The organism is Nonomuraea sp. NPDC050733 (genome assembly GCF_040654215.1).
Classification (GTDB): domain Bacteria; phylum Actinomycetota; class Actinomycetes; order Streptosporangiales; family Streptosporangiaceae; genus Nonomuraea.
Window position 1 is genome coordinate 169847 of the sequence record NZ_JBFAHO010000011.1, and the last position, 46631, is coordinate 216477.

Sequence of the window (46631 nt, forward strand, 5' to 3'; positions counted from 1 at the left end):
CGTCGCCAACGCCGCCGAGGCCGTCCCCGAGCTGCTGGCCCGCGGCGCCGAGATCGACATCGTCACCGACCAGACCTCGGCGCACGACCCGCTCATGTACCTGCCGCTCGGTGTCGCCTTCGAGGACATGGCCGCCGAGCGTGACAAGGACCCGGCCGCCTTCACCCGCCGCGCCCGCGAGTCGATGGCCCGGCACGTCGAGGCCATGGTCGGCTTCAAGGACGCCGGCGCCGAGGTGTTCGACTACGGCAACTCCATCCGGGGCGAGGCGCAGCTGGCCGGCTACGCGCGGGCCTTCGACTTCCCGGGCTTCGTGCCGGCCTACATCCGGCCGCTGTTCTGCGAGGGCAGGGGGCCGTTCCGGTGGGCGGCGCTGAGCGGCGACCCGGCCGACATCGCCGCCACCGACCGCGCCATCCTCGACCTGTTCCCCGACAACGAGCCGCTGGCGCGCTGGATCCGCGCCGCCGGGGAGAAGGTCAGCTTCCAGGGGCTGCCGGCGCGCATCTGCTGGCTCGGCTACGGCGAGCGGCACCTGGCGGGCGAGCGGTTCAACGACATGGTGGCCTCCGGGGAGCTCCAGGCGCCGGTCGTCATCGGCCGGGACCACCTCGACAGCGGGTCGGTCGCCTCGCCGTACCGGGAGACGGAGGCGATGGCGGACGGCTCGGACGCCATCGCCGACTGGCCGCTGCTGAACGCCATGCTGAACACCGCCTCCGGCGCGGCCTGGGTGTCGATCCACCACGGCGGCGGGGTCGGCATCGGGCGCTCGATCCACGCGGGCCAGGTCACGGTCGCGGACGGCACGGCCCTGGCGGGGGAGAAGCTCAACCGCGTGCTGACCAACGACCCCGGGACGGGCGTGATGCGGCACGTGGACGCGGGATACGAGGAGGCGGCCGAGGTGGCGCAGGCGCGCGGGGTGCGCGTCCCGATGCGGGAGTCGTGACGGCGTCCCGGCGCGTGGCGGGCGGAGGGGTCTCCGCCCGCGCCGGGCACCGCCGATCCGGTGACCTGGGATGAAGATGTGGCACCCGTGGTGTTAGAGGTGGCGTGGTGGGTGGATATCACGGGGCGATGGAGTTGCTGCTGGACGGCCGGAGACTGTCGCCCGTGCAGCGCAGGATCGCCCACTACCTGTCCGAGCATCTCGACGAGGCCATCTTCCTGTCCAGCGTGGAGCTGGCCGAGCGGGCCGGGGTCAGCCAGCCGTCCGTGACCCGGTTCGCCATGGTGCTGGGGTTCGCCGGATACCCGGAGCTGCGGCAGGCGCTGCGGCCGATGGTGATGGGCGGCGCGGCCGAGGCGCCGCAGGACAGCCTGCTGCGCGGCGCCATCGACAACGAGATCCGCAACCTCACCCTGCTGCGCGAGCGGCTGTCGTCGCTGCCGCTGAAGGAGGCGGGGGAGGCGCTGGCCGCGACCGAGCCGCTGGTCGTCCTCGGGCTGCGCGTCTCCTCGGGGCTGGCCACCACGTTCGCCTACTACGCGCGCCGCGTCCATCCCGACGTGCGGCTGCTGACCCACGGCGGGTCGGAGCTGGCCGACGGGCTGCACGCCGCCCGCCGCGCCGGGGCCGAGTGGGTGGTGGCGGTGCTGCTGCCCCGCTACCCCGTGGAGGCGGTCCAGGCGCTGGAGTACGCGGACAAGCTGGGCCTGCGGACGGCGGTCATCACCGACAAGCCGGGCGTCCCCGCCGAGATCGTGCTGGACGCCCCCGTGGGGGACCGGCTGGTGTTCGACTCCCACGCGGCGCCGCTGGCTCTGGCCATGGCCCTGGTGGAGGCCATGGCCGACGCGGCGCCGCTGCGCACCCAGGCGCGGCTTGAGGAGTACGAGCGGATGACCGACGAGACGGGGACGTTCGTCCAGAACGACTGGCGTGATCCCGCGGACCGGTCCGCCTAACCGGCGATCGCGCGCAGGGAGCGTACGGACCAGGTGACGGTGAGCGCCGACAGCGCGAGCATGACGCCGAACGCGAGCGGGACCGACGGGTCGGTGAGGTGGCCGGCGAACAGCGCCCGCCCCGCCACCACCGGGTGGTACATCGGGTTGAACAGCGCCACCGTCCGCATCCACTCCGGGGCCAGCGTCATCGGCAGCAGCGCCCCCGACAGCAGCATGACGGGCAGGGCGAAGAACTGCATGGTCTGGGCCATGCCGTTCTCGTCGCGCAGCGACAGCGCCAGGCCGTAGCCGATTCCGGAGGCGAACAACCCGGTCAGGGCGATGAGCGCCACCATGACGGCCAGGCCGGGCAGGTCGGCCCGCATGCCCATGGCGAGGGCGATGAGGATGACCGCGACGGACTGCGCCACCAGCACCACCGCGTCGCGCAGGGTGCGGCCGAGCACGATCGACGGCCGCCAGGCGGGGCTGACCGCGATGCGCTCCAGCACGCCGCCGCGCAGCTCGTAGATCATGCCGTAACCGACGCCGATCGCGCCGAACAGCGCGGTGATCACCAGCATGCCCGGCGTGAAGGAGGTCAGCGCGGCGGCCGTCGATCGCCGGGCGGAGCCGGCCACCAGGGGACCGAACAGCAGCAGGTACACGACCGGCTGGACGATGCCGAACAGCGGCCAGATCGGGTTGCGGAAGGTGTTCCTCAGCTCGTGGCCCAGGAAGAGCAGGGTGTGGCGGATCACGCGGCGGCTCCCGTGTCGCGGAGCGAGCGGCCGGTCCTGGCCAGGAAGACGTCGTCCAGGGTGGACCGGTCGAGCGCGATCGAGGCCAGGCGCAGGCCGTGCTCCTCCAGGTCGCGCAGCATGGCGGGCAGGGCGTGCTCGCCGTCGTCCACGTAGACGCGCAGGACGTCGCCGTCCACGCGGGTCTCGCGGGCGTACGGCTTGAGCGCCTCGCCGGCCCGGCCGGGGTCGCTCACCCGCAGCGTCACCACGTCGCCCGACACCTCGCGCTTCAGCTCGGCGGGGGTGCCCTGGGCGACGATCAGGCCGTGGTCGACGATGGCGAGCCGGTCGCAGAGCGCGTCGGCCTCGTCCAGGTAGTGGGTGCTGAGCAGGACGCTGGTGCCGCGCTCGCGCAGCCGCCGGATGCTGTCCCAGAGGTTGGCCCGGTTCTGCGGGTCGAGGCCGGTGGTGGGCTCGTCGAGGAAGAGCAGCGGCGGGCTGTGGACGAGCCCGAGCGCGATGGCCACCCGCCGCTTCTGGCCGCCCGACAGGGTGCGGGCGGGCCGGTCGGCCACCTCCGCGAGCTCGAACCGGTCCAGCACGCCGGCCGTCGCCTCGGCGGCGCGGGCGACCCCGTGGATGCGCGCGGCCATCGTGATCTGGGCGCGGGCCGTGGTGCCCTCCTCGACGCCGCCGGCCTGGCTGACGTAGCCGAGCCGGCCGCGCACCCGGCCGGGCTCCTTGAGCAGGTCGTGGCCGGCGACGGTGGCCGTGCCGGCGTCGGGTGTGATCAGCGTGGCCAGCATCCTGATCGTGGTGGTCTTGCCGGCGCCGTTCGGGCCGAGGACGCCGAAGATCTCCCCGGTCTCGACGGCGAGGTCGACGCCGCGTACGGCCTCGACGGTCTGGGAGCCCTTGCGGCTCCTGGTGGTGAAGGTCTTGCGTAAGCCATGGGCGTCAATGATCATCTGCTGCTCCTTCAGGGCAGGTCGTCGGACTCCACCTGCGGGACCGCCTTCTCGGCCCAGGCGAGCTGGGCGGCGTACATGGCGGCGGTGAGGCGGAGGTTCTCGTCGACGTGCGCGGGGGCGCCGTAGCGCTGCTTGGCGCCGAACGCGTGCTCGATCATGCTGATGCTCGTCCGGAGCTGCCGGATCCTGCTGTGCAGGCCGTCGAGCAGCTCCTCCTTGCTGAGGCGGTCCATGAACGTGAGCGCCACCTGGAACGGGTCGACGATCGGCTTGACCTCGTGCCAGGAGACGAGCAGCTGCCGGTGGAACTCCAGCCGACCGGCCTCGGTGATCCGGTAGACCGTCTTGGCGCCCTTGGCCTGCCTGCCGGTGGTCTCCGGGCCCGTCACCACCTCCAGCAGCCCCTCGTCGGCCATCTTGGCCAGGCCGTGGTAGATCGAGCCGAAGGCGACGTTGGCCCAGGTGTCGGCGCCCATCACCTCCAGCCGTCTGCGGACCTGGTAACCGTTCATCGGCTCGTCGAGCAGCGAGCCGAGGATGAGGACGCGCGTCGAAGACATGCTCAAGTTTGTATTCAAATTTGTATGTCTGTCAAGGTCGTAAACTGCTCCGCATGACCGAACGACCAACGGCGCTGGTCACCGGCGCCTCCCGGGGCGTGGGCGAGGCCGTCGCGCGGGCGCTGGCGCCCACGCACCACGTCCTGCTCGGCGGCCGCGACACCGAGGCCCTCGGCAGGCTGGCCGGCGAGCTGCCCGACGCGCGGCCCTGGCCCGTCGAGCTCACCGAGGTCGGCCCCGCCGACGTCGAGGGCGTGGAGCGGCTCGACCTGCTCGTCCACAGCGCCGGCATCGCCCTGCTCGGCCACGTCGCCGAGCTGCCCGCCGACGCCTGGCGCCGGACGATGGAGCTCAACGTCGTCGCGGTGGCCGAGCTGACCCGGCTGCTGCTGCCGGCGCTGCGGTCCGCCCGCGGTCACGTCGTCTGCGTCAACTCGGGCGCGGGGCAGCGCGCCAACCCCAACTGGAGCGCGTACGCGGCCAGCAAGTTCGCCCTGCGGGCCTTCGCCGACGCGCTGCGCCTGGAGGAGCCGGAGCTGCGGGTGACGACCGTCTACCCGGGCCGGGTCGACACCGACATGCAGCGAAGCGTCCGCGAGCAGGAGGGCGGCGCGTACGAGACCGACCGCTACCTGCGGGCCGACACCGTCGCGCGGGCCGTGCTGGCCGCCGTCAACGCCGGTCCCGACGCCCACCTGACCGAGATCACGCTGCGCCCGAGCGCCGGGCCCGTCACCTGATCGCCCTCCCCCTCCGCTGAATGGCTTCATTCACTACAGTGGGGCCATGCTTGACGACCTCGCGCGCATCGGACGCGACCCCTCCACCAACGGATACGTCAGGGACGCCTGGTCGGCCGCCGACCTGGAGCTGCGCGAGTGGTTCCGGGGCGAGGCCGGCCGGCGCGGGCTCGACACGCGCGAGGACCGCAACGGCAACCTGTGGGCGTGGTGGGGCGACCCGTCGCGCGCGCCGGGCGTCGTCACGGGCAGCCATCTCGACTCCGTACGGCAGGGCGGCGCCTTCGACGGCCCGCTCGGCGTGGCCTCCGCCTTCGCCGCGCTCGACCTGCTGAGAGAGCGCGGCGTGCGGCCCGCCAGGCCGCTGGGCGTCGCCTGTTTCACCGACGAGGAGGGCGCCAGGTTCGGCGTGCCCTGCGTCGGGTCGCGGCTGCTGACCGGGGCGCTCGCGCCGGACCGGGCGCTCGGGCTCACCGACGACTCCGGCGACACGCTCGCGGACGTCCTCACCCGGTCCGGCCGCCGGCCGGACGACCTGGGCAAGGACGACGAGACCCTCGCCACGGTCGGCACGTTCGTGGAGCTCCACGTCGAGCAGGGGCGCGGGCTGGCCGGCACGGGCAGCGCGGTGGGGGTGGCCGGCGCGATCTGGCCCCACGGCCGGTGGCGCTTCGACTTCCGCGGCCGGGCCGACCACGCGGGCACCACCCGGCTGGAGGACCGCGACGACCCGATGCTGCCGTTCGCCCGCATGGTGCTCGCGGCGCGAGAGGCGGCCGGCCGGCACGGCGTCGTCGCGACCGTGGGCCGGGCCCGGATCTCGCCGGGCAACACCAACGCCGTCCCCGGGCTGGTGTCGGCCTGGCTCGACGCGCGCGGAGCGGCGGAGCCGGCCGTGCGAGCCATGGTGGCGGAGCTGGCCGAGCAGGCGGGCGTGGAGGCCCGGGAGGAGTCGTGGACCCCGGTCGTGGACTTCGACGCGCCCCTGCGCGACCGCCTGGCCGCCGTCGCCGGCCACGCCCTCGCCCAGGGTGCGTCCGTGCCGGTGCTGCCGACGGGGGCCGGGCACGACGCCGGCATCCTGGCCGCGGCGGGGGTGCCGAGCGCGATGCTGTTCGTCCGCAACCCCACCGGCGTGTCCCACTCGCCCGAGGAGCACGCGGACCCGGCCGACTGCCAGGCCGGGGTGAGCGCGCTCGCGAGCGTCCTGGAGGACCTGTGCCGCTGACGTACTGGTGCGAGCGCGCCTGGCTGCCCGAGGGCGTCACCGACGGCGTGCTCGTCGAGATCGAGGGCGACCGCATCGCCCGGGTCACCCGCGCGGCGCCCGGAGGCGCCGAGCGGCTCGCCGGTCTCACCCTCCCGGGCCTGGCCAACGCCCACTCCCACGCCTTCCACCGGGCGCTGCGCGGCGCCACCCAGACAGGCACGGGCGACTTCTGGACCTGGCGCGACCAGATGTACCAGGTGGCGGCCCGCCTCGACCCCGACTCCTACCTCGACCTGGCCCGCGCCGTCTACGCCGAGATGGCGCTGGCCGGGATCACCTGCGTCGGGGAGTTCCACTACCTGCACCACGGGCCGGACGGGCGGCCGTACGACGAGCCCAACATCATGGGCCACGCGCTGGTCCAGGCGGCCCGCGAGGCCGGGCTGCGGATCGCGCTGCTCGACGCCTGTTATCTGACGGGCGGGTTCGGCGCGCCGCTGGCCGGCGCGCAGATCCGCTTCGGCGACGGCGACTCAGAGCGGTGGGCGGGCCGGGCCGAGGCCCTGGCCGCCGCCTACGCGGGACGGCCCGACGTGGAGATCGGCGTCGCCGTCCACTCCGTGCGCGCGGTGCCGCCGGAGCACGTGCCGGTGGTCGCCGAGTTCTCCCACCGGCACGCCGTCCCGCTGCACGCCCACGTCTCCGAGCAGCTCGCCGAGAACGCGGCGTGCGTCGAGATGTACGCCGCCACCCCGGTGCGCATCCTGCACGAGCACGGCGCGCTCGGCCCGCGCTCCACCGCCGTCCACGCCACCCACCTGACCGAGGTGGACATCGAGCTGCTCGGCCGCTCCGGCACCCACGTCTGCATGTGCCCCACCACCGAGCGCGACCTCGCCGACGGCATCGGCCCCGCCCGCGCTCTGTGCGAGCGCGGCTCGCCGATCACGCTCGGCTCCGACAGCCACGCCGTGATCGACCTGTTCGAGGAGGCGCGGGCGGTGGAGCTGGGCGAGCGGCTCGCCACCCACCGGCGCGGCCACTGGCGGGCCGCCGAGCTGCTGACCGCCGCCACCGGCACGGGCCACACCTCGCTCGGGTTCCCCGACGCGGGGATGCTCGTCCCGGGCGCGTGGGCCGACCTGGTGTCGGTGCGCCTCGACTCGGTACGCACGGCCGGCGCGGCCGGCAAGGCCGCGGTGGAGACCGTCGTGTACGCGGCGACGGCGGCCGACGTCCACTCGGTGGTCTCCGGAGGCCGTCGCGTGGTGAGCGAGGGCCGGCACGTGCTGGGCGACGTGGGCGCGATGCTGGCCCGCGCGATCGGCCGGGTGACAGAACGACCGTGAAGACGACAGCCGCCCCCCTCGGGGCCGCCAGCGGAGGCACACCATGACCACGACGCTGATCGACGGGATCGGGCTGCTCTACACGGCCGACCCCGAACGCGAGGAGATCGAGGACGCCGCGCTCGTCGCCGAGGACGGCCGCGTCGTCTGGGCGGGCCCGGCCGCGCGGGCCCCCGAGGCCGACCGGCGCTTCGACGTCGGCGGCCGGTGCGTCGTCCCCGGGTTCGTCGACAGCCACGCGCACCTGATGTTCGCCGGCGACCGGTCCGCCGAGTTCGAGGCCCGCATGTCGGGCCGCCCGTACGCCGCGGGCGGTATCAGGACCACGGTCGAGGCCACCCGGAACGCCGGCGACGCCGAGCTGGCCACCCACGCCGCCGCCCTGGTGGCCGAGATGCTGGCGCAGGGCACGACCACGGTCGAGATCAAGAGCGGCTACGGCCTGAGCGTCGAGGACGAGCGGCGCTCGCTGGAGATCGCGACCGCGCTGACCGACGAGACGACGTTCCTCGGGGCGCACGTGGTGCCGGCCGGGACGTCGGCCGACGACTACGTGCGGCTGGTCACCGGGGAGATGCTGGCCGCCTGCGCGCCGTACGCCAAGTGGGTGGACGTCTTCTGCGACCGGGGAGCCTTCGACGGCGACCAGACGCGCGAGATCCTCAGCGCCGGGATCGCGGCCGGGCTCCAGGCCCGGGTCCACGCCGGGCAGCTCGGCCCGGGGCCGGGGGTGCGGATCGCCTGCGAGCTGGGAGCCGCCTCGGCCGACCACTGCACGCACCTCACCGACGAGGACGTGGACGCGCTCGCCTCCTCCGGCACGGTGGCGACGCTGCTGCCCGGGGCGGAGTTCTCCACCCGCTCGCCGTACCCCGACGCCCGCCGGCTGCTCGACGCCGGGGTGACCGTCGCGCTGGCCACCGACTGCAATCCCGGCTCGTCGTTCACCTCCTCCATGCCGTTCTGCGTGGCGCTCGCCGTGCGGGAGATGGGAATGACGCCGCTGGAGGCGGTGCGCGCCGCGACGTACGGCGGGGCGCGCGCGCTGCGCCGCGCGGACGTAGGCTGGATCCGTCCCGGAGCGCGGGCCGACCTCGTCGTCCTCGACGCCCCCTCGTACGTACACCTCGCCTACCGGCCCGGCGTCCCCCTCGTTCACCAGGTGTTCCAGGCCGGTCTCCTCCTTGAGGAGGACCTCCAGAACCGTCCGCTGGTCGTATCCCTTTAGGGAATCTTTGCATCTCGCCGGACGTTGGCGGTGTATATACGCAGCTGCGGAACGAGGTGCCTGGGGATGGCAAGGCCTACGGGGAGTCGCACGCAGGAGCAGCACGTCGCCGAGCGCGATCTGCTGGGGACCTATCTGGCCGAGATCGGCCGGGTCCCGCTGCTCACGGCGGAGGAAGAGGTGGAGCTCGCCAAGCGCATCGAGGCGGGGCTCTTCGCCGAGCAACTGCTCGACAGAGGAGGCTCGGAGCCGCGGATCGGGGACGCGGCGGACGAGGAGCTGGAGCGGCTGGCGGTGTCCGGCCGGCGGGCGAAGGACGAGTTCATCCAGGCCAACCTGCGGCTCGTGGTCGCGGTGGCGCGGAAGTACTCGGGACGGGGCATGCCGCTGATCGACCTGGTCCAGGAGGGCAACCTGGGGCTGGTCCGGGCGGTGGAGAAGTTCGACTACAAGCGGGGCTACAAGTTCTCGACGTACGCCACGTGGTGGATCCGGCAGTCGGTGGGGCGGGCCATCCACGAGCAGGCGCGGCCGGTGCGGCTGCCCACGCACGCCGGTGAGCAGATGACCCGGCTGATGCGGGTGCGGCGCGACCTGCTCGCCGAGTTCGACGTCGAGCCGACCGACGACGACCTCGCCGGCATCCTGGAGCTGCCGATCGAGCGGGTGCGCGAGCTGCGCCGCTGGGCCTCCGACCCGGTGTCGCTGCAGCTCGGGGTGGGCGACGAGGACGAGACGGAGCTCGGCGACATGATCGCCGACGAGACGTGGGCCGACCCCGAGCAGCAGGCCATCGACATCCTGGAGCGCGAGCGGCTCGACGAGTGGCTGACCGGCCTGGAGGGCGACACACGCGACATGCTGCGCTGGCGCTACGGGCTGGTCGACGGGCGCGAGCACACGCTGACGGAGGTGGGGGAGCGCTACGGCATCGGCCGCGACCGCGCCCGCCGCATCGAGCGCGACGCGCTGGCCCGCCTGCGCCGCATGGCCACCGCCGCCGCCTGACGCACCCCTTCACGGAGCGCGCCGATCCGGCGCGCTCCAGGCGTTCTCACGGAGTGGCGGGGCCGGGGACCCGGCGGCGGTCGTCGAGGCGTGCCTGCGGCCGATCCTGTCCGAGCCCGGAGGAGGCGAGGCGTTCGAGCGGATGCTGACCTCGGTCGACGCCAAGGACATGATCGCCATCGAGCCGCTGCTGACTGTGCTGGCCGTGCTGGCCGTGCCCGCGCTCGTGGTGTGGGGGACCGGGACGTGTTGTGAGCGCCGCTCAGCGCTCGGGCGCGGGGGTGATCTGGAAGAAGGCCGCCTTCCACTCGCCGTCCGTGCGCACCAGCGCCGTCGTCGCGTAGACGCGCATCGTCCGCTCGGTGGTGCCGTCCACGAGCATGTCGATCTCGACCGTGCTCGTGTGGACCGCGCTGTCCTCGGTGAGCATCACGACCTTGTGGTCGGACTGGTCGGTGCGGGTGTACGGGTTCCGGTTCTCGGCGAACCCCTTGAGCGTGGCCTCGCGGTCGGTCACCACGCCCCAGGGGGAGACGCTCACCACGTCGGCGGTGAGGAAACGGTCGTAGAAGGCGGCGTCGCCGTTCCTGTTCGCCTCCCACGCCTTCTCGGTCAGGGCGATCAGCTCTTCCATGGGGATCTCCTCAGACAGGTACACCGGTTTAACCGGTGTCAAGTGTTACAGTGCTGGAGTGGATGGCGCAAGCGGGACGACAGCGAGCACGGGCGGGATGACGCTGACGGGCGGTGACGGGCAGCGGTTCCGGTTCGACGCGGGCACGCTCTGCCTGGAGTTCCTGCTCAGCGGGGCGGTCGAGCCGTGGGAGCAGTTGCGCGAGCCCGAAGACCTGGCGGCGTGGATCGCCCGGACGCGGCTCGGGATCGAGGGGCCGGTGGTGGCCGGGCCCGGCGACCTGCGGGCGGCCAGGCGGCTGCGGGCCGCGATCTGGCGGCTGGCCGTACGGGCCGCCGGCGCCGAGGGCCTCCCGGGCGTCCCGTCCCCGATCGAGGACCCGTACGACGAGGTGGCGGGGAAGGCGGGGGACGACCTTCAGGTGCTGAACGAGGCGGCCGCGGCGCCGCCGCCCGCGCCGGTGATCGGGGAGGACCTGGACCGGGGGTGGGCGTACCCCGTGACGGGGCCGCAGTTCCTGTCGGCGGTGGCCTGCGACGCGATCGAGCTGTTCAGCGGCCCCCGCGCCGGGCGCGTGCGGATGTGCGCGGGGGACAACTGCTCCCTGATCTTCCTCGACACCTCGCGTCCCGGCGCCCGCCGCTGGTGCTCGATGAGCCGCTGCGGCAACCGCCAGAAGCTCCGCACGCGGCGCTCGTAGGATCGCCGCGTGGGTGATCTCCTGGGAGCGGTGGGGCGGCCGCGCAGGCGCTGAAGCGCCGCCGAGGCGGGCCGGGGTCAGGTCAGAGGGGTCAGGTAGCGGTCGAGGTCATCGAGGATCTTGCCGGCCGCCGTGACGCCGATGCCGAGCATCCAGATCTCGTCGTCCACGTTGTAGGCGTGTCCCGCCTTGACGGCCGCGAGGTTCTTCCACAGCGGGCCGCCCGTCACCGCCGCCTGGCTCTTGGCGGCCGCGTCGCCGTACGCGCTGTAGAAGACGGCGTCGGCGTCGGCCTGGGCGATGTTCTCCTGGCTGAGCTTGCCGAAGCGCTTGTCGGCCTGGCTCGCCAGCAGCTGGACCTCCGGCCGGGGGACGCCCGCGTCGCCGACGACGATGCCGCTGAACGACTCCGGGCCGTACATGCGGATCTCCGTCGGCATGAAGCGGACGATGCTCACCTTCAGCGACGTGAACTTGGCTCCGACCTGCTTGGCCCGTGCCTCGTAGGCCGACAGCAGCTCGGCGGCCTTCTCCTTCCTGCCCAGCGCCTCGGCGTCGAGCAGGAAGTTCTGCTTCCAGGTGACGCCCACCTTCTCCGTGAACACCGTGGGCGCGATCTTGCTGAGCTTGTCGTAGAAGGCGGCCTGGCGGAACTTGGAGCCCAGGATCAGGTCCGGCTTCAGCGCCATGATCGCTTCGAGGTTGAGCTGCTGGAGCGTGCCGACCGGCTTGGTGGCCGACAGCGCGGACCCGAGGTACTTCGGCCACGCCTGGTTCTGGGCGGCCTGCGCCGCGCCCACCGGCGCGAGGCCGAGCGACACCATCGTGTCGAGCTTGTCGGTGTCGAGCACCACGACCCGCTTGGGCTGCGCGGGCACCTTGGTCTCGCCCATGGCGTGCTTGACGGTTCGCGTCGGGCCGGCCTCCTGCGGCGCCGTGGAGGTGCCGCAGGCGGCGAGGGCGAGAACGGGGAGCAAGGCCGCGACGGCCAGGCGGAGACGCATGGGCATTCCTTGATCGTTTAGGTAAGGCAAACCTAAGTGTAGTGGTCACCGCGTCCGGAATGCCTGGTGTGAAAAGGCCGAAACACCCTCGAAACACCAATGTGGCGAGATTCACGTACGTGAAACACACCTGGTCGAGCCATGAAACTCCGCACGAACACGCTGTGGCCACACGTCATATGTAAGGAGGGTCGCGTCGTGAAGATCGATAGCGGCACGACTGCCTGGATGCTCACGGCCACCGCGCTGGTGCTGTTGATGACTCCGGGCCTCGCGTTCTTCTACGGGGGCATGACCAGGGCCAAGAGTGTCCTGAACATGATGATGATGTCGTTCGTCGCCATCATCACAGTGACGATCGCCTGGGTGCTCTACGGGCACTCGCTGGCGTTCAGCGACAATTCGATGTCGTGGCTGAACCAGTTCGTCGGTGGCCTCGACCACGTCGGCCTGCAGAGCCTCGTCAACACGGCGACCAAGACCGACGGCACGGGCATGCCCAGCCTGGTCTTCTCGGCCTTCCAGTTGACGTTCGCCATCATCACGGTCGCCCTGATCAGCGGCGCGATCGCGGACCGCGCGAAGTTCGGCGCCTGGGTGCTGTTCAGCTTCATCTGGGCCACGATCGTGTACTTCCCGGTCGCCCACTGGGTCTGGGGCACCGGCTGGCTGAACACCCTCGGCATCGAGGACTTCGCCGGCGGCACGGTCGTCCACATCAACGCCGGCGCGGCGGCCCTCGCCCTCGCCCTGGTCCTCGGCAAGCGCAAGGGCTGGCGCAAGGAGCCCATGCGCCCGCACAACCTGACGCTGGTCCTGCTCGGCGCCGGTCTGCTGTGGTTCGGCTGGTTCGGCTTCAACGCCGGCTCCGAGCTCGCGGTGGACGGCACGGCCGGCCTGGCGTTCATGAACACGCAGATCGCCACCGCCGTCGCGGCCGGCGCCTGGCTCGTCGTGGAGAAGATGCGCGACGGCCACGCCACCAGCCTCGGCGTCGCCTCCGGCGCGGTCGCCGGCCTGGTGGCCATCACCCCGGCCTGTGGCTTCGTCGACCCGTGGGCCGCGCTGCTCATCGGCCTGATCGCCGGCGCGGTCTGCGCCTACGCCGTCGGCCTGAAGTACAAGCTCAACTACGACGACTCGCTCGACGTGGTCGGCGTCCACCTGGTGGGCGGCGTCATCGGCGCCGTCTCCCTGGGCTTCCTGGCCGCCTACCCCTTCCTTGAGCAGCAGAACAAGGGACTGTTCTACGGCGGTGGCCTGACCCAGCTCGGCCTCCAGGTGCTCGGCCCGGTCGCCGTCGGCGGCTACTCCTTCATCGTCACCTGGGTGCTCGGCAAGATCATCGACAAGGTGATGGGCTTCCGGGTGCCGGAGGACCAGGAGGTCACCGGCATCGACATCACCACCCACGCCGAGACCGGCTACGACCTCGGCACGGTCCACGCCTCCGGCGTGACATCCCCCAACGGGCCCGCCGTCAGCCCGGCGCCTAAGAAGGTGGACGCATGAGACTCATCACCGCGGTCATCAAGCCCTTCAAGCTCGATGACGTGAAGGCCGCCCTGGAGCAGTTCGGCATCAAGGGAATGACGGTCAGCGAGGCCAGCGGCTACGGCCGGCAGCGCGGCCACACCGAGGTCTACCGGGGCGCCGAGTACCAGGTCGACCTGGTGCCCAAGGTCCGCCTGGAGGTGCTGGCGGACGAGGACGACGCCGAGGACGTGATCGACGTCATCGTCAAGGCGGCGCAGACCGGGAAGATCGGCGACGGCAAGGTCTGGTCGGTTCCCGTGGACACGGTCATCCGCGTCCGCACCGGCGAGCGCGGCCTGGACGCCCTCTGAGGCGCAGGGTGCCGGAAGCGACGCGAGCCCCGCGAGCCGCGGGGTGACGGTCCGGCGTGGACGAGGACGTCCCGCCGGACCGGCGCGACCCGGCGTACGGGCTCCCCGCAGGACGCGGCGTACGGCGTCGCGGATGACGCGTCGGGCGGCGCCGCGGATGGCACCACGGATGGCACGGCAGATGGATCGGCAGCGAGACGAGGGCGTCCGGACGGAGCCCGGCGAGGGGACGTCTTGAGGGGAGAAGCTCGCTCGTACGCCGCGGCCCGCAAGGAGCGGTCCGCGGACACCGACCGCTGGCTGAAGGACCTCTTCCGAACGGCGAGCGACGGCGACAACGTCTCCCTGGTCGCCGTCGGCAGCCTGGGACGCGGCGAGCTGGCTCCGGGCAGCGACCTCGACCTGGTGCTGCTGCACGGCGGCCGGGACGACGTCGGCAGGGTGGCGGACCGCATCTGGTACCCGATCTGGGACTCCGGCATCGGCCTCGACCACTCGGTGCGGACCGTGGACGAGGCCGTGGCGGTGGCCCGGGACGACCTGAAGGCGGTCCTCGGCCTCATCCAGGCCCGGCACGTGGCCGGGGACCCGGAGCTGACCAGGAAGGCCAGGGAGTCGGTGCTGGCCGAGTGGCGGGCCGACTCCCGGCGCAGGCTCGGCGAGCTGCGTGAGGCGGCCGACAAGCGGGCCCAGGTCAGCGGCGAGGTCGCCTTCCTGCTGGAGCCCGACCTCAAGGACGGCCGCGGCGGGCTGCGCGACCTCCAGGCCATGCAGGCCGTGGCCGCGGCCTGGGTGGCCTCGGCGCCCGGCCCGCGGGCCCGCGAGGCGTACGAGTTCATCCTGGACGTGCGGCACGCGCTGCACGTCGTCACCGCCCGGGGCGCCGACCGGCTCGTCCTGCAGGAGCAGGAGGCCGTCGCCGGGCTGCTCGGCCTGCTCGACGCGGAGGCGCTGATGCGCAGGCTCGCGGAGGCGGGCCGGACGATCTCCCACGCGTTCGACGTGACCTGGCGCACCGTTGACAGGCTGGTGTCAGGGCCGGCGCCGCGCGGCCGGCGTCCGCTGGCCGACGGTGTGGTCGAGCACGGCGGCGAGGTGGTGCTGGCCCGGGGCGCCGACCCCCGCAAGGACCCCCTGCTGGTGCTGCGCGCCGCCGCCGCGGCGGCCGACTCGGGGCTGCCGCTGGCGCCCGCGACGGTGTCCGTCCTCGCAGCTCAGTCCCCTCCGCTGCCGGTCCCCTGGCCGGACGAGGCCCGCGACGCGCTGGTGTCGATCCTCGGCGCGGGACGCGCCGCCGTGCCCGTGTGGGAGGAGCTCGACCAGGCGGGCATTCTTGTCAAGATGCTTCCTGACTGGGAGCGCGTGCGCCACCGCCCGCAGCGCAATCCGATCCACCGCTTCACCGTCGACCGGCACCTCATCGAGGCCGCCGCGAACGCCGCCAGCCACACCCGGGAGGTGTCCCGGCCGGACCTGCTGCTGATCGCGGCGCTGCTGCACGACATCGGCAAGGGCTGGCCCGGTGACCACTCGGCGACGGGCGAGGTCGTGGTGCGCGACATCGCCGCCCACATCGGTTTGCCGCCGCCGGACGTGGAGATCCTGGCCACCGTGGTGCGCCACCACCTCCTGCTGCCGGAGACGGCGACCCGGCGCGATCTCGACGACCCCGTGACGATCGAGAAGGTCGCGGGCACGGTCGGCACGCGCGAGGTGCTGGACCTGCTGGCGGCGCTCGCGGTCGCCGACGGACACGCCACCGGCCCGGCCGCCTGGAACTCCTGGAAGGCCGGTCTGGTCGCCGATCTCGTGCGCCGCGTCCGGTCGGTCCTGTCCGGCTCGCCGCCGCCCAAGGCGCCCACCCTGTCCCCGGAGCAGGCCGCCCTGGCTCGGCACGGCGGCGGAGCGGTCCGTGTCCACGGCGGCGCGGTCACGGTCGTCGCCCCCGACCGCATCGGCCTGCTGTGGAACGCGGCCGGGGTGCTGGCCGCCCATCGGCTGATCGTCCGCTCGGCCGCGTCGGCCTCCGCGGGGTCCACCGCGGTGATCGAGTTCTCGGTGGTCCCCGAGTACGGCTCGCCCCCGGACCCCGCCACGCTGGAGGCCGACCTCCGTCTCGTCCTTGCCGGCCGTCTTGACATAGAGCAACGGCTGGCCCGTCGAAGCCGGTACGTGAGGCCCTCTCGTGTTCCGGTTGCGCCACCCCGCGTGACCTTGGTGGATGACGCCTCGGCGACCGCCACTGTGGTGGAAGTCAGGGCCCATGACAGGCCGGGACTCCTGTGGCGCATCGGACGGGCGTTCGGGGAGTGTGGTCTTGACGTGAGAGCGGCTCGCGTGGAGACTCTCGGCGCGGAGGCGGTGGACGTCTTCTACGTGGTCGATCGCGCCGGACGTCCCCTTAGTGACGACGCGCAGCGAGGCCAGGTCCGCGATCTGGTGCTGGCGGCGCTGCGCTGAACCACTCAGACGGGACCGGTCACATATGTAACGATTGCACCCGATTTGCGTAGGTAGTCCCACGCTGCGGATACCTTGTGGACGTCCTAGAGCCCGTGGAGCGCGGGATTGATTGAGGGGTTGCGGAAGCAGTGACTACGGGGAACTCCGACAGCGGCCAGGCCGCAGCGCGGGGCCGCGACGGGCGATCCCCGTCGCCTCGGCTCGGGCTGCGCAACTGGCGCGTGAGATGGCGTCTGACCGCCCTCATCCTGGTTCCCACCGTCGTCTGCGTGGCGCTGGGAGGCGCCCGTGTGGTCGGTTCGATCCAGAGCATCAGCGACTATGAGCGCACCATCCGCGCCGCCGAGGACGCGGGCCACATCCGCGACCTCGTCCAGGCCGTGGGTCTGGAGCGCGACACGGGCGGCGGCTGGGTCGACGCCGGCAGGGCCCTGCGCAGGAAGCTCGCCAAGCCGTACGCCGAGCGCAAGGCCGCCGTCGACAAGCTCGTGAAGACCGTCCAGGCCGACATGGACGCGATGGACGACTCGTACGGCGTCCGCGTCCTCGACGTCGTCAAGCGGGCCAGGCTCGACATCCGCCAGCTGCCCCGGACCCGCACCGAGGGCCAGCGCGACACCACGCGCTACAACACCCTGCTCGACACGCTGCTCCGCCTGCACGACGAGCTGAGCCTGCTCAGCGACGACTCGCAGATCATCGGCCAGTTCCGCGCACTGGGCGCCATCGCGCGCGCCAAGGAGGAGATCTCCCGCCAGCGCGTCCAGCTCCTCAAGGGCTACTACAACCCCGGGAGCATGGACGCCAAGGAGGTCGAGCGGTTCATCGCCTCCAACGCCGCCCAGCGCTCCGACATCACCACCGTCGGCCAGGAGGCCGGCCCCCAGGTCGCCATCCAGCTGCAGAAGGCGCTGACCAGGCCGGAGTACTACAACACCGAGCTGATCAAGTCGCGCGCCATCACGCTGGCCAGCGGCAAGGAGCCGGGCGTCCGCATCCGGCAGAACCTGCTGGCCTCGACCGACCCCGGCAAGATCTCGGCCGCCGACCAGTGGTTCAGCGACAACTCCACCACGATCAGCGCCCTCCACTCGGTGGAGGACGACATCAACAAGAAGCTGGCCCTGCGCGGCACCGAGCTGCGTGACGCCGAGGTCCGCAACGCGGTCATCGCCGGTGTCCTCATCCTCGCCCTGCTGCTGCTGGTCGCCCTGCTCACCGTCGCCATCGCGCGCTCCATGGTCACCCCGCTGCGCCGGCTGCGCACCGAGGCCCTGGAGATCGCCGGCTTCCGGCTCCCGGACGTGGTCCGCAAGCTGCGCCTCAACGGCGACGAGGTGCCGGAGGTACGGCCGATCGACGTCGAGGGCAGCGACGAGATCGGCGAGGTTGCCAAGGCCTTCGACCAGGTCCACCGGCAGGCCGTCCGGCTGGCGGGCGAGGAGGCCGAACTGCGCGGCAACATCAGCTCGATGTTCGTCAACCTCTCGCGCCGCACCCAGACGCTGGTCGAGCGGCAGATCTCCCTCATCGACGGCCTGGAGAAGGGCGAGCAGGACGGCGGCCGGCTGGCCGACCTGTTCAAGCTCGACCACCTGGCCACCCGCATGCGGCGCAACTCCGAGAACCTCCTGGTCCTCGCCGGCCATGAGCCCTCCCGCCGGCGCAGCCAGCCGGCCAAGCTCGTGGACGTCGTGCGCGCCGCCCTGTCGGAGGTCGAGGGGTACGAGCGCGTCCAGGTCAAGGTCCACCGGGGCACCTCGGTGGTCGGCAGCGCCGCGAACGACCTCGTCCACCTCGTGGCCGAGCTGGTCGAGAACGCCCTGCAGTTCTCCCCGAGCAACGCCCAGGTCTCCGTGACGAGCAGCCTCATCGAGGGCGGCGGCGCGCTGCTGTCGGTGACCGACGCCGGCATCAGCATGACCGAGGACGAGCTGACCGAGGCCAACCGCCGTCTCGCCGAGCCGCCCGTCGTGGACGTGTCGGTCTCGCGGCGCATGGGCCTGTTCGTGGTCGGGCGGCTGGCGCTGCGCCACGGCATCCGCGTCCAGCTCCGCAAGGGCGACGGCACCGGCCTGATCGCCATGGTGCTGCTGCCTCCGGCGCTCATCCCCGACGGCTCCCAGCCGCCGCTGCCGCAGCGCCCCGCGTTCGCGGGCAGCGGTGACCCGGCCGGCGTCGCCCCGGCGGGCCGCGGGCCAGGCCTCGGCGGCTCAAGCCTGACCAGCCCTGGCCTGGCCGGTCCGGGTCTCGCCGGTCCTGGCCTGGCCGGTCCGGGGCTCGGCGGGCCCGCCCTGGCGGGCAGTGGCGCCGGCGGTCCGGGCGGGAGCGGGGCCGGCGGACAGCGCGGCACGCCCGCGCAGAACGGCTCCTTCCGCTCGTTCGGCAGCCTCGACTCCTTCGGCACCGCCGGAAACGGCACGGGCCGCCCCGGTGCGCCGCCCTTCACCGCCGACACCGACGGCGGCGCCCTGCGGCAGCCGTCGTACGACACCGGCGGGTTCCCGTCGTACCCGAGTCCGGACGCGCCCGGCGGCTTCCCGTCGTACCCGAGTCCCGACGCGCCCGGCGGCTACCCGTCCCATCCCGGTCAGGAGGGCGCCGGCGGCTTCCCGTCGGCCCCGCCGGCCCCCGGCATCCGGGGACCCCGCCGGGAGGGCCTGCCCCGCCGGGAGGACCTCCTGGGCCGCGAGGACCTGCCGAGCCGGGACCCCTTCCCCAGTCGCGACGCGTTCCCGAGCCGCGACGGATTTCCGAGTCGTGAGGGCTTCCCCAGCCGGGAGGGCTTCCCGGGCGCGGGAAGCGGTAATGGCGCGTTCCAGACGCCGCCGCCGGCGCCGGCCGCCTCCGGGTACAGCACCGCTGACGTGCGCAGACCCGAGTCGCCGCCCTCGGTGGACGTCTCCCCGATGGACAAGGGCCAGGAGGAGTACCTGCCGATCTTCGCATCGGTGGAGTCGGCCTGGTTCCGCCGCCCGCCGGGCGAGCAGGCGCCTTCGGCACCCGGTCGTGATGAGCACAACCCATCGCAAGCCGTAGTCTCTGGGGAGGAAGCGTGGCGAACGGCCGCGGACGCCGGTTGGCGTGCGGCGGCCGCGGCCAGCGACCCCAGCCTCGGCGGCATCACCGCCGCCGGGCTGCCCAAGCGCACCCCCAAGGCCAACCTGGTCCCAGGTACGGCCGGCTCGCAGGCCGCGCAGCCGCAACGGCAGCAGCGGCAGGCGCCGGTGCCACCGGTCTCACCTGACCGGATGCGCAGCCGGATGGCCAGCTTCCAGCAGGGAGTGCGCCGGGGACGGGCGGAAGTACGCGAACAGGAGGAACAAGAGTGAGCGAGCGTCTTTCCAGGGAGGACGCGTGACGACGCTGAGCCATGAGGCGCATCGGTTCGACTGGCTGATCACGGACTTCGTGCGCAACACGCCGGGCGTGGCGCACGCGGTCGTCGTCTCGGCCGATGGTCTCTGCCTGGCGAGTTCCGAGGGCTTCCCGCCGGACCGTGCGGACCAGCTCGCCGCGGTGTCCGCCGGCCTGCTGAGCCTCACCGTGGGCGCGTCCCGCGTGTTCGAGGGCGGCTCCGTCACGCAGACGGTCGTCGAGATGCAGCGCGGGCTGCTCATCGTGATGGCGATCAGCGACGGCTCGGTGATCACCGTGCTGGCCGCGCCCGACTGCGACATGGGGCTGGTGGCGTACCAGATGACGTTGCTGGTCGACCGTGCGGGCCAGGCGCTGACGCCGGCCCTGCGCGCGGAGCTCCAGGCTGCCAGGACACGGTGAGGCGATGACACTGATGGGAGAGGGTCGTGTACGGCACTGACGGCAACGGGGACGACGAGCCCCTGTTCCGTCCGTACGCGGTGACCGGCGGCCGTTCGGAGCCTCGCTACCACCTCGCGATGGAGACGCTGATCTCGTCGATGTCCATACCGGACGACGAGATGGCCTTGCTGACTCCCGAGCAGGAGGCCATCATGCAGCTCTGCCGTACGTTCCGGTCGGTCGCCGAGATCTCGGCCTTGCTCCGGGTCCCGCTAGGCGTGGCGAGGGTGCTTGTGGCGGACATGTCCGACGAAGGGCTTGTCCGCCTGCACCAGCCACGCCTCAGCCAGGGACAGCCAGACCTCAACATGCTCGAAAGGGTGCTCAGTGGACTTCGCAGGCTCTAGCCCCGGCCTCACGTCGACGAAGATCGTCGTCGCGGGCGGGTTCGGCGTCGGCAAGACGACGTTCGTGGGGGCGGTGTCCGAGATCCTTCCGCTGACCACGGAAGCGGTGATGACCGACGCGTCCGCGGGCATCGACGACCTCGGCATGACCCCCAACAAGCAGACGACGACCGTGGCCATGGACTTCGGCCGCCTGTCGCTCGACCGCGACCTGATCCTGTACCTGTTCGGCACGCCCGGGCAGCACCGGTTCTGGTTCATGTGGGACGACCTCGTGCGCGGCGCCATCGGTGCCGTCGTGCTGCTCGACACGCGGCGGCTGGCCGACAGCTTCCCGGCGATCGACTACTTCGAGGAGGCGAAGCTGCCGTTCGTGGTCGGCGTCAACGGCTGGGACGGACAGTTCCTGCACTCCGAGGACGAGGTGCGCGAGGCGCTGGCGCTGTCGCCGCACGTGCCGATCGTCCGCACGGACGCGCGTAACCGCGACTCGGTGAAGGCGACGCTGATCTCGCTGGTCGAGCACGTCGTACGGCTCCGCGCCGCACCGGTCTCCTAGACCGCCGCGCCGGTCTTCCGGCCGAAAACCTCCCATTCACCTCCTATTTCACGACATTTCGGGAAATAGGAGGTGACAGGGCCGTGATCGCGATTACGCTGCTAGGCCCTGTCCGATGGAGAGCCCGACGGGGGCTCCGATGGGGAGGGGAGTGGACCGTATGGTGTTGATCGCGCTCGCCGTCTCGGCCGTGGCCGTGGCCGTGGCGCTCACCTGGTGGCTGCGCCGTGATCGTTCCGCCGTCCGGAGCGGCTCAGAAGGGCCTCAGGAGGCCCCTGAGCATCCATGGGGCTCGGTGCTCGACGCGGAGGCCGGGATCGCGTTCACGGAGGGCCTGCGGGCCTTCCACGACGAAGGTGACGCCCCGCTCCTGGAGATCGCCCAGACCGTGATCGTCACCGCCGGGCCGCCCCGGGCGATCTCGCTCCATCCGCTGGCCGAGGGGTTCGCGGCCCGCGGCGAGGCGGCCCTGCACGACCCGGAGGGCACGGTCCGCGACCTCGTCGCCGAGCACGGCGCCGCGGAGGGGCCGGGGGTGCTCCACCTGCGCGCCGGCTGGCTGAGCGGAATGGTGGACGGCATGGACGGCCGGCGCTTCGCCGAGGCCGTCCGCGAGATCGTGTGCGCCCCGCCCTCGGCCGGCATCGCCGCCGGGAAGGCCGAGGAGGAGAGCGGTCTCCTGCTCCTGACCGTGCGGGTCCCGGCCGAGGGCGGCACCGCCGGCGACGCCGACAACACCGTCATGATCGACCTGGCCAGGCTGCTGGACCGCTACCGGGAGGCGCGCGAGGAGCAGGCGGGCGCGCCCGCGGAGGCGCTGCTGCGCACCGTCGTGTCCCACGTGGTCGCCTCCGGCGGTCCGGGGCTCACCTGGACCCGGCCGCCCACCGCCGAGCAGCACGAGGCCCTCCTGTCCGCCGCCACCGCCCCCGCGGCCCTGCACTGACCCTGCGGCTCGGTCAGGCGGCTGGGTCAGGCGGCTGGGTCGGGGGGCGCGGTCAGGGAGCGGGCGCGCGGCCGGTCACCAGGGCCTCGATGCCGTCCAGGACGCGCTGGAGGCCGAACTCGAAGGCGCGCTCCGCGCTGTAGGCCGTCCCCATGGCCTCGCCCGCCGCCTGACCCACCCGGGTGGCCGTCGGGAAGCGGCTCGCGTCGGCGACGCGGCTGAGGAACGGCGCGTGCGCCGCCCACCACTGGGCGTCGGACATGCCGGTCTCGCTCTCGGCCTGCGACGCCTCCACCGCGCCCCGGGCCGTGCCGTGGACGAACCCGGTCACCAGCGTGACCACCGCGTCCATCTCGACGTCCGTCAGCCCGATCCCGTCGACGGCGCGCAGCTCGTGGTCGTACTTGGCGGTGCCGTTGGGCCCGAGCACCGGGCGGCTGGTCGCCACCTGGGCCAGCCAGGGATGGCGCAGGTAGAGCGCCCAGTTCTGGCGGGCGATGTGCTCCAGCCGCTCCCGCCACCCGCCGGGCGGGTCCTCGGACCGGTCGATCTCGCCGTACACGGTGTCGAGCATGACGTCGAACAGCTCCGGCTTGCCCGGCACGTACGTGTACAGCGACATCGTCCCGACGCCCAGCCGCTCGGCCACGCGGCGCATGGACAGCGCCTGGAGCCCCTCGGTGTCCGCCACCTCGATGGCGGCCCGCACGATCCGGTCCACGCTCAGGTCGGGCTTGCCCTTGCGGCTGGCGCGCTCGCTGGTCCGCCACAGCAGCGCGAGGCTGCGGGCGGGGTCGCCCCTGCCGAAGTACTCGGTCGTCACCCTGCGTACGGTACACCGTACGTTAACGGGCCGTCTCGCCCGTCGCGGGCTGGTTCGGCGGGGTGCGGTCAGGAGGCCGCGGCCCACCAGCGGGCGGCGACCAGCTCGGCGACCAGCGTCTCCGTCAGCAGCGCCACCTCGGGGTCGTCGTCGTGCCGGTAGCGGATCGACGCCGCGGCGCCCGGCACGTCCCCGCCCACCGCCAGCACCGTCGAGCCACGCTGCCGTACCCAGTCCATGGCCTGCTCGTCGTAGCGGGAGCCCGGGAAGAGCAGGGCACGGTAGTCGAGGGTCTTGGTCAGGTACACGTCCACGTGCGCCCAGTCCCCGGTCTCGCAGGCGTCGGCGGGGCGGCGCGGGCCCTCGCGGACCATGAGCGCCGACTGCTCGGCCGACGACAGCCGCTCGGCGGGGGCGACGGCGTAGACGCCGTGCGGGCCCTCCAGCAGCTCCAGCGCCACGGGCAGCCATTCCTTCCTGCGGTCCAGCAGGTCGGCCGTGGCCTCGGCGGCGCGGCGGACGAGGGCGGGCAGGTCGCGGGCGGTGCCCGTGAGGCGTGACTCCAGGGCGAGCAGGAGCGCCAGCGTGTGCTGGAACGTGCGGCAGGAGACGCCGCCGCGCTCCTCGCCCGCCCGCATCGGCACCACCAGGCCGGCGCCCTCGGTCACGGCGGAGCCGGGAGCGTTGGTGAGGGCCGCGAGGAACACCTCGGTGCCGGCGTAGCGGCCGAGCGCGTCGAGGGTCTCCCGGCTGCCGCCCGTGGCGGAGATCGGCACGACCAGCGTGCCAGGGGTGGCGGGGTAGGTGGCGGCGGCAGAGGCGTAGTCGGCGTAGGCGTCGATCCCGGCGGCGCGCAGCCGGAGCGCGGCCACGCCGGCGGCGTACCGGGAGCTGCCCATGCCGAGGAACAGCACCCGCCCGACGTCGCCCGGCAGGCCCTCGAACGGGTCGCCGTCGGCCAGCTCGCCGGCCAGCGCCTCCAGGGCGGCGGGCTTGGCCTCCAGGTCGGCCAGGAACAGCTCGGGATTCAACGGATCTCCAGGTGATGCTCGGAACGGTCGGGTTTCGCGGGTGTCACGGTCGCCGCGTCGGCGCGGCGCTCGTGGGGTGTCACGGTCGCCACGTGGGAGCGGCGTTCGCCGGGTGTCGCGGGCGCCGGGCGGGCGGGGTGGCTGTGGGGGTCGCGGGGGTCATGGGTACCAGGTGCGCAGGACGCCCATCGGGGCGTAGCGCCAGCGCGGCAGGTGGCGGGCCGCGTAGACGAGCTCCCGGCACTCCTGCTCGATCTCGAACGGCCGCAGCAACGACTCGTCGAGCAGCTCCGGCCGTCCGCGCTCGGCCAGGCGGAGGCGGTAGGCGGCCAGCATGGCGTCACGGGTCTCGCCGGCCCAGCGGGTGGCGGCCGCGGGCGGCGTGCCGCGCCTCCTGACGGCGACCTGGGCGACGTGTTCGAGGCTGGTGGCGAGCTGGGCGACGTCGCGGGCGGCCGGCTGGTACGGCTCGGCGCCGGTCACGGTCGGGTTGCCGTCGAAGTCGATCACGGCGTAGCCGTCACGCCAGCGGAGGATCTGGCCCACGTGCAGGTCGCCGTGGATGCGGATCAGCGGCGCGGAGCCGGCGGGCCGGCGCAGGGACTCCAGCTCGTGGCGCAGTTCGGCCTCGCGGGCGGCCAGCCAGGCGCCGTCCTCGCCGCCGGTCAGCTCCAGCGCCTCCCGCAGCGCCTCCTCCGCCCGCGCCCCGTACCCGGCCGCCGGACCGCCAGACGTCCCAGGCCCGGGTACGGCCGGGTCCGCGGAGCGGAGGACGGGCAGGTCCCCGGAGTGGAGGGGAGACAGGTCGGCGGGGCGGGAGGCGGACGGGTCCGCGGGGTGGAAGGTGGACAGGGCCGTGTGCAGGTCGGCGGTCAGGCGGCCGAGGTCCGCCGCGAACGCGGTGCGTCCCGCCTCGGCCTCGTCCACGCACCACTCCCACCCGTCGCGCGCCCCCGGCAGGTAACCGGTCACCAGTGCCAGCAGCACCTCGCCGGACTTTTCGTGAAGAGTCAGGGCGGCGAACGGCGGAGCGATCTCCCGAAAACCGGTCGCGGCCAGGTGCGCGAGGACGTCAGGGGCGGGATGCGGCATCGGCGCCGGGGGTGTCAGCCACTTGACGACGACCCGATCACTCACCACCACCGAATAGTTTGTCTGATCGACGTGCTCTCCGAAGTCGCGTTCGGCCGGGACCCCGGTGTCGGCGGCGGCTTCGCCGTGCGAGAGGCTGGGCAGCGGGCCGAGCCGGCGTACGGCGAAGGGTGCGGGCACGTCGTCCGCCAACGACGCGACGAGCGCAGCTGTGAGGCCGCGGTCCCGCTGGGTGAGGGGGTTCTCACCCACGGAGATCAACCGGTCCCATATTGAATCGGAATTCAACAGCATGACCAAACTTCCAGGTGGCAATGTCCGCAAAAGTCTTGCTCATGTTGATTTCTGCTGCAACACTCCTGCTCTGGTCTGCCGTGTCCGTTGGTCGCGCGACCCCTCGTCCCTTGTCATCAGAAGGAGTAGCGGCCTTGTCCCGATTCCGGTTCACCCGTCGTCTTCCGGCCGTCGTAGCGGTGGCCGGCCTCGCGCTCGCCGTGGCGGCGTGCGGTGGTGAGTCGTCGAGCAGCGGCGCGGGTTCGGCGGCGAAAGCAGAGGCCGAGCAGCTCAACCCCAACGCGGACCTGAGCAAGCAGTCGGTCAGCATCACGGTGTGGGACGGCTACACGCCGAAGGAGCTGCCCACCAAGGTCAAGGAGAAGCTCAAGGTCACCGACCTGAAGGTCACCCTGCACGCCACCAACGAAGAGGCGATGACCAAGCTCACCGCCGGCGGCGACAGCGGCATCGACGTGGCCTTCGTGTCCGGCCAGTACGCCCAGGCGCTCAACGAGCAGGGCCTGCTGGAGCCGATCCACCCCGAGCTGATCCCCAACCTGTCGAACCTCTACCCCGAGGCAACCCAGCTCTCCTATGACAAGGGCAACAAGTACTCCGTGCCCTACACCTGGGGCACGACCGGCATCTGCTACCGCAGCGACCTGGTGAAGGCCGAGCCGAAGAGCTGGAACGACATCCTCAACCCGCCGTCCTGGGCCGACAAGAAGGTCACCATGATGACCACCGAGCGCTGGCTGGCCCTGCCCGCGCTCAAGGCGCTCGGCTACTCGGTCAACACCGACAAGGACGACGAGATCGCCAAGGCCCGGGAGCTGCTGCTCAAGGCCAAGCCGCACCTGCTCCAGTACGACGACACCACGTTCGGCGACAAGCTGAAGAGCGGCGAGGCCATCATGGTCGAGGCGTGGGACGGCTGGTGCCCGACGACCGACGAGAAGCAGAACATCAAGTTCGTCGTGCCGAAGGAGGGCAGCGACCTCTGGGTGGACACCATGGTGATCATGAAGTCCTCCAAGAACAAGGAGGCCGCGCACGCCTTCATCAACTACATCCTCGACCCGGAGATCCACAGCTGGGCGGCCGAGAACATCAACTACAAGGTGCCCAACAAGGCCGCCATGGACCGGGTGAGCCCGCCCAAGGGCTCCCTGCTCGGCATCAAGCCCGCCGAGCTGCTCAACGGCGAGTCGATCATCGACCTGGGTCAGGCGTCGACCAAGTACACGCGCCTGTCGACCGAGGTCGCGGCGCAGTGACGCGGTGATGTCCCCGGCTAGGACCCGGCCGGCGACCGCCCTCGGGGGGCGGCGCCGGCTGGGCGCGTTCGTCTTCCTCACCCCCGGCCTCGCCTATCTCGTCGTGCTGCTGCTGGTGCCGCTGGCGCTGGTGCTGAGCTACGTGTTCTTCCAGCGCGGCCGCTTCGGCGGGGTGGTCTACGAGTTCACCACCGAGAACTTCTCCCGCCTGATCGACCCGCTCTACCTGCGGGTGCTCGGCGAGTCGCTGGAGATCGCGGCGCTGGCCACGCTCATCGCGCTCGCCCTCGGCTACCCCACGGCCTACCTGATCGCCCGGCTGCCGCGGAAGTGGAAGACGGTCGCGCTCGTCGCGATCGTGCTCCCGTTCTGGACGAACTTCATCATCCGCATGTACGCCTGGATCATCCTGCTCAACGGCCCCGGCCTGGTGAACTCGGCCCTGAAGAGCTTCGGCCTCGGCCCGTTCGAGCTGCTCTACACCAAGGGCGCCATCGTCGTCGGCCTGGTCTACTCGTACCTGCCGCTGATGGTGCTGCCGCTGTACGCGGCGATCGAGAAGCTCGACCCGCAGCTCCGCGAGGCGTCGGCCAACCTCGGCGCGTCCCGGCTGACCACGTTCCGCAAGGTGACGCTGCCGCTGACCGTGCCGGGGGTGATGACGGGGTGCCTGTTCGTGTTCGTGCCGAGCTTCGGCAACTTCGTCATCCCGGAGATGCTGGGCGGCGGCAAGTCGGTCATGGTGGGCAACCTGATCCGCACGGAGTTCCTCAAGGCGCGTGACTGGCCGTTCGGCTCCGCGCTGACGCTCGCCCTGGTCGCGGTGCTCGTCGTCCTGCTCCTGGTGCAGGCATGGGCGGCGCGCCGTGCGTAGGTCGAGGCTCCTGTACGTCCCGTTCTGGGTGACGATCGTCTTCCTGTACGCGCCGATCGCCGTGGTCGTCGCGATGTCGTTCAACTCCGGCAAGTCGGCCTACACCTACGAGGGCTTCAGCCTCAAGTGGTACGGCGTGCTGGCCCAGGACCAGCGGGTCCTCGACGGCCTGCTGAACACGCTGATCGTGGCGGTGGGCTCCACCGTGATCGCCACGGTGCTCGGCACGCTGCTGGCCGTCGGCCTGGCCCGGCACACCCGCTCCCGCACGCTGGACGCGGTCGCGCTCATGCCGGCCGTCCTGCCGGACCTCGTGCTGGCGATCGGCCTGCTGCTCTTCTACGGTCTGATTCAACTCACACTGGGCCTGTACTCGGTGATCCTCGCGCACGGCGTGTTCGCGATGGCGTTCGTCGCGGCGGTGGTCCGCACCCGCCTGACGAACACCGACACGTCGCTGGAGGAGGCCTCGCGCGACCTCGGCGCGGGACCGGTCACCACCTTCGTGCGGGTCACGCTCCCGCAGCTCGTCCCGGGCATCGTGGCGGGCGCGATGCTGGCGTTCACGTTGTCGCTCGACGAGTTCGTGATCGCCTTCTTCACGATCGGCAACCTCCAGCAGACGCTGCCGATCGTCATCTACTCGATGATCCGGTTCGGGGTGACCCCCGAGATCAACGCGCTCGGCGCGATCCTCCTGCTGGTGAGCTTCACCGCGGTGATCGCGGGCCAGCGCATGACCAAGATCGGCGAAGCACGTGCTCAAGATTGACGGCATCACCCGCAGGTTCGGCCAGGTCACCGCGCTGGACGGCGTCTCCCTGGAGATCGGGCAGGGCGAGTTCTTCGCGCTGCTCGGCCCCTCCGGCTGCGGCAAGACGACGCTGCTGCGCATCATCGCGGGGTTCGAGACGCCCGACGACGGCACGGTGACGCTCGACGGCGACGACCTGCTCGCGCTGCCGCCGAACCGGCGGCCGATCAGCCTCATGTTCCAGTCGTACGCGCTGTTCCCGCACATGACCGTGGCCAAGAACGTGGCGTACGGCCTGGAGCGGGAGAAGCTGCCCCGCGAGGAGATCCGGCGGCGCGTCGGCGAGGTGCTGGAGACCGTGGGCCTGTCGGCGCACGGCGACCGCAAGCCGGCGCAGCTGTCCGGCGGCCAGCGCCAGCGCGTCGCCCTGGCCCGTTCCATCGTCAAGCGGCCCCGTCTGCTGCTGCTCGACGAGCCCCTGTCGGCGCTGGACAAGAAGGTCCGCGCCGACATGCAGCTGGAGCTGAAGCGGCTCCAGCACGAGGTCGGCATCACGTTCGTGGTCGTCACGCACGACCAGGAGGAGGCCATGTCGCTGGCGGACCGGATCGCGGTCTTCGACAGCGGCAGCGTCCGCCAGGTGGACGAGCCGGTCGCCCTCTACGAGCGGCCGCGCAGCCCGTTCGTCGCGGGCTTCGTCGGCGCCAACAACGTGTTCCAGGGAACGGCCCGCGCGGGCGGGGTGGACGCGGGCGAGCTCGGGGAGCTGGCCGGGACCCCGCTGGAGGAGCTGGAGGAGGGCGCGGCCGCGCTGCTGTGCGTCCGGCCCGAGCGGATCGTCCTCCACCAGGCCGACGACCAGGGCGACGAGAAGGTCGACGACCAGGGCGACGAGAAGACCGGCGACCAGGCTGACGAGAAGCTCGGCGACCAGGCCGACGAGAAGCTCGGCGAGGGTGAGGCCGGGGAGCCCGTGGAGGGGCTTGAGGGCAGCGTGCTGGATGTCAGCTTCTACGGGGGCGTCTCGCATCTCTCGGTTGAGGTGCCGGGCCACGCCAAGCCGGTGCTGGTGGCCGTGCAGGGCGCGAGCGCCGTGCAGCCGGGCGCCAAGGTGCGGCTCGGCTGGGACGCCCGCGCCGCCGTCGTCATCCCCGCCGCGCCATGACCGGCCCCTTCACGCCAGGCGGCTCAGTGCACCAGGTCGTTGCCCGTCGCCGTGCGCGCGTAGGACAGGATCAGCTCGGCCGCCTCCTCGGGGCCGATCACCGGGTGCCTGGCCGTGATGCGGTAGCCGTAGGCGTCCTCCAGGGCCACCAGGTTGCGCGCCAGCGACTGCGAGTCGCCGCTCAGCCGGAACACCCCGAGCGCGGAGCCGGTGTCCAGGATGGACTGGTACATCGACACCTGCCGGTCGTACAGGGAGGTGAGCAGCACCCCGTAGACCCGGTTGCGGCCGGCGGCGCCGCCGAGCTCGTTGAGCAGGCGCACGTCGGGGTCGAGCGGCCCGGTGGGCAGCCCGGAGCGGATCGTCATGACGAGCTTCTTGACCGGGTCGGTCACGGTGGAGAGCTGGCGCAGCCGCTGCTCGTAGAAGCGCTCCATCCCGGCGTGCTGCGCCTCGACCAGCAGCTCGCTGAGGTCGGGGTAGTGGTAGAGCACGGCGCCCGAGGTCAGGCCCGCCTCCTCGGCGACGTGCGAGAGCTGGACGCCGTCGATGCCGTGGCGGATGATGGCGCGCCGCGCCGCCTCGATCAGGTCGATGCGCCGGTCGGTGCGGCTCTTGCGCTGGGCCATGCTCACCACCTCGTTCCCCCGAGCTGTTCGCCTCCCATTCAGGAAGCCGTGACCATAGTGCCGTGAAGTTGACCTCTACGCTAGATGAGTATTTGAATTCACGTTCAACTAGTTCGCCCCCTCCGGAGTAACGTGATGTCTCTCACGATCCTGTTCATGCCAGAGAGCGCCTACGGGCCCACCAACAACTGCATCGGCATCGGCGACATCCTGCGCCGCCGCGGCCACCGTGTCGTCTTCGCCGCGGAGGCCTCCTGGAAGGGCAAGCTGGCGGCCCTCGGCTTCGAGGAGGACCTGGTCGACCTCGCGCCGCCGGCCGAGGAGGAGCAGGACGCGGGTCAGTTCTGGAAGGACTTCATCCGCGAGACCGCGCCCGAGTACCGCAAGAGCACGCTGGAGCAGCTGGAGACGGTCACCAAGCCGATCTGGGAGTCGCTCATCGACGGCGTGAAGTACTGTGAGCCGCGGCTCAAGGAGATCATCGAGCGCGTCCAGCCGGACGTCATCGTCGAGGACAACGTCATCACGTTCCCGGCTCTGCTCACCGCGGGCCGCAAGTTCGTCCGCATCGTCTCCTGCAATCCGCTGGAGGTGCGCGGCGAGAACGTCGCGCCGGTCTTCTCCGGCCTGCCCGCGGACGACCGCGGCGAGTGGGGCGCCTTCCGGGCGGAGTACGAGCGCACCCACCGCGAGCTGTGGAGCGCCTTCAACGAGTGGAGCGTCGAGCAGGGCACCGAGCCGCTGCCCGACCTCGACTTCATCCACGAGGGCGACCTGAACCTCTACGTCTTCCCGGAGATCCTCGACTACACGGCCGAGCGTCCGCTGGGCCCCACGTGGCACCGGCTCGACTCGTCCGTCCGCGAGACCGACGAGCCGTTCGAGCTGCCCTTCCCGCGGGGCGAGGGCGCGCTGGTCTACTTCTCGCTGGGCTCGCTCGGCTCCTCCGACGTGGAGCTGATGCAGCGGGTGATCGACGTGCTGGCCACCACGCCGCACCAGTTCATCGTCTCCAAGGGCCCGCTGCACGAGGAGATCAAGCTGGCCGACAACATGTGGGGCGCCGAGTTCGTGCCGCAGACGAAGATCATCCCGCTCTGCGACCTGGTCATCACCCACGGCGGCAACAACACCACCACCGAGGCGCTGCACTTCGGCAAGCCGATGATCCTCCTGCCGCTGTTCTGGGACCAGTACGACAACGCCCAGCGCGTGCACGAGCTCGGTTACGGCGTCCGGCTGTCCACCTACGGCTTCGGCGACGAGGAGCTGACGGGCGCGCTCGACCGCCTGCTCGGCGACGCCGGGCTGCGCGCCCGGCTGGAGGCCGCGGGCGAGGAGATCCGCCGCCGCGACGGCCTGCGCAAGGCGGCCGACCTCATCGAGCGGCTCGGCCAGGAATGACGACCGGCCAGAACTGACGGCCAGCGAGAACCAACGACCGGCCAGGAATCACGGCCGGCAGGAACGACCGGCCAGGAACAGGAACCATGCGCGAACTGATCAACCCGGCGACCGGCGCCCCCACGGACCGCGTCCCGGACACCTCCGTCGAGAACGTGGCGCGGACCGTGGGCGAGGCCCGCGCCGCCTACGCCGAGTGGGCCGAGGCGACCCCGGCGGAGCGCGCGCGGCTGCTGTTGCGCGTGGCGGACCTGGTCGAGGCCGACGCCGACGAGCTGACCCGGCTGGAGGTGGAGGACACCGGCAAGCCGGCCGCCGTCGTACGCGACGGCGAGCTGCCGTTCGCGGTGGACAACCTGCGCTTCTTCGCCGGGGCGGCCCGCTCGCTGGAGGGCACGGGCGCCGGGGTGTTCAGTCGCGGCTACACCTCGATCATGGTGCGCCGGCCTGTCGGCGTCGTCGGGTCGATCGCACCGTGGAACTTCCCCCTGGTCATGGCCGTCTGGAAGCTCGGCCCGGCCATCGCCGCGGGCAACGCGGTGGTGATCAAGCCCGCGCCGCAGACGCCGCGCTCCACGCTGCGCCTGGCCGAGCTGTTCGCCAAGGCGGGCGCGCCGCGCGGCCTGGTGCAGGTCGTCACGGGCGACGCCGAGGTGGGGGAGGCGCTCGTCACCGACCCGGGCGTGGACATGGTCAGCGTCACGGGCTCGACCGAGACGGGCCGGGCCGTCATGACGGGCGCGGCCCGGACACTCAAGCGGGTCCACCTGGAGCTCGGCGGCAAGGCGCCCGCGCTGGTGTTCGACGACGCCGACCTGGCCGCGATGGCGACCGGCGTGGCGATGGGCGCGACGTACAACACGGGCCAGGACTGCACGGCGGCCACGCGCGTCTACGTCGACCGGCGCGTCCACGACGAGGCGGTGGAGGCGATTCGGGCGACTCTTGCCGAAATCGTGACCGGAGACCCGTGGGACCCCGCCACCGACATCGGACCGCTGATCTCGGCGGCGCACCGCGACCGCGTGCACGGGTTCGTGCAGCGTGCGGGCGGTCGGGTGCTCCACGGCGGCGCTCCCGCCGAGGGCTCCGGGTTCTACTACCCGCCGACTCTGGTGACCGAGGTAGATCAGAAGAGCGATATCGTACAAGGAGAACTTTTCGGCCCCGTCCTCGTGGTCCTCCCCTTCGACGGCGAGGACGAGGCCGTCCGGCTTGCCAACGACACGCGATACGGCCTGGCCTCCTCGGTGTGGTCGCGCGACGTCGGTCGGGCGATGCGGGTCTCGCACCGTCTCGACGTGGGCGTGACGTGGGTGAACGACCACCTGCCCATCGCCAGTGAGGCCCCGCACGGCGGGGTCAAGGGCAGCGGGTTCGGCAAGGACATGAGCCAGGAGGCGGTGCAGGAGTACTCGGTGACCCGTCACCTGATGGTCAAGCACGCGGCGCCGGCGGAGCGAGACTCGTTCCGGCCCGCCTGAGGAAGACGCGCGGTGATATGCGACCCCAGCGGCACGTCTGGTCGCATTTGATGGGATATGTCCGGTTGGCTGATCTGGTACGGGTTGTGTTCCAATTACCCAGCCCGCACAAATCCCATGCGCCCCAAGCGTGTCAGATTTATCGAGCACGTACGGCGAGAGGTTGCGAGAGTCAGTGAGGACCGATAACCCCAGGCACACCAGGCCGGAGGAGTACACAGGCGGCCGGTTCCGGCTGGGGAACTGGCGTGTGCGCACCAGGCTGGTCGCGCTGATTCTCATCCCCACCGTCGTCGGCGTGCTCCTCGCCGGTGTCCAGCTGGCCGACTCGATCGCCACCAGCGCCGAGTACCGCCGGCTCACCCAGATCGCTGAGCTGGTGCAGAGCGTCGGAGCGATGTCCGACGAACTCGGCAAGGAGCGGACGCTCACGGCGTGGTACATCGCCGAGGGCCGCCGCGCCTCCCGCCGCGCCCAGCTCAACACCCAGCGTGACGCGGTCAACTCCGTCCGCAAGCGCGTGCTGACGGCCGTGGCGGCGCTCGACGCCTCCCACTCGCCGCGCACCCTGGAGGAGGCCGGTGAGATCCGGCGTTGGCTGACCGGCCTCGACGGTCTGCGCCAGTCGATCGTCCAGACCGGCAGCGCCCCACCCCGAGCCGCCCTGCGCACGTTCAGCTCGATGATCGAGGTCATGGGCAAGCTCCAGGACGAGCTGGCCGGTGGCACCCAGGACGACGCCCTCGGCTCGGACGTCGTCACCCTCGGAGCGCTCCAGAGGGCCAAGGAAGAGGTCTCGCGCCAGCAGGGCATTCTCGTCGTCGCGCTCGTGGAGCGGAAGCTCGACTACGACGACCTGTCCGACTTCCTCGGCTCCTGGAACCGGCAGCAGGCGGAGCTCGCCGCCTTCGAGGAGGAGGCGACCGCCGCGGACCTCCAGGCCTACCGCAAGAACATGCGCGGCCTGCAGATCGACCGCGCCGACGCCATGCGCCAGCGGGCGCTCGCCCAGCTGCGCGAGTACAAGACGATCCGCGATCTCGACGTCACCGCCACCCCGCGCCGCGAGCTCAACCTGTGGCACGAGAGCACCTCGCTCCAGGTCAGCGGCCTGCGCAAGGTCGAGGACGGCCTGACCACCCGCGTCGTGACCGAGGCCCGGGACCTGAGCGACTCCGAGCAGCGCAGCGCCGTCATCTCCGGCGCGATGATCCTCGTCCTGCTGCTCCTCGTCCTGTTCTTCACCACCCGCGTGGCCGGCTCGCTGGTGCGCCCGCTGCGCCGCCTGCGCGCCGAGGCGCTCCAGGTGGCCACCACCCGGCTGCCCGAGACCGTCCGCGCGCTGCGCGAGTCGGGCGACGGCGCGGCGCTGCCCGAGGTGCCCTCGATCGGCGTCAACACCCGCGACGAGATCGGGGAAGTGGCCCGGGCCTTCGACGAGGTCCACCGCGAGGCGATCAGGCTGGCCGGCGACGAGGCCAAGCTGCGTGCCAACGTCAACTCGATGTTCGTCAACCTCTCCCGCCGCAGCCAGACGCTGGTCGAACGGCAGCTCCAGCTCATCGAGGGCCTGGAGCAGGGTGAGGAGGACGAGAACCGGCTCGCCAACCTGTTCCGGCTCGACCACCTGGCCACCCGCATGCGGCGCAACAGCGAGAACCTCCTGGTCCTCGCCGGCCAGGAGGCCGCGCGCAAGTGGAGCGAGCCGGTGCCGCTGGTCGACGTCGCCCGCGCCTCGCTGTCCGAGGTCGAGAACTACGAGCGGGTCCAGATCCAGATCCCCTCGGGCGTGCAGATCGCCGGCCCGGCCGTCACCGACGCCGTCCACCTGCTGGCCGAGCTGATCGAGAACGCCATCTCCTTCTCCCCGCGCGAGAGCAAGGTGCAGGTCACCAGCGCCCCGGCGGACGGCGGCGTGCTCGTGACCATCAACGACCTGGGCATCGGCATGTCGGCCGACGAGCTGGCCGAGGCCAACTGGCGTCTGGCCAACCCGCCGGTGGTGGACGTCGCCGTCTCCCGCCGCATGGGCCTGTTCGTGGTCGGCCGCCTGGCGCTGCGCCACGGCGTCGGCGTCCAGCTCCGGATGCGCGAGACCGGCGGCCTGAGCGCCCTGGTCATGCTGCCCAACACGCTGATCGTGGGCACGCAGGGCGCGGCCGGCGTACCGCAGCAGCGCGGCCAGTACGACGCGTTCACCGACTTCGACCCGAGCATGTTCGGCCAGGCCCCGTTCGAGGAGGCCGCCTCCAACGGCCACGGCAAGGGCGCCTACGCGTCGCCGGCCGCCCTCGCCGACCCTCTCGACGACGCCCCGGTCGACACGCAGTGGCCCGGCTCGCTGCCCGCCCCCGGCACCGGCAACTGGCCCTCGTTCGCCGAGGAGCAGCCGCGGCAGGACGAGCAGCGCTGGCCGGCGTTCGGCGAGGACCAGCCGGCCGCCGCCCAGGAGGAGCGCTGGCCCTCGTTCGCCGACCCGGCGGCGCCCGCCCAGGACGTGCCCAACTGGCCGTCGTTCGCGACCGAGCCGCCTCCGCCGGGTGCGGCGCAGGACGAGCCGCGCTGGCCGTCCTTCGCCACCGAGCCGCCTCCGATGCGCGAGGAGCAGGAGACGCGCTGGCCGTCGTTCGGCGAGCAGCCGGCCTCGTCGCTGTTCACCCCTGCCGAGCCGGCCCGCCCGCCCTACGCCGACGAGCCGCCCCGTTCGCCCTTCGGCGACGAGCCCGGCCGCTCGTCCTTCGGCGAGGCGGTCCGCTACGGCGACGACCTCCGCTCACCCTTCGGCGACGAGCCCGCGCGCTCTCCCTACGGTGACGAGCCGTCCCGTGAGCCGTTCGGCGAGGAGCAGCGCTGGCCCTCCTTCGCCGAGACGGTCAAGCCGGCCGACGCCTTCGCCCCCGACGGGCAGCACGGCTTCGACCCGTTCGGCCCGGGGGAGTACTCCTCGCAGGATCTGACCGGTCCGCTGCCCGTGGTGCGCAGCTCGTCGATGGAGCCGCCGAGCGAGGAGTTCCTGCCCATCTTCTCCTCGGTGGGCTCCGACTGGTTCCGCAAGCCCGACCCCGAGGTGCTCAGACCCCGCGAGCCGGAGCCCGACCAGGAGCCGGAGACGGCCGTCCAGCCCGCGGTGCGGCTCGACACCCCGCCGCCGCTCCCGCAGCGCGGCGCGCAGCCCGGCGTCCAGGACGGCGCGCAGGAGAGCCTCAGCCCGTCCGGCCTGCCCCGGCGCCGCCCCGGCGAGTCGGGCGCGGGCGCCGCGTGGTCCTCTCCGGCCGACAGCGGCTTCCAGGCCGCGCAGGCCGCCGCCCAGCCCGCGCAGGGCGGCGTGACGTCGTCGGGCCTGCCCCGGCGCGTGCCCAAGGCCAACCTGGTGCCCGGTACGGCGAGCCTGGCCGAGCCCCAGGCCACGTCACCGGCGCCGCAGATCTCTCCCGACAGGTTGCGGAGCCGGCTCTCCAGCTTCCAACAGGGTGTTCGACAAGGCCGCGCGTTCACCCGCGGAGAAGAGAACGAGGAGGAGAAATGAGAGAACTGAGCCAGGGAGCGCGTGGCATCAGCTGGCTGATCACTGACTTCGTCAACAACGTGCCAGGGGTCGCGCACACCGTCGTGGTCTCGTCGGACGGTCTGCCGCTGGCGTTCTCCGAGGGTTTCCCGAAGGACCGGGCGGACCAGCTCGCCGCGGTCGCCTCGGGTGTCATCAGCCTGACACAGGGCGCTGCCCGTGTCTTCGAGGGCGGCCTGGTCACCCAGACCGTCATCGAGATGCAGCGCGGTCTGTTGATGATCATGTCGATCAGCGATGGCTCCTGCCTGGCCGTGCTCGCTGCGCCCGATTGTGACATGGGCCTGGTGGCCTACCAGATGACGCTGCTCGTCGAGCGCGCGGGTCAGGTGCTCACGCCTGCCGTACGCGCCGAACTGCAGGCGGCCCGCCCCCGCTAAGGGCGGTGACAGGAGAACATGGTGTCAGGTCAGGGTTGGGCTGGTGATAGCACTCCGCCGCATCCGGCGGCTCCACGTCCGCAGAAGCCGAGCTCTCTGGTACGGCCCTATGCCGTGACCGGAGGGCGCACGGCGCCGCGGATGAAGTTCGCCATGGAGGCGCTGGTGTCCTCCGTGACGTCGGAATACCAAGACATATCTCTGCTGAGTCCGGAGTATCAGGCGATCATTCAACTGACCCGGAACGTCAGGTCGGTTGCTGAGATCTCGGCCCTTTTACGACAGCCTTTGGGTGTGGTCCGGGTGCTGATCGCCGACATGGCGTCCGAAGGCCTGATCCGCGTGCACCAGCCTGCGCTGGACGCGGGAAAGCCGGACCTCAACTTGCTCGAAAGGGTGCTCAGTGGACTTCGCAGGCTCTAGCGCCGGGCTGACCTCGACGAAGATCGTCGTGGCCGGCGGATTCGGCGTGGGCAAGACGACGTTCGTGGGTGCGGTCTCGGAGATCCTTCCGCTCACCACGGAGGCGGTGATGACGGACGCGTCGGCAGGGGTCGACGACGTCTCGCTCACCCCGAACAAGACCACCACGACCGTCGCCATGGACTTCGGCCGCGTCTCGCTGGACCGGGACCTCATCCTCTACCTGTTCGGCACGCCCGGACAGCACCGGTTCTGGTTCATGTGGGACGACCTGGTGCGCGGCGCGATCGGCGCCGTGGTGCTCGCGGACACGCGGCGCCTGGCCGACAGCTTCCCCGCCATCGACTACTTCGAGGAGGCGAAGCTGCCGTTCGTCATCGGCATCAACGGCTGGGACGGGCAGTTCGCCCACCAGGACGACGAGATCCGCGAGGCGCTGTCACTGAACGCGCACACGCCGATCGTCCGCCTGGACGCCCGGGTGCGCGATTCGGTGAAGAGCACGCTGATCACGCTGGTGGAGCACGCACTGACGCGCCACTCCCACCTGCCCGCCTGACGCCCGGCGCGGCACACGCCCGTACGACGAACGCCGCCGGACCATCGGTCCGGCGGCGTTCGTGTCGCTATGGGGGAAGAACGCTATGGGGGAAGAACGCTACCGGGGAGGAAACGCTCAGGCGGAGGCGGGGACGTCCACCCCGCGCACCAGGCGGCCGACCTCGCCGCGCAGGCGCACGAAGTCGGGGTTCTCGCGGGTGGTGATCTGGTCGCGCGGCCCCGGCAGGTCCACCCGGAGGTCGCCCACCACGTGCGCGGGCGCCTTGGACAGCACCACGACCCGGTCGCCGACGTACACGCTCTCGTCGATGTCGTGGGTGATGAGCACGATCGTCATCCGGTGGTGGCCGCGCACCTTGAGGACCAGGTCCTCCAGGTCCTCACGGGTCTGGGCGTCCACCGAGCCGAACGGCTCGTCCATGAGCATCAGGCTGGGCCGGTAGGCCAGCGCGCGGGCGATCGCGACGCGCTGCTGCATGCCGCCGGACAGCTGGAACGGGTACTTCTGGGCGGCGCCGAGCAGGCCCACGGACTCCAGTGCCTCCTGCGCCGCCTCCCGCCGCGCCCGCTTGTCCAGGTCCCTGCGCCGCAGCGGCAGCGCCACGTTGTCGGCCACCGACATCCACGGGAACAGGGAGCGGCTGTAGTCCTGGAAGACCACGGCCAGGTTGTCGGGCGTCTGGCGCACCAGCTTGCCGTCGACCCGGATCTCGCCGCCCGTGGGAGTGATCAGCCCGGCGATGGAGCGGAGCAGCGTGGACTTGCCGCATCCGGAGGGACCCACGATGCACAGCAGCTCGCCCTCTGCGACGCTCAGCTTGAGCCCTTCGATCGCACGGTGCTCGTTGGGGCTGCCGGGACCGTAAACGTGCGTGAGGTTGTCTATCTCGAGCAAGTGACGTCCTAGGACAGGCGAAGCCGGGAGATAACAGGCTGACTCTACCGAAGTCAGTGATCGTTGGACATGAAGATGACCATTCCGGCAGGGGCCGGGCTCAGGCCACCGGCCGGCGCACGAAACGCCCCTGGGGACGGCCGACGATCTTGCCGGTGTCCAGCACGTGGTGACCGCGCACGAACGTGTCGGTGACCTTCGCGGTCAGCTCGAACCCCTCGAACGGCGTGTACTCCTGGGCCGAGTCCGACTCGGCCGCCCGCACGGTCCAGGTGGCGTCCGGGTCCACCAGGCAGATGTCGGCGTCGAAGCCCGGCGCGATCGTGCCCTTGGTGCGCAGGCCGTACCGGCGGGCGGGGTTCCACGAGGTGAGCGCGGCGATGCGGCCCCACGGCAGGCCGCGCCGGCGGCCCTCGGTGATGAGGCCGGGCAGCAGGTACTCCGCGCCGCCGAAGCCGGCCTTGGCCAGGAACACGTCCTCGGCGGGCGCGCCGAACTTCAGCTCCTCCCGGCAGCAGGCGTGGTCGCTGACGACCCAGTCCACGGTGCCGTCGAGCACGTACTTCCACAGCGCCTCGACGTCCTCGCGGGGCCTGATCGGCGGGTTGACCTTGGCGCCGATGCCGCTCGCCGTCTCGATGTCGGCCAGCAGGTGCCCGATCGTCACCTCGCGGCGGAAGTCGATGTGGGGGAACGTCCTGGCCATCCGCACCGCCGCGTCCAGGGCCTTGCGGGAGGACAGGTGCAGCAGGTTGACGTTGCCGAGGCCGGTCTCGTGGGCCAGGTAGGAGGCGATGAACACGGCCAGCCCCTCGGAGTGGGGCGGTCGCGAGGCGCTGTAGGCGGCCAGGCCGCTCAGGTCGCCCGCCTCCTCCACCAGACGCGTGTACGCCGTCATGATCTCGGCCGTCTCGCAGTGCAGCGACAGCGAGATCTCGCTGGCCAGCTCGGGGAACCGCTCCCGGGCCGCCTGCACGCCCCGCATGACGAACTCGAAGTGGGCGTAGTCGTAGCGCTCGCCCTCGGGCAGCATGAGGAACGCGCTCTGGTCGGCCGAGCGCCCGTGCAGCCCGTGCCCGCCGTAGAACATGAAGATCTTGAACGACGGCACGCCGAACCGCTCGACCAGGTCGGGCAGCTCCTCGATGTGACCTCGCGACATCGGCGCCAGGTGGAAGCCGTAGTCGATGTAGGCCCGGTCCTCGGCCCGGGCCAGCACCTCGGGGAAGAAGTCCGCGTACGCGCCGCCCCGGTTGAGGTAGTACTGCCCGGTGCGCATGTAGGTCAGAGCCGTCGTCACCCCGCCCTGCGCGGAGGCGCGGCTCTCGGAGCCGGCGTCCTCGTCCAGCGGGTTGTAGATGCCCCAGTGCTGGTGGGCGTCCACGACGCCGGGGAACGCGAGCCGTCCCGCGCCCTCGATCACCTCCGGGACGCCCTCGGTGGGCAGGCCGGGCGTGACCTGGTCGACGCGTCCCCCGGTCACGGCGATGTCGGCCATGACGGGCTCGCTCCGGTCATGCGTCACGACCCGCACGTTCTTCAGCAGCAGGTCTGTCACATCCGCCTCCTAGACGGTACGGCGGGCGCCCCGGTGCCAGGTCAGCACGCGGCGCTCCGCCATGAGGAACAGGGAGTTGAGGACGTAGCCGAGCACCCCGAGCACCACCACACCGGCCCACAGCCCGGCCATGTCGGCGTTGTTGCCGGCCACGCTCAGCAGGTAGCCGATGCCGTCGGTGCTGCCCTTCAGCTCGGAGATCACCATGAGGATGAGCGCCAGCGAGACGCTCAGCCGCAGCCCCGCGAAGATCTTCGGGGAGGCCGAGGGCAGGATGATCCGGAACAGTCGCAGGCGGGCGGGCACGCCGAAGACGGCAGCGGTCTCCAGTTGGAGCGCGTCCACGTTGCGCGCCCCGTCGATGGAGTTGAGCAGGATCGGCCAGACGACGCCGAACACGATGGTCGCCACCTGCACCTGGGTGCCCATGGTGAACAGCACCAGGAAGACGGGGAGCATCGCGGGCGGCGGCACGGCCCGGCCGAACTCCACGAGCGGGTCGACGTAGTCGGCCAGCCAGGCCACCCGGCCGATCGCCACGCCGAGCGCGACCCCGGCCACCACGGCGATGCTCCACGAGCCGACGACGCGGACGAGGCTGGGCACGAAGTTGTCCACCGCCTCCTCGGTCAGCAGGTACGGGCCGGAGAACCACCGCTCGTGCATCCAGGAGGCGATCCGGGTCGGCGCGGGCAGGTACGGGCTGGCCTGGGACCGGGCCAGCAGCTCCCAGCCCAGCAGGACCACGGGCACCAGCCAGAGCCGCCTGACGATGGTCGCGATCATAGGTGCCGCCACCTGAACAGGCGCCGCTCCGCGCGGAGGAGCAGCGTGTTGACGACGAGCCCGACCAGCCCGGCCCATATGAGGGTCGCGATCACGTCGACCATCGCGTCGGCGCCGATGCCGGTGCTCGCCTGGATGAGGAAGGCGCCGATGCCGCCGGCGCCGCCCACGACGTACTCCACGCTGATGGCCAGGATGAGCGTGACGGAGGCCGCCAGCCGGATGCCGGTGAAGATGAACGGCGCCGCGCTCGGCAGGCTGACCCGCAGGATGACCGCGCCGGAGCCGAAGCCGAACGAGCGCAGCGTCTCGGTGGCCACCGGGTCGACGTCGCGGACACCGTACAGCGTGTTGATGAGGATGGGCCAGGAGGCGGCGTAGACGATGAGCGCGACCTTGGCGTTGATCTCGGGCTGGAAGAAGAACAGGGCGAGCGGGATCAGCGCGACCGACGGGATCGGCCGCAGGAACTCGACGATCGCGCGGGTCATCTCCTCCACCACGGGGACGGTGCCGAGCAGCAGGCCGACCGGGACGGCGACGAGCACGGCCAGCGGAAGGCCCACGACCGCGGCGGTGAGGGTGGAGGCCAGGTCGGTCAGGAACGCGGGGTCGGCGCCGAGCCCCGCCGCCCGCGCCAGGGACGTCGAGGCGGCCGGCAGCCAGGAGACGAGGCCGGTGCGGCCGGCCAGCTCCCAGACCAGGAGGAAGACCGCCACGCCGGTGACGTGGCGGAGGAGTCTTGCGAGCCGGGCGCGGGAGGGGGTGATGCGTTCCCCCCGCGCCGGGACGGCCGTGGACGTCATCCCTGCGAGGTGACGATCATCGGCGCGACGTCGATCTTGGCCTTGATGAAGCCGTACTCCTGCATGAGGTCCGCGACCCGCTGGATGCGCTGGGCGCTCAGCGTGGTCGGGTAGTTGCCGAGGTTGATGGTGGCCGCGGTGGCTGCGGGGATCTTGGTGAAGGTGGGCAGGATCTTGGTGACGGCGCTGCGGTCGGTGGCGGCGATGTTCTGGGCCTTGGCCATCGCGCGCTGGAAGGCGGCCATCGTCCTGGGGTTGCTGCTCACCCACTTCTCGGTCGCCGCCCAGCCGGTGATCGGCAGGCTCTCCGTGGGGCCGGACATGGTGTCGACCAGCATCGTCGCGCCGAGCTTGTTCTTGGCCTCGCTGACATAGGGGTCGGTCATCCAGACCGCGTCCACGTCGCCCTTCTCCAGCGCCTGGAGCCAGTTGGTGGTGGGCACCTCGACGTACTGGATGTCCTTGCCGGGGCTCGGGTCAAGGCCGGCGATCTTGAGGTGCGGGTTCATGGTGAGCACGCCGAGGCCCTTGAGCGCGTTCACGCCGATCTTCTTGCCCTTGAGGTCGGCGACCTTCTTGATGGGGGAGTCGCGCCCCACCATGATCCCGAAGGCGCCGGTGGCGCCCTGGTAGGAGTCGGCGATGTACTTGAACTTCTCCAGGCCCTCACTCTGGATCGTCAGGATGGTGGCATAACTGCCGAGGACCACGTCCATGCTGCCGTTGGACAGCTTGGGCAGCACGGCCTGGGGCGCCTGGATGGCCTCGGTCTTCACGTTGAGCCCCTGCTCCTTGAAGAAGCCTCGCTCGATGGCGATGAACAGGGGGGCGGAGTCGGCCCCCGGGTACTGCCCGATGAGCAGGTCGGTCTTCTCCAGCCCGTTGGCGTTGGTCTCACCTCCGGTCTTGGCGTCCGTGCCGGAGCAACTCGTCATGGCAAGGGTGGCCACCAGTCCGATCAGGGCGATGCGCCCTGCCGCAGCGAGCCTCATGTCGCGTCTCCTTTGAACGGGGGTGGCCGACACTCGACACACCCCAAAGCGCAGGCAACCCTTGCGCATGGTCCCCCGATTCTGGAAATTATCAATATATATGGCGAAAAAATGATCACACTGTTTTTCTGGAGGTATGTCCAGATATAGGTGATGATATGGCTGGCGTTCATCGGGGACGTGTGGCTACTGTCGGGACGTGGAGACATATGCCAGATGATCGACTTGTCGGTGTGGCCACATCGGCGGGCGATTTATCTGTTGAACATAAATAGGTTTTCGGACCACGGGTGCCGGGGGCGGCACACGGCGAGCACGGGCACGAATTTGATCTCTTGCACCAGGCCATCCAAGGGAGAGGTTGCGGAGGCCAGTGAGAAAGACATTGCCCCCTGCGAACGGCGATTCCGGCTTACCTGCTGAGGCGTCCGCCTTTCCGTCATCCCATGCGAGGACAGGGCCGCCGGCCCAGCCCGGGCATGCCAGGGGACCGGGCGGCATCGTGCGCAACTGGCGCGTGCGCACCAAGCTGCTGGTACTGATCGTCATCCCCACCGTCGCGGCGCTGGCGTTGGGCGGCCTGCGTGTCGCATCCTCCGTCACCAGCGCCTCCGAGTACGAGCGCGTCTACCAGACGGCTGTGCTGGCCGGAAAGCTGACCGAGCTGGCCCACGAGACCGAGCTGGAACGCGACCTCACCGCCACCTTCGTCGCCCAGGACCGTAAGGGTGACCGCAATGCCATCACCGCCCAGTACTCCACCGTGGACCGGCTCGTCGCCGAGGCGCGGCCCGACGTCACCGCGCTCGGCGCCTCCGACAGCCCCCTGCGGGCCGAGGCCGTGCGGGTCAGGAACCGTTTCGACGAGCTGCCCAACTCCCGCCGGACCGCCGTCGAGTCCCGGCTGAACGTCTCCTCCGTCATCGAGCTGTACGACCAGTCGATCTCCGACTTCCTCGCCCTCAACGACACCATCGACCAGGGCGCGGCGGACAAGGAGCTCACCGACACCGTCGCCGGGTTCGCCGCCCTGTCGCGGGCCAAGCAGTACGTCTCCCGGCAGCGGGCGCTGCTGGTCTCGGCGCTGGCCGTCGGCCGCTTCAGCCAGGACGAGCTGGACGACTTCATCGCCGCGCGGGCCCAGCGCAACAGCGAGCTCGCCGCGTTCCGGGCACAGGTGCCGCTGGCGCTGCGCCAGGCGTACGACGACACGGTCAGCGGCCAGGCCGTCGACCGGGCAGAGCTGATCCAGGCCCGCGCCCTGGCACTCCAAGACGCCGGGCTGCCGCTCACCGACCGGGGTCTCGACCTCTCCAGTGACGGGCAGGCGTGGTTCACCGCGGTCACCGAGACCATCGACGGCATGCGCCAGGTCGAGCAGCGGGTCGCCGACGCGATCATGCTGCGCAGCCGTACCGTGCAGGTCGCCGAGCAGCAGGGCGCGATGGTCTTCGCGATCGCGATCGCCGTGCTCCTGGTGCTCGTGCTGATGGTCACCGTGCTGATGGCACGTTCCCTCAGCGGCCCGCTGCGCCGGCTCCGGCGCGAGGCGCTGCTGATCGCCGGCCGCCGCCTGCCCGAAACGGTCCAGCGGCTGCGGGACTCGGACATGTCCGGATCGGCGGCGGCCCTGGCCGAGGTGGAGCCGATCGGCGTGGTCGGCGACGACGAGATCGGCGAGGTCGCGCGGGCGTTCGATGAGGTGCATCGTGAGGCGGTGCGGCTGGCGGGTGAGGAGTCGCGGCTGCGGAGCAATGTGAATGCGATGTTCGTGAACCTGTCGCGGCGTAGTCAGACGTTGGTGGAGCGGCAGATCACGTTGATCGATGGTCTGGAGCAGGGTGAGCAGGACGAGAGCCGGTTGGCGAACCTGTTCAAGCTGGATCATCTGGCCACTCGTATGCGGCGTAACAGTGAGAACCTGCTGGTGCTGGCGGGGCAGGATCCGCCGCGTCGCTGGAGTCAGCCGGTCAAGCTGGTGGATGTGGCCCGCGCCTCGCTGTCGGAGGTGGAGAACTACGAGCGGGTCGTCCTCCAGGTCCCCGACGGCGTCTCCGTCGCCGGTCAGGCCGTCAACGACGTCATCCACCTGCTGGCCGAGCTGGTCGAGAACGCCCTGTCGTTCTCCCCGCGCGAGAACAGGGTGACGGTGTCGGGCAGCCGCATCGACGGCGGCGGCGTCATGCTGTCCATCACCGACGCGGGCATCGGCATGACGCAGGACGAGCTGGCGCAGTCCAACGAGCGCCTCACCGACGCGCCCACCGTGGACGTGTCGGCCTCGCGCCGCATGGGCCTGTTCGTGGTCGCCCGCCTGGCCCACCGCCACGGCATCCGCGTCCAGCTCCGGCCGCATGCCTCCGGCGGACTGACCGCCATGGTCCTGCTGCCGGACTCCCTGCTCGGCAACCCGTCCCCCGCGTACGCGAGCTCGCCGAGCCCCGCGCACGAGGACGCCTACAACGGCCCGCAGCTCGCGCCCGCGCCGGCCCCCACGCCCAACTGGCCCGGCGGCGGCTACCAGCCGGGCCCCGGCCACCCGTCCTTCCCGTCCGCTCCGCCCGCCCAGCAGAACGGCTGGCCGGCCATGCCGCAGTGGCCGTCCGAGCCCAGCGGCTGGCCGTCGGAGCCGCGAGCCGGGTTCAACACCAACGACTCGTGGCTGCCGCCCGAGGAGCCGGGCTGGTCCAGCGGCGGCAACGGGCTGCCCCGGCGTCCCCCGCTGGAGGAGCCCCAGCCCTGGGGACCTTCCGGTGTCCAGCCCGACCGCCCCTTCGACAGGCCGCTCGGCCGCCCCCGGCCGCCGCGCCCCGACTTCCCGGAGACCGACTCGGCCAGCACCGGCCCCATCCCGAGGGTGAACAGCCAGCCCTCCGCCGGTGACGAATACCTGCCGATCTTCGCCGCCGTGGAGTCCGCCTGGTTCGCCAGCGGCGCGAGCTGGGGCACCTCGAAGGCCGACGCCGGGTGGAGCGCCGCCGAGGCGGTGGTGGAGCCGGTGCGTGACGGGGCGACCGCGTCCGGTCTGCCCAAGCGGGTGCCCAAGGCGAACCTGGTGCCCGGCTCGGCCGACTCGGCGTCGGCACCCAAGGCGGTGGCCCCGATGCCGGCGGTCTCCCCGGACCGGGTGCGCAACCGGCTGTCCAGCTTCCAGCAGGGCTTCCGGGCCGCCCGCGAGGACATCAACGAGGGCAAGGCGTATCCGGCGGGTCCCCGGAACGCCGACAGCAGCGAGGAGGGCGCATGAAGGATCTCAGTCACGCGGCGCGCGGTGTCGACTGGCTGATCACCGATTTCGTGAGCACCGTTCCCGGGGTCGCCCACGCGGTCGTGGTCTCCTCGGACGGCCTGCCGCTCGCCGCCTCCTCCGGCTTCCCGCCGGACCGGGCGGACCAGCTCGCGGCGATCGCGTCGGGGCTGGTCAGCCTGACGCAGGGCGCGGCGCGGGTGTTCGAGGGTGGTGTGGTCAACCAGACGATCGTGGAGATGCAGCGGGGGCTGATGCTGATCATGTCGATCAGTGACGGCTCGTGTCTGGCGGTTCTGGCGGCCCCCGACTGCGACATGGGGCTGGTGGCGTACCAGATGACGCTGATGGTGGATCGCGCCGGTCAGGTGCTCACTCCGGCGGTACGCGCGGAGCTGCGCTCGAGTCAGTCCAGGTGAGGTAAGTGACAGACCCCAGATGGAACGGCGGTCCCGAGCCGAGACCGATGTCGTCCTTCGACCCGGGGTCTCCCGTGCGTCCCTATGCGGTGACGGGTGGGCGTACGGCGCCGCGGGTGAAGTTGGCGATGGAGGCGTTGGTGTCGTCGGCGACGGCTGAGCCGAG

Annotated in this window: 43 protein-coding genes (1 of these 43 cut by a window edge); 29 read left to right on the forward strand and 14 right to left on the reverse strand. The window is 71.6% G+C overall.

What is annotated here, in order from left to right:
- On the forward strand, positions 1-952 hold the 3' portion of the coding sequence (gene hutU, locus AB0H64_RS20520) for a urocanate hydratase (RefSeq protein WP_357626575.1). It extends 698 nt beyond the left edge of the window; the window shows 952 of its 1650 coding nt (coding positions 699-1650); its start codon lies off the left edge, out of view; it ends in the stop codon at positions 950-952.
- A gap of 128 nt (positions 953-1080) precedes the next feature.
- Positions 1081-1911, forward strand: coding sequence for a MurR/RpiR family transcriptional regulator (locus AB0H64_RS20525; protein ID WP_357626578.1), 831 nt, complete (start codon positions 1081-1083; stop codon positions 1909-1911).
- On the opposite strand, the gene AB0H64_RS20530 is transcribed toward AB0H64_RS20525, so the two are convergent.
- Genes AB0H64_RS20530 through AB0H64_RS20540 form a run of 3 tightly spaced genes read right to left on the reverse strand, consistent with a single transcriptional unit; the run spans position 1908 to position 4167 of the window.
- A complete protein-coding gene (locus tag AB0H64_RS20530; RefSeq protein WP_357626580.1) occupies positions 1908-2654 on the reverse strand; it encodes an ABC transporter permease in 747 nt (248 codons plus the stop codon). The genes AB0H64_RS20525 and AB0H64_RS20530 overlap by 4 nt on opposite strands.
- Positions 2651-3604 (reverse strand): ATP-binding cassette domain-containing protein, encoded by a 954-nt coding sequence (locus AB0H64_RS20535; RefSeq protein ID WP_357626583.1) that lies wholly within the window; start codon positions 3602-3604, stop codon positions 2651-2653. Before AB0H64_RS20535 ends, AB0H64_RS20530 begins: the two co-directional genes overlap by 4 nt.
- A gap of 11 nt (positions 3605-3615) precedes the next feature.
- Complete coding sequence (locus AB0H64_RS20540; RefSeq protein ID WP_357626585.1) at positions 3616-4167, reverse strand: PadR family transcriptional regulator; 552 nt, start codon at positions 4165-4167, stop codon at positions 3616-3618.
- 53 nt (positions 4168-4220) lie between these two features.
- Here AB0H64_RS20540 and AB0H64_RS20545 point away from each other — a divergent pair, with 53 nt between their 5' ends.
- The 5 genes from AB0H64_RS20545 (at position 4221) to AB0H64_RS20565 (ending at position 9702) form a co-directional block, all read left to right on the forward strand.
- Positions 4221-4907 (forward strand): SDR family oxidoreductase, encoded by a 687-nt coding sequence (locus AB0H64_RS20545; RefSeq protein ID WP_357626587.1) that lies wholly within the window; start codon positions 4221-4223, stop codon positions 4905-4907.
- A gap of 46 nt (positions 4908-4953) precedes the next feature.
- Entirely contained in the window at positions 4954-6135 is a 1182-nt protein-coding gene (locus AB0H64_RS20550) for an allantoate amidohydrolase (RefSeq protein ID WP_357626590.1), read from the forward strand.
- Entirely contained in the window at positions 6126-7466 is a 1341-nt protein-coding gene (locus AB0H64_RS20555; RefSeq protein ID WP_357626593.1) for a formimidoylglutamate deiminase, read from the forward strand. Before AB0H64_RS20550 ends, AB0H64_RS20555 begins: the two co-directional genes overlap by 10 nt.
- A 43-nt stretch (positions 7467-7509) precedes the next feature.
- The gene (gene hutI, locus AB0H64_RS20560) at positions 7510-8694 is read left to right on the forward strand and encodes an imidazolonepropionase (protein WP_357626596.1); all 1185 of its coding nucleotides are present in this window, start codon (positions 7510-7512) and stop codon (positions 8692-8694) included.
- Between the two features lie 66 nt (positions 8695-8760).
- On the forward strand, positions 8761-9702 hold the full coding sequence (locus AB0H64_RS20565) for a sigma-70 family RNA polymerase sigma factor (RefSeq protein ID WP_310710675.1): 942 nt from the start codon (positions 8761-8763) through the stop codon (positions 9700-9702).
- A 262-nt stretch (positions 9703-9964) separates the two neighbouring features.
- Here the strand turns inward: AB0H64_RS20565 and AB0H64_RS20570 are convergent, their stop codons facing one another.
- Positions 9965-10336, reverse strand: coding sequence for a nuclear transport factor 2 family protein (locus tag AB0H64_RS20570; RefSeq protein ID WP_357626599.1), 372 nt, complete (start codon positions 10334-10336; stop codon positions 9965-9967).
- A 58-nt stretch (positions 10337-10394) separates the two neighbouring features.
- Here AB0H64_RS20570 and AB0H64_RS20575 point away from each other — a divergent pair, with 58 nt between their 5' ends.
- A complete protein-coding gene (locus tag AB0H64_RS20575) occupies positions 10395-11036 on the forward strand; it encodes an ABATE domain-containing protein (RefSeq protein WP_357626601.1) in 642 nt (213 codons plus the stop codon).
- Between the two features lie 77 nt (positions 11037-11113).
- Here the strand turns inward: AB0H64_RS20575 and AB0H64_RS20580 are convergent, their stop codons facing one another.
- Positions 11114-12040 (reverse strand): iron-siderophore ABC transporter substrate-binding protein, encoded by a 927-nt coding sequence (locus tag AB0H64_RS20580; protein WP_357626604.1) that lies wholly within the window; start codon positions 12038-12040, stop codon positions 11114-11116.
- Between the two features lie 198 nt (positions 12041-12238).
- On the opposite strand from AB0H64_RS20580, the gene AB0H64_RS20585 reads away from it, so the two are divergent.
- The 8 genes from AB0H64_RS20585 (at position 12239) to AB0H64_RS20620 (ending at position 22024) form a co-directional block, all read left to right on the forward strand.
- Positions 12239-13552, forward strand: a complete 1314-nt coding sequence (locus AB0H64_RS20585; RefSeq protein ID WP_357626606.1) for an ammonium transporter — start codon at positions 12239-12241, stop codon at positions 13550-13552.
- Entirely contained in the window at positions 13549-13887 is a 339-nt protein-coding gene (locus AB0H64_RS20590; RefSeq protein WP_355447436.1) for a P-II family nitrogen regulator, read from the forward strand. The genes AB0H64_RS20585 and AB0H64_RS20590 overlap by 4 nt, the downstream gene beginning before the upstream one ends.
- A 234-nt stretch (positions 13888-14121) precedes the next feature.
- Positions 14122-16347 carry a [protein-PII] uridylyltransferase gene (locus AB0H64_RS20595; protein WP_357626609.1) on the forward strand — a complete coding sequence of 742 codons (2226 nt, stop codon included), beginning with the start codon at positions 14122-14124 and terminating at the stop codon, positions 16345-16347.
- Positions 16348-16571: 224 nt separating this feature from the next.
- Complete coding sequence (locus AB0H64_RS20600) at positions 16572-19682, forward strand: nitrate- and nitrite sensing domain-containing protein (protein ID WP_357626612.1); 3111 nt, start codon at positions 16572-16574, stop codon at positions 19680-19682.
- A 25-nt stretch (positions 19683-19707) separates the two neighbouring features.
- Positions 19708-20130 carry a roadblock/LC7 domain-containing protein gene (locus AB0H64_RS20605; protein WP_175595573.1) on the forward strand — a complete coding sequence of 141 codons (423 nt, stop codon included), beginning with the start codon at positions 19708-19710 and terminating at the stop codon, positions 20128-20130.
- Between the two features lie 26 nt (positions 20131-20156).
- The gene (locus tag AB0H64_RS20610) at positions 20157-20519 is read left to right on the forward strand and encodes a DUF742 domain-containing protein (RefSeq protein WP_310710685.1); all 363 of its coding nucleotides are present in this window, start codon (positions 20157-20159) and stop codon (positions 20517-20519) included.
- The gene (locus AB0H64_RS20615) at positions 20500-21078 is read left to right on the forward strand and encodes an ATP/GTP-binding protein (RefSeq protein WP_310710686.1); all 579 of its coding nucleotides are present in this window, start codon (positions 20500-20502) and stop codon (positions 21076-21078) included. Before AB0H64_RS20610 ends, AB0H64_RS20615 begins: the two co-directional genes overlap by 20 nt.
- Positions 21079-21238: 160 nt before the next feature.
- Positions 21239-22024: a hypothetical protein gene (locus tag AB0H64_RS20620; RefSeq protein WP_357626616.1), complete on the forward strand. Its 786-nt coding sequence runs from the start codon at positions 21239-21241 to the stop codon at positions 22022-22024.
- A gap of 52 nt (positions 22025-22076) precedes the next feature.
- Here the strand turns inward: AB0H64_RS20620 and AB0H64_RS20625 are convergent, their stop codons facing one another.
- From AB0H64_RS20625 to AB0H64_RS20635, 3 genes are all read right to left on the reverse strand, one after another.
- Entirely contained in the window at positions 22077-22847 is a 771-nt protein-coding gene (locus AB0H64_RS20625) for a TetR/AcrR family transcriptional regulator (protein ID WP_357626619.1), read from the reverse strand.
- 68 nt (positions 22848-22915) lie between these two features.
- Positions 22916-23878, reverse strand: coding sequence for an SIS domain-containing protein (locus tag AB0H64_RS20630; protein ID WP_357626621.1), 963 nt, complete (start codon positions 23876-23878; stop codon positions 22916-22918).
- A 159-nt stretch (positions 23879-24037) separates the two neighbouring features.
- On the reverse strand, positions 24038-25222 hold the full coding sequence (locus AB0H64_RS20635; protein ID WP_357626624.1) for a hypothetical protein: 1185 nt from the start codon (positions 25220-25222) through the stop codon (positions 24038-24040).
- 176 nt (positions 25223-25398) lie between these two features.
- On the opposite strand from AB0H64_RS20635, the gene AB0H64_RS20640 reads away from it, so the two are divergent.
- Genes AB0H64_RS20640 through AB0H64_RS20655 form a run of 4 tightly spaced genes read left to right on the forward strand, consistent with a single transcriptional unit; the run spans position 25399 to position 29316 of the window.
- Positions 25399-26523, forward strand: a complete 1125-nt coding sequence (locus tag AB0H64_RS20640) for a spermidine/putrescine ABC transporter substrate-binding protein (protein ID WP_357626627.1) — start codon at positions 25399-25401, stop codon at positions 26521-26523.
- Positions 26524-26530: 7 nt separating this feature from the next.
- Positions 26531-27397, forward strand: a complete 867-nt coding sequence (locus AB0H64_RS20645; protein ID WP_357626630.1) for an ABC transporter permease — start codon at positions 26531-26533, stop codon at positions 27395-27397.
- A complete protein-coding gene (locus AB0H64_RS20650) occupies positions 27390-28169 on the forward strand; it encodes an ABC transporter permease (RefSeq protein WP_357626632.1) in 780 nt (259 codons plus the stop codon). Before AB0H64_RS20645 ends, AB0H64_RS20650 begins: the two co-directional genes overlap by 8 nt.
- Positions 28156-29316 (forward strand): ABC transporter ATP-binding protein, encoded by a 1161-nt coding sequence (locus AB0H64_RS20655; RefSeq protein ID WP_357626636.1) that lies wholly within the window; start codon positions 28156-28158, stop codon positions 29314-29316. The genes AB0H64_RS20650 and AB0H64_RS20655 overlap by 14 nt, the downstream gene beginning before the upstream one ends.
- 23 nt (positions 29317-29339) lie before the next feature.
- Here AB0H64_RS20655 and AB0H64_RS20660 read toward each other — a convergent pair whose 3' ends face one another.
- On the reverse strand, positions 29340-29945 hold the full coding sequence (locus AB0H64_RS20660) for a helix-turn-helix domain-containing protein (protein ID WP_357626638.1): 606 nt from the start codon (positions 29943-29945) through the stop codon (positions 29340-29342).
- A 156-nt stretch (positions 29946-30101) separates the two neighbouring features.
- Between AB0H64_RS20660 and AB0H64_RS20665 the strand changes: the two genes are divergently transcribed.
- The 6 genes from AB0H64_RS20665 (at position 30102) to AB0H64_RS20690 (ending at position 37760) form a co-directional block, all read left to right on the forward strand.
- Positions 30102-31349, forward strand: a complete 1248-nt coding sequence (locus tag AB0H64_RS20665) for a glycosyltransferase (RefSeq protein ID WP_357626641.1) — start codon at positions 30102-30104, stop codon at positions 31347-31349.
- 47 nt (positions 31350-31396) lie between these two features.
- Positions 31397-32833 (forward strand): aminobutyraldehyde dehydrogenase, encoded by a 1437-nt coding sequence (locus AB0H64_RS20670; protein ID WP_357626675.1) that lies wholly within the window; start codon positions 31397-31399, stop codon positions 32831-32833.
- Between the two features lie 250 nt (positions 32834-33083).
- On the forward strand, positions 33084-36359 hold the full coding sequence (locus tag AB0H64_RS20675; RefSeq protein WP_357626644.1) for a nitrate- and nitrite sensing domain-containing protein: 3276 nt from the start codon (positions 33084-33086) through the stop codon (positions 36357-36359).
- A gap of 5 nt (positions 36360-36364) precedes the next feature.
- The gene (locus tag AB0H64_RS20680) at positions 36365-36778 is read left to right on the forward strand and encodes a roadblock/LC7 domain-containing protein (protein ID WP_198654238.1); all 414 of its coding nucleotides are present in this window, start codon (positions 36365-36367) and stop codon (positions 36776-36778) included.
- A gap of 18 nt (positions 36779-36796) precedes the next feature.
- On the forward strand, positions 36797-37201 hold the full coding sequence (locus AB0H64_RS20685) for a DUF742 domain-containing protein (protein WP_055507219.1): 405 nt from the start codon (positions 36797-36799) through the stop codon (positions 37199-37201).
- A 7-nt stretch (positions 37202-37208) separates the two neighbouring features.
- Complete coding sequence (locus tag AB0H64_RS20690; RefSeq protein WP_310710786.1) at positions 37209-37760, forward strand: ATP/GTP-binding protein; 552 nt, start codon at positions 37209-37211, stop codon at positions 37758-37760.
- Between the two features lie 117 nt (positions 37761-37877).
- On the opposite strand, the gene AB0H64_RS20695 is transcribed toward AB0H64_RS20690, so the two are convergent.
- The 5 genes from AB0H64_RS20695 to AB0H64_RS20715 form a co-directional block, all read right to left on the reverse strand.
- Positions 37878-38657, reverse strand: a complete 780-nt coding sequence (locus tag AB0H64_RS20695) for an ABC transporter ATP-binding protein (RefSeq protein WP_357626647.1) — start codon at positions 38655-38657, stop codon at positions 37878-37880.
- Between the two features lie 100 nt (positions 38658-38757).
- Positions 38758-40215, reverse strand: coding sequence for a dihydroorotase family protein (locus AB0H64_RS20700; RefSeq protein ID WP_357626650.1), 1458 nt, complete (start codon positions 40213-40215; stop codon positions 38758-38760).
- A gap of 9 nt (positions 40216-40224) precedes the next feature.
- A complete protein-coding gene (locus tag AB0H64_RS20705; RefSeq protein WP_357626653.1) occupies positions 40225-41001 on the reverse strand; it encodes an ABC transporter permease in 777 nt (258 codons plus the stop codon).
- Positions 40998-41807 (reverse strand): ABC transporter permease subunit, encoded by an 810-nt coding sequence (locus AB0H64_RS20710; protein WP_357626655.1) that lies wholly within the window; start codon positions 41805-41807, stop codon positions 40998-41000. Before AB0H64_RS20710 ends, AB0H64_RS20705 begins: the two co-directional genes overlap by 4 nt.
- Entirely contained in the window at positions 41804-42799 is a 996-nt protein-coding gene (locus tag AB0H64_RS20715) for an ABC transporter substrate-binding protein (protein ID WP_357626658.1), read from the reverse strand. The genes AB0H64_RS20710 and AB0H64_RS20715 overlap by 4 nt, the downstream gene beginning before the upstream one ends.
- Before the next feature lie 502 nt (positions 42800-43301).
- On the opposite strand from AB0H64_RS20715, the gene AB0H64_RS20720 reads away from it, so the two are divergent.
- From AB0H64_RS20720 to AB0H64_RS20730, 3 genes are all read left to right on the forward strand, one after another.
- Positions 43302-46046, forward strand: coding sequence for a nitrate- and nitrite sensing domain-containing protein (locus AB0H64_RS20720; protein WP_357626661.1), 2745 nt, complete (start codon positions 43302-43304; stop codon positions 46044-46046).
- Positions 46043-46465 carry a roadblock/LC7 domain-containing protein gene (locus AB0H64_RS20725; protein ID WP_357626664.1) on the forward strand — a complete coding sequence of 141 codons (423 nt, stop codon included), beginning with the start codon at positions 46043-46045 and terminating at the stop codon, positions 46463-46465. The genes AB0H64_RS20720 and AB0H64_RS20725 overlap by 4 nt, the downstream gene beginning before the upstream one ends.
- Before the next feature lie 47 nt (positions 46466-46512).
- Positions 46513-46631: DUF742 domain-containing protein (locus AB0H64_RS20730; protein WP_357626679.1), on the forward strand; the 119-nt coding region annotated here is incomplete at its 3' end.

Bases quoted from the DNA above. Each gene is read 5' to 3' on its own strand.
- AB0H64_RS20570 (WP_357626599.1), bottom strand. From the start codon at position 10,336: ATGGAAGAGCTGATCGCCCTGACCGAGAAGGCGTGGGAGGCGAACAGG.
- AB0H64_RS20525 (WP_357626578.1), top strand. From the start codon at position 1,081: ATGGAGTTGCTGCTGGACGGCCGGAGACTGTCGCCCGTGCAGCGCAGG.
- AB0H64_RS20685 (WP_055507219.1), top strand. From the start codon at position 36,797: ATGGTGTCAGGTCAGGGTTGGGCTGGTGATAGCACTCCGCCGCATCCG.
- AB0H64_RS20715 (WP_357626658.1), bottom strand. From the start codon at position 42,799: ATGAGGCTCGCTGCGGCAGGGCGCATCGCCCTGATCGGACTGGTGGCC.
- AB0H64_RS20710 (WP_357626655.1), bottom strand. From the start codon at position 41,807: ATGACGTCCACGGCCGTCCCGGCGCGGGGGGAACGCATCACCCCCTCC.
- AB0H64_RS20725 (WP_357626664.1), top strand. From the start codon at position 46,043: ATGAAGGATCTCAGTCACGCGGCGCGCGGTGTCGACTGGCTGATCACC.
- AB0H64_RS20545 (WP_357626587.1), top strand. From the start codon at position 4,221: ATGACCGAACGACCAACGGCGCTGGTCACCGGCGCCTCCCGGGGCGTG.
- AB0H64_RS20645 (WP_357626630.1), top strand. From the start codon at position 26,531: ATGTCCCCGGCTAGGACCCGGCCGGCGACCGCCCTCGGGGGGCGGCGC.
- AB0H64_RS20705 (WP_357626653.1), bottom strand. From the start codon at position 41,001: ATGATCGCGACCATCGTCAGGCGGCTCTGGCTGGTGCCCGTGGTCCTG.
- AB0H64_RS20580 (WP_357626604.1), bottom strand. From the start codon at position 12,040: ATGCGTCTCCGCCTGGCCGTCGCGGCCTTGCTCCCCGTTCTCGCCCTC.
- hutI (WP_357626596.1), top strand. From the start codon at position 7,510: ATGACCACGACGCTGATCGACGGGATCGGGCTGCTCTACACGGCCGAC.
- AB0H64_RS20665 (WP_357626641.1), top strand. From the start codon at position 30,102: ATGCCAGAGAGCGCCTACGGGCCCACCAACAACTGCATCGGCATCGGC.
- AB0H64_RS20540 (WP_357626585.1), bottom strand. From the start codon at position 4,167: ATGTCTTCGACGCGCGTCCTCATCCTCGGCTCGCTGCTCGACGAGCCG.
- AB0H64_RS20535 (WP_357626583.1), bottom strand. From the start codon at position 3,604: ATGATCATTGACGCCCATGGCTTACGCAAGACCTTCACCACCAGGAGC.
- AB0H64_RS20620 (WP_357626616.1), top strand. From the start codon at position 21,239: ATGGTGTTGATCGCGCTCGCCGTCTCGGCCGTGGCCGTGGCCGTGGCG.
- AB0H64_RS20565 (WP_310710675.1), top strand. From the start codon at position 8,761: ATGGCAAGGCCTACGGGGAGTCGCACGCAGGAGCAGCACGTCGCCGAG.
- AB0H64_RS20590 (WP_355447436.1), top strand. From the start codon at position 13,549: ATGAGACTCATCACCGCGGTCATCAAGCCCTTCAAGCTCGATGACGTG.
- AB0H64_RS20550 (WP_357626590.1), top strand. From the start codon at position 4,954: ATGCTTGACGACCTCGCGCGCATCGGACGCGACCCCTCCACCAACGGA.
- AB0H64_RS20660 (WP_357626638.1), bottom strand. From the start codon at position 29,945: ATGGCCCAGCGCAAGAGCCGCACCGACCGGCGCATCGACCTGATCGAG.